This is a genomic window from Rubrivivax gelatinosus (assembly GCF_016583785.1).
Classification (GTDB): domain Bacteria; phylum Pseudomonadota; class Gammaproteobacteria; order Burkholderiales; family Burkholderiaceae_C; genus Rubrivivax; species Rubrivivax gelatinosus_B.
In genome coordinates this window covers 1-41,919 of record NZ_NRRU01000048.1, presented here as the reverse complement: position 1 = coordinate 41,919, position 41,919 = coordinate 1, and the positions used below count along the sequence as shown (strand labels likewise).

Sequence of the window (41,919 nt, the reverse complement as noted above, 5' to 3'; positions counted from 1 at the left end):
AGCCGGCGCCAGCACCGCTTCGGCGCTCTCGCCGTTTTCGCCTTCGGGCGCGGCTTCGCCTTCGCCGAACTGCCGGAGATCGCCGTGGCCCAGGCCGTGCCGGCCCCGGAGCCGGAACCGACCCCGACCCCGGCCGCGCCGGAACCGGTTCGTGTCGCGCCCTACGTGCTGCCGGCCGACGAGTTGCACGCGCTGGCCGCTTCCGCCGGCCTCGAGTGGGTGCTGTCCGACGCCGACAAGGTGCTGGCGGTCCAGCAGGCGATGGCCGCCGAGCCGGCACCGGTGCGCGTGCCGCGCGAGCCGAAGCCGGCCGTCGTCGTCGACGAAGGCCCGCTGGTGCTGGTCGAGACACGCAAGGACCTGTCGCAGCTGAAGCTGCCGTTCGAACTCGGCGCCTGAGGCCACGTTCGACCCACGGGCCGCCGGCTGCAAGGCCGGCGGCCTTTTTCATGCCGGTCGCGCTTGATGCAACGCATTGCCGACGATCGCATCGCGCACAATCATTCGCGCCGTGAACACGCCACCCGATGTTGCCGACGAGTCGCTGAAGCTGGACCGCCAGCTCTGCTTCCCGCTCTATGCGGCCGGCCATGCGATCGTTCGTGCCTACCGGCCGCTGCTCGAGCCGCTGGGGCTGACCTATCCGCAGTACCTCGTGATGCTGGTGCTGTGGGAGTCGGCACCGTGCACCGTCGGCGAGATCGGCACCCGGCTGGCGCTGGACAGCGGCACGCTGACGCCGCTGCTCAAACGCCTGGCCGGCGCCGGGCTGGTCGAGCGCGAACGCGACCGCGGCGACGAACGCCGGGTGCTGATCCGCCTGACCGACGACGGTGCCGCGCTGAAGCTGCGCGCGCGGGCGGTGCCGGCGGCGCTGGCCTGCCGGCTGGCACCGGAGCGCGGGCAGATCGAACGCCTGCAACAAGAACTGCGCGAGCTGATCGTGCGCCTGGACCCGGCGCACGACGCCGCCGCCTGACCCCTCACCCCTTGCATTTGTCCCGACCGATGACCAAGACCGCCCTGATGCTCGCCCGCCTTGCGGGTGCCCTGACGCTCGCGATCGGTGCCGCGCACGCCTTCGGCGTCGCCGGCCTGCTGCAGATCCACATGATCACCGGCACGGTGCTGGTGCTGGCGCTGTGGGCGCTGGTCTTCGCCGGCTATCGCGCCGCGCCCAAGCTGGCGATGCTGGGCTTCACCTGGGGCCTGCTGCTGCCGGCCTTCGGCATCTTCCAGCTGCGCCTGCTGCCGGGCGACTACCACTGGACGATGCAGCTGCTGCACCTGCTGATCGGCCTGGGCGCGATGGCGCAGGCCGAACGCCTGGGCGGCGCCATCAAGCGCCGCGAGGCCGCGGCCGCCTGATTCAGGGCAGCAGTTCGAGCGCGCGCTGGTAGGCCGGCGCGTGCATCAGGTCGTCCCAGGGCAGCGGCGGCTCCTGCGGCAACAGCGCCTGGCGCCGAGCTTCGGCGATGTCCTCGGGCACCCAGCGGCCGGCGGCCGCGGCCTGTTCCAGCCCGGCCAGCAGCGCGTCGATGGGCGCGCCGCCGTCGACCGTCGACTGGTTGCACAGCAGCACCAGGTCGCAGCCGGCCGCCAGCGCCAGCAGCGCCGCGTCCAGCGTCGAGCCCACGCCCTTGGCGCCTTCCATGCTGAGGTCGTCGCTGAAGACGGCGCCGTCGAAACCCAGGCGCTCGCGCAGGATCTCCTGCAGCCAGCGGCGCGAAAAACCCGCCGGCAGCGCGTCGACCTTCGGGTAGACGACATGCGCCGGCATCACCGCGTCCAGGGTGCCGGCGAGCCATTCGTAGGGCTTGGCGTCGTCGGCCAGGATGGCCTTCAGCGAACGCCGGTCCACCGGCAGCGCCAGGTGCGAGTCGGCCTTCACCAGGCCGTGGCCGGGGAAGTGTTTGCCGCAGGACGCCATGCCGGCCTGCAGCAGCCCGTGCATCAGGCTCTTGGCCAGCAAGGCGGCGACACGCGGGTCACGGTGGAAGGCGCGGTCGCCGATGACCTGGCTGGGGCCGTGGTCGAGGTCGAGCACCGGCGTGAAGCTGAAGTCGACGCCGCAGGCACGCAGCTCGCTCGCGAGCACGAAGCCGGCGGCCGTGGCGGCGGCGGTGGCCTGCATCGCGTCGGCCATCCAGAGCTCGCCGAAGGCGCGCATAGCCGGCAGGTGGGTGAAGCCGTCGCTGCGGAAACGCTGCACGCGCCCGCCTTCGTGGTCGACGCAGATCAGCAGGTCCGGGCGCAGCGCCTTGATCTCCGCGCTCAGTTCGAGCAGCTGATGCCGGTCGACCCAGTTGCGTGCGAACAGGATCAGGCCGCCGGCCAGCGGGTGGCGGATGCGGCGGCGGTCGGCGGCGGTGAGCGCGGTGCCGGCGATGTCGAGCACGACGGGGGCGTGGACGGTCAAGAGGTTTCCTCGGGTGTGGGCGGGCGGCGCTCGACGACGACGAACGACGCGGCGTAGTCGCTTTCGTCGGTGACGGTGACGTGGGCGGCGAGGCCCCGGGCGTCGAACCAGGCGGCGAGTTCGCCCGACAGGCGGATGAAAGGTTTGCCGCTGGGCTCGTTCAGGATCTGGCAGGCGCGCCAGGTCATCGGCATGCGGATGCCCAGGCCGATCGCCTTGGAGAAGGCTTCCTTGGCCGAGAAGCGGGTTGCCAGGAAGGCGATGCCGCGCGACTCGGCGCGGGCGCGCCGGGCGCGGAAGATGCGCAGCTCGTCGTCACCCAGCACCTTCAGCGCGAAACGTTCGCCGCGGCGCGCGAGCGTCGCCTCGATGCGGCGGATGTCGCAGATGTCGGTGCCGATGCCGAAGACCATCGCGCCGCTGGCCTTCAGCCGGCGTAGGCCGAGCGGATGCAGCGCTGGTAGGCGCGCACGGTCTCGGGCAGGCCGATCTCGAGCGCGTCGGCGATCAGCGCGTGGCCGATCGAGACCTCCTTGACGCCGGCGACGGCGTGCAGGAAGTCGGGCAGGTTGTCGCGGTTCAGGTCGTGGCCGGCATTGAGCTGCAGCCCGGCGGCGAGCGCGGCGCGGCCGGCAGCGGCAAAACGCTCGAGCATCTCGGCCTGGCGCGGCGTGCCCCAGGCGGCGGCATAGGGCTCGGTGTAGAGCTCGACGCGGTCGGCGCCGATCTCGCGCGCGATGGCCATCGCCTCGGGCACCGGGTCCATGAACAGGCTCACGCGCACGCCGAACGAATGCGCCTCGGCGATCACCGGGCGCAGGCGCTCGACGTCGGCGGGCAGGTTCCAGCCGTGGTCGGAGGTGAACTGCACCTCGCTGTCGGGCACGAAGGTGACCTGGTGCGGGCGCAGCTCGCGCACGTAGGCCATCAGGTTGTGGAAGGGGTTGCCTTCGATGTTGTATTCGGCCTGCGGCCACTGGCGCAGCAGCGCGGCGATGTCGTGCACGTCGTGGCCGCGGATGTGGCGTTCGTCGGGGCGCGGGTGCACGGTGATGCCGTCGGCACCGGCCTCCAGGCACAGCGTCGCGGCGCGCACGACGCTGGGGATACCGAGGTGGCGCGTGTTGCGCAGCAGCGCGACCTTGTTGACGTTGACCGACAGTTTGGTCAGACCGCCGGCGGCGGCCTCGGGAGCGACGAGAGGATTCATCGGGAAGTGGTGTCGACGAGCTTCTGCACGTCATGGAAGACCTGCCGCGACCGCAGCCGGGCGTGGCCGAGATGATAGTGAAGCACCGCTCGCAGCGGCCCGCGCAGGGCCGCGGCCACCGGTGCGCAGGCGGCGCGCAAGGCGCCGCCGTGCCGGGCGAGCAGCGCGGCTTCGATGCGCACCCAGTCGGCGCCGGGCAGGCCGTCGGCGTCGGCGACGAGTCCGGCTTCGGGGTGCAGCGCGTAGCGGCGCGTGGGCTGCAGCGACTGCAGCGTCAGCGTCTCGCTGCCGAGCTCGGGCAGCAGCCCGAGTTCACGCAGCAGCGTCAGTTCGAACGCACGCAGCGCCGCGCCTTCGTCGGCGGCCAGCGCCGCCAGCGTCTGCGCGTAGGCATCGAACAGCGCGACGTAGGCGTCCTGGCGCGCGAGCAGCTTGAGCAGCAGCTCGTTGCAGTAGAAGGCCGAGAACATCGTCGCCGCCGGCACCGCGGGCACGCCGCCGCCCCATTCGGCACTGCGCAGCGTATGTACCTCGGCGGCTTCGTCGGCCGGCGTGCGCCCCAGCTGCACGGCGATGCGCTGGAAGGGCAGCAGCACCGGGCGCAGCTGCGAGGTCGGGCGCTTGGCGCCTTTGGCGGCGACGACGACACGACCCCGCTCGCGCGTGAACAGCTCGACGATCAGGCTGGTCTCGCTCCAGTCGTAGCTGTGCAGCACGTAGGCCGCGAGCGGTGCGGCAGCCGCGCGGCTCATCGGCGCGCCCCTTCGCTCAGATCACTCGTAGCCGTAACTCCTGAGGTGCGCCTCGTCGTCGGCCCAGCCCGAACGCACCTTGACCCAGAGCTCGAGGAAGACCTTGGCGTCGAGCAGGCGCTCGAGTTCCTGGCGCGACTCGGTGCCGATGCGCTTCAGGCGCTCGCCGCCTTCGCCGATCACCATGCCCTTGTGCGCGTCGCGCTCGACGACGATGGTCGCGGCGATGCGGCGCAGATTGCCTTCTTCCTCGAACTTGTCGATGACCACGGTCGACGAATACGGCAGCTCGTCGCCGGTCAGGCGGAACAGCTTCTCGCGCACGATCTCGCTGGCGAGGAAACGGTCGCTGCGGTCGGTGAGCGCGTCTTCCTCGTAGAACCAGGGCTGCTCGGGCAGGTAGGGCTCGACGATCGCGAACAGGCGCTCGACGTCAGCGGCGGTGGTGGCCGACATCGGCACGTACTGGGCGAAGGCGTGGCGCTCCTGCATGGTCTTGAGCCAGGGCAGGATGTCGGCCCGGCGGCGCAGCGCATCGAGCTTGTTGGCGACCAGGATCACCGGCTTGTCCGGCGGCAGCAGCGCCAGCACCTTGGCGTCGTCCAGGCCGAAACGCCCGGCCTCGACCATGAACAGCACCGCGTCGACGTCGGCCACCGACGAGGTGACGGTGCGGTTGAGCGTCTTGTTCATCGCGCCGCTGTGGCGCTTCAGGTGCGTGGTCTGGAACCCCGGCGTGTCGACGAAGACAAACTGCGAGGCGCCCACCGTGCGGATGCCGGTGATGCGATGCCGCGTCGTCTGCGCCTTGCGCGAGGTGATGCTGATCTTCTGGCCGACGAGCGCGTTCAGCAGCGTCGACTTGCCCACGTTGGGCCGGCCGACGATGGCGAGGAGGCCGCAGCGCTGGCCCTCGACCACGACAGGCGCTGGCGGGATGGGAGGCAGCTCGTAGGTCTCGGGCACGGTGGTGTCGCCGGAGTCGGGTGCCGGCGGCGTCTCGTCGCCCGGGATAGGAGGTGTGTTCATCAGGTGGGCAGCCGCTTCAGGAACGAAGTGGGCCGCCGGGTTTGTCGCTTGCCTTGAGGTGCTCGAGCATCGCACGCGCCGCTTCCTGCTCGGCGGTGCGGCGCGAGCGGCCCTCGCCGCGTTCGGTCAGCCGGAGCGCCGCGACCGCGCATTCGACCTCGAAGGTCTGCGCGTGCTTTTCGCCGCGTGTGGCCACGATGCTGTACGCCGGCACCGGCAGGCGCCGTGCCTGCAGCCACTCCTGCAGTTCGGTCTTGGCGTCCTTGGTCCAGGCCTCGGCCTCGGTCGCGGCGATCACCTCGCCGAACAGCCGCCGCACGGTGGCCAGCGCCGGCTCGAAGCCGCCGTCGAGGAAGATCGCCCCGATCAGCGCCTCGACGCCGTCGGCCAGGATCGACGGCCGCTGGGCGCCGCCCCCGCGCATCTCGCCTTCGGACATGCGCATCACCTCGGGCAGGCCGAGCGTGAGCGCGACGCGGTGCAGGCTGTCCTCGCGCACGAGGTGGGCGCGCACGCGGGTCAGGTCGCCTTCGTCGCTGCCGGAGAAACGTTCGAACAGCAGCGCCGAGACGGCGACGTTGAGCACCGAGTCGCCGAGGAACTCGAGGCGTTCGTTGTGGTCGGCGCCGAAGCTGCGGTGCGTCAGCGCGCGCGTCAGCAGCCCGGCCTGCGTGAAGCGGTGGCCCAGGCGTTGCTGCAGAGCGTCGTGGCGGGCGTCCATCACGGCGCCTTCGCGCTGCCCTCGTACTTCAGCAGCAGGTAGACCGGGCCGGCGAGCGGTATTTCCTTGTCGTACGCGAAGGAGACCACGACCTTGTCGTTCTCCTTCGTGATCTCCAGGTCCTTGCTGTCGATCGAGGTGATCGAGTATTCGACTTCCTTCTGGCGGTCGAAGGCGGTGCGCGCCTCGGCGACCGTCGTCGGCTGGGCGGCGGCCACCTTCGCGACCGCGCGTTTGATCGTCAGGTACTCGTTGACCGTCGGCACCGCGCGCACGAGCACGTAGCCGGCGAAGCCCAGCACGACGGCCCAGGACAGCAGACCGAACAAGGTGATGCCGCGTTGGCTGGCGCGCGGCTGGCGCGGGACCGGAATCATGTTCGCCTCTGGTTGTGCAGCGCCGCTGGGGGCCGACGCGTCAGTGGAACGAGCCGATGCGGCCGAGGTCGCCCAGGTTCATCCAGACGAAGAATGCCCTGCCGACGATGTTCTCGTCCGGTACGAAGCCCCAGAACCGCGAGTCCTGCGAGTCGTCCCGGTTGTCGCCCATCATGAAATAGTGGCCCGCCGGCACCTTGCAGGTCACGCCTTCGGCGCTGTACTGGCAATTCTCGTGCATCGGGAATGTCTTGGGCTCCGGGCCGTAGAAGGCCGGGCGCTGCGGGTCGACGAGGATGCGGTGCTCCTGCTCGCCGAACGTCTCCGCGAACATTTGGGCGTAGCGCAAGCGGTCTTCGTTGTAGAAGTCGCCCAGCGCCTTCACCGGCACCGGCTGGCCGTTGACGTAGAGCTTCTGGTTGACGTAGCGGATCTCGTCGCCGGGCACGCCGACGACACGCTTGATGTAGTCCACGCGCGGGTCGACTGGGTAGCGGAAGACGACGACGTCGCCGCGCACCGGGTCGTGGTTCGGGATGATCTTCGTGTTCAGCACCGGCAGCCGGATGCCGTAGTGGAACTTGTTCACGAGGATCAGGTCGCCGACCAGCAGCGTCGGGATCATCGAGCCCGACGGGATCTTGAAGGGCTCGAACAGGAACGAACGCAGCAGGAAGATGACGACGATCACCGGGAACAGCCCGGCGGTCCAGTCCAGCCACCAGGGCTGGGCCAGCAGCTTCTCCTTGGCCGCAGCGACGTCGCCGTCGACCTTGTCTATGCCCTGGCGCGCGAGGTCGGCGCGGCGCGCCGTGTCCTGCTGCTCCAGGGCCGCGGCGGCGGCCTGGCGCGCGGGCCGGTAGCGATAACGTTCGGCCAGCCAGTAGCCGAGGGTCACGACGCTGAGGAGGAACAGCAGCAGCGAGAAGTTGCCCGTCCACTGCCCGAGGAACCAGCCGCCGAGGTAGACGACCAGGGCGCCGTACAGGACGGCGGTGAGAGTGCTCATCAAGGTGTTATTCGTCCACTTGGAGGATCGCGAGGAAGGCTTCCTGCGGCACCTCGACCGAGCCGATCTGCTTCATGCGCTTCTTGCCCGCCTTCTGCTTTTCGAGCAGCTTCTTCTTGCGCGTGATGTCGCCGCCATAGCATTTTGCCAGCACGTTCTTGCGCAGGGCCTTGATGTTCTCGCGGGCGATGATGTTGGCGCCGATCGCGGCCTGGATCGCGACGTCGTACATCTGGCGCGGGATCTGCTCGCGCATCTTGGCCGCGACCGCGCGGCCGCGGAACTGGCTCTGCACGCGGTGCACGATCATCGCCAGCGGGTCGACCCGCTCGCCGTTGATCAGGATGTCGACCTTGACGACGTCGGCGGCGCGGTATTCCTTGAACTCGTAGTCCATCGAGGCGTAGCCGCGGCTCACCGACTTCAGCTTGTCGAAGAAGTCCAGCACGATCTCGGCCAGCGGCAGCTCGTAGGTCAGCATGACCTGCTTGCCGTGGTAGGCCATGTTCAGCTGCACGCCGCGCTTCTGGTTGGCCAGCGTCATCACCGGGCCCACCGCTTCCTGCGGCATGTACAGGTGCACGGTGACGATGGGCTCGCGGATCTCGCGGATGCGGCCCAGGTCAGGCATCTTGCTCGGGTTCTCGACCTGCAGCACGGTGCCGTCGTTGAGTTCGACCTCGTAGACGACGCTGGGCGCGGTGGTCACCAGGTCCTGGTCGAACTCGCGCTCCAGGCGCTCCTGCACGATCTCCATGTGCAGCAGGCCGAGGAAGCCGCAGCGGAAGCCGAAGCCCAGCGCCTGGCTGACCTCGGGCTCGTAGCGCAGCGAGCTGTCGTTGAGCTTCAGCTTCTCGAGCGCGTCGCGCAGCTGGTCGTACTCGCTCGCCTCGGTCGGGTACAGGCCGGCGAAGACCTGCGGCTGGATCTCCTTGAAGCCCGGCAGCGCCTCGCTCGCCGGGCCGGCGTTGTTCGGCAGCTTCTTCTCGAGCGTGATCGTGTCGCCGACCTTGGCCGCCTGCAGCTCCTTGATGCCGGCGATCAGGAAACCCACCTCGCCGGCCTTGAGCTGCTCGCGCGGCATCGACTTGGGCGTGAAGACACCGATCTGCTCCAGCGGATAGACGGTGTTGGTCGCCATCATGCGGATGCGGTCGCCCTTCCTCAGCACGCCGTCGACGACACGCACCAGCATCACGACACCGACGTAGTTGTCGAACCAGCTGTCGATGATCATCGCGCGCGGCGCGGCGTCGGGCTTGCCGCGCGGCGCCGGCATGCGGTGCACGACGGCTTCGAGGATGTCGTCAATGCCCAGGCCGGTCTTGGCCGAGCACGGAATGGCGTCGGCGGCGTCGATGCCGATGACGTCCTCGATCTCCGACTTGGCGTTCTCCGGGTCCGCCTGCGGCAGATCCATCTTGTTGAGCACCGGCACGACCTCGACGCCGAGGTCGAGCGCGGTGTAGCAGTTGGCAACCGTCTGCGCCTCGACGCCCTGGCTGGCGTCGACGACGAGCAGCGCGCCTTCGCAGGCCGACAGCGAGCGGCTCACTTCATACGAGAAGTCGACGTGCCCCGGCGTGTCGATCAGGTTCAGGTTGTAGACCTGGCCGTCGCGCGCCTTGTACTCGAGCGACGCGGTCTGGGCCTTGATCGTGATGCCGCGCTCGCGCTCGATGTCCATCGAGTCGAGCACCTGGGCTTCCATCTCCCGGTCGGAGAGCCCGCCACAGCGCTGGATGATGCGGTCGGCCAGCGTGCTCTTGCCGTGGTCGATGTGGGCGATGATCGAGAAGTTGCGGATGTGGTTCATGCGGCTCACCAGCCGGCGGTCGGTACCGAAAGGCGTGCCACGCCGCCCCGGCCCGACACTCGGCGCGCCGACGGCAGAACCGCCGTCAGGGCACGCCGTGCCGGAAACAAAAAAAAGGCACGTCCAAGAGGTGACGCGCCTTCCAACAGAACGTATGGCAACTGCTTGTTGGGCACCCATTGTAGCCAAAAGGGCCCGCCGGCAAGGCCCCGGCCGAGCACCCTTCAGGGCTTCAAGGGCGGTCACCGGCCCAACATACCAACAGCTTATCCACAGGAAGCGCCTGCGCCGGGTGGTCGGCACCGGCTGCCGGCGCCGTCATGCGGCCGGGCGCATCAACGCCGTGCAAGACGGGGTGGATTCTAGACCCTGGCCGCCCTAATTCCCGTCTGGCCGACCCGAATGTGAGGAAGCCCTCACGTCGCGAACCGTTCCGTGTCTTTGAGGCGCGACAAGCCGGGCCCCGCGGTCGCGGGAGGCCGGCTGGTCGCGGTGCTCAGCGCGTGGGCCGGATCACGAGGTAGTTGACGCCCTCGCCGCGGCGCACCAGCACGCTGACGGCACGCGACTTCTCGGCCTTGCTGGCCAGCGCCTGGAACTGGCGGGCGTCGGTGATCTCGGTGTTGTCGATCGACAGGATGACGTCGCCCGGGCGCAGCCCGGCGCGGGCCGCCGCCCCTTCGACGGCGTCGACACGCACGCCGCCGCGCAGGCCCAGCTGGCGCTTCTGCGCGTCGCCCAGGTCGGTGACGGTCAGCCCGAGTGCCGCCTTCGCCGCCGGCGCGGCACCGTCGGGCTGGGCAACCCGCGCCGGGCGGTCGTCGGCGAACTCGGCGACGGTCACCGCCAGCTCGCGCGTCGCACCGCGCCGGAAAACGGTCAGCGTGCTCTTGCTGCCGGGCTTGATCGCACCGACCAGACGCGGCAGTTCGCCCGAGCGCTCGACCGGCTTGCCGTCGACGCGGGTGATGATGTCGCCGGCTTCGACGCCGGCCTTCTCTGCCGGGCTGTCCTTCTCGACGTTGCGCACCAGCGCGCCGGCGGCCTTGCCCAGGCCGATGGCGTCGGCGACCTCCTGCGTCACCGGCGCGATCTGCACGCCGATGCGCCCGCGCACGACGCGGCCGGTGGCGCGCAGCTGGTCCGACACGCGGATCGCGTCGTCGATCGGGATCGCGAAGCTGATGCCCATGAAGCCGCCCGAGCGGCTGTAGATCTGCGAGTTGATGCCGATGACCTCGCCGCGCAGGTTGAGCAGCGGGCCGCCCGAGTTGCCGGGGTTGATCGCGACGTCGGTCTGGATGAAGTTCAGGTAGTCGCCGGTGTCGCGCTGCTTGGCGCTGACGATGCCGGCGGTGACGGTGTTGTCCAGCCCGAAGGGCGAGCCGATCGCGAGCACCCATTCGCCGACCTTGAGCCGGCTGGCGTCGCCGATCTTCACCGCCGGCAGGCCGGTGGCGTCGATCTTCACCACCGCCACGTCGGTGCGGGTGTCGGCGCCGACGATGCGCGCCTTCAGCTCGCGCTTGTCGGTCAGCGTCACCACCACCTCTTCGGCGCCGTCGACGACGTGGGCGTTGGTCAGCACGTAGCCGTCGGCGCTGATGATGAAACCCGAGCCGACGCCGCGCGGCTGGGTCTGCGGCGCCGAGTCCTCGTCGTCGCCGCCGCGCGGCGTCGGCCGGTTCGGCAGCGGGATGCCGAAGCGGCGCAGGAACTCCTCGATGCCGGGGTCCAGATCCTGGGCGCCGCGGCTGCGCACCCGTTCAGTGGTGCGGATGTTGACGACGGCCGGGCCGACACGCTCGACCAGCTCGCTGAAGTCGGGCAGCACCAGCGCCGGTGGCGCCGCGGGCGCGGCCGGGGCGGCCTGGGCCTCGGCGAAAACCGGACAGAGCACGGCGGCGGCGAGCGCGAGCGCACCGAGCATCGGCACGCGGCGGCCGGCGGCGGAAACGGCGGAGATCGTTCGGTCGTTCATGCGTTGGGGCGGAGGTTGCGGCGAATGAGGCGGGCGGAGCCGGCGGGCGTCAATGGCGGCGCTGCAGCGCGTCGGCGAAGGCTTTCAGCGTTGCCGGCGGCACGTCGCCCATCACCGTGACCCAGTGCAGGCCGCGGCGCTGGCGCAGCGTGCCGGTGGCGCCGACCTGGCCGAACAGGTCGGCGTAGTCGCGGCGCGACTCGACCGGCTCGACGAACAGCGAGACGTGCGTCAGCCCGTCGCTGAAGACGGCCTGCAGCACCTGCTCGTCGCTGCCGGTGTCCAGCGGCCGCTTGACGGCGCCGACCAGGCGGAAACCCGGCACCGGATGCCCCAGCGTCCAGCCTTCGGCTTCGAGCTGGGTCGTCTTCTGCTGGGCGCGCACGATGCGGTAGCCGTCGAGCTTGCGCAGCGGCTGGGTCACGCTTTCGGGCTGCGGCCGGATGCCGAGTTCGACCTCGGAGAACGCGGTCGACTCGAGCACGCGGCGGTCGGTGCCGACGATGTCGGCACGCAGCATCAGGCCGGTGGCCTTGTCGGCCCACAGGCGCTGGGCATAACGCCAGCCGTCCTTGGGCTGCAGCAGCAGCACCTGGGCGTCGCGGCCGGCGATGCGTTCCACGCCTTCGAGCCGGGCATCGTAGAAATCGAGCGCACGCGGGTCGACGCTGCGTTTGGAGGCCGGCAGCTGCGCCATCGCCGGGCGGTTCTCGACGACGGCGACACCGGCCTGCGGCCACAGCGTGTGCACCGCGTCGTTGATGCGGTAGATGCGCTGCTGGCGGCCGTCGAGTGCCTCCACGCGCTCGTAGGACTGATCGCCGACGGCGAAGTGCGCGATGCGCGAACTCGACATCACGCCGCTGGAGCTGAAGACCAGCGTGCCCTGGTAGTTGCGTTCGTAGGCCGCGCTGTGGATGCGCGTCAGCCAGGCGCGTGCGTCAGGCGCAGCGACGGCCGAGACGAAGGCGAACGGGGCGAGCAGGGAAACGATCGAGGCAAGCGGCAGCCAGCGCCGGACGACGGGAAACATCGGCTGTCGTCAGCGCGAAGCGGCGTAGGCCGGGGCCATCACCTCGACGTTGCGCGGCACGCCACCGGGCAGCGCCGCCGGGCCGCCGGCGAGCGCGTCGCGGTGGGCACGCAGGTAGCTGTCCAGGCGCGCGTCGCGGATCAGCCGGCCTTCGACGACCAGTGCCTGCGGCGCCGCGGTGCCGGTGGTCGCCAGGCTGAGGCCCGGTTTGGCCGCCGGCGCGTCGGCCAGCACCGCGCCGCCGGGCGGCGGCGAGGACATGCGGGTGACGACGACGACACCGGCCACCGCGACGAACCCGGCCGCGACCGCCGCCGGCGCGAGCCAGGCGTTGCGCCGGCGCAGGACCGTGGCCGTCACCGCGGCTGCCGCGACCGGCGTGGCCGTCGGCAGCGGCTGAGGCGCCAGCACCACCGGCTCGTCGGCGAGCCGGGTGCGCAGTCTGGCGAGGAAGGCGGCGTCGTGGGCCGCGCTGTTCGCCAGGTCCTCCGAGCGCATCACGTCGCCGATCAGCTGGTAGGCATGCCAGGTCTGGCGCGCCTGGGCGTCGTCGCGCCACAGGCTGCAGGCCTCGTCCACCGCAGCGGGGTCGCCGTCGGCTAGCGCCGACAGCAGGGACGCGTTGCTTTCCGCGGGAGGCGTGGCGCTGGTGCGGTTCGGGTTCATCGGGTCAGATGTGTGGTTCGTCGCAGGTTGGCGTGGGCCGGGTCACCAGCGTTCGCCTTCTCGGGTGTCCAGCAGCGGGCGCAAACGGGCGGCGATGGCTTCGCGCGCCCGGAAGATGCGCGAGCGCACGGTCCCGATGGGGCAGTTCATCACGTCGGCAATCTCTTCGTAGCTCAGGCCTTCGATCTCGCGCAGCGTGATGGCCTGCCGGAGATCCTCCGACAAGGCCTCGATCGCCGCGTTCACGGCAGTGGCGATCTCCCGGCTGGCCAGCAGGGCCTCGGGCGTCGCGCCATCGCTTAGTTCGTTTTCGACACGCGAAGTTTCATCACCATCGTCGTGCGATGCCAGCGAGCCCTCCATGACCAGGGGATCGCGGCGCAATTCCACGAGTGCCTTCTTCGCGGTGTTGACGGCGATGCGGTAAAGCCAGGTGTAGAAGGCGCTCTCGCCGCGGAACTGCGGCAGCGCGCGGTAGGCGCGGATGAAGCTTTCCTGCGCGATGTCCTGCACCAGCGCATCGTCGCGCACCATGCGGCCGATCAGACGCTCGAGGCGGCGCTGGTACTTGACGACCAGCATCTCGAAGGCGCGCACCTCGCCGCGCTTGGCGCGATCGACGAGCAGGGCGTCGGCGTCGGCATCGGTCATGGGGCGCAAGGTCCCGGCGCGGCGGGAGGCGGCTGCTCGCGAGTTGCGGCAGGCCAATATAGCGCCGCCCGCAGCGGGTGCAGCCGGGGGCCGGCCTCGGCGGCCGAGACGGCGAGCCAGCGCCCAGCGCCCTGCGCCGGGCGCAGTCGCAGCAGCAGCCAGCCGCCGAGGTCGAGCATCACGTCCAGCGCGCCGTCGACCGCGTCGACGCTCCAGTTGCTGCCGTCCCAGCGCAGTTCGGCCGGCCGCGGCCGCGCCAGGCGCCAGCCGGCCAGGCCGGCGACGAGCCCGGCCGCCAGCGTGAACAGCAGCGAGGGCGAACCGGTGCCGAGATGGCCGCTCGCCCACGCGGCGGCCGAGGCCCCCGCCACGGCGGCCAGGGCGCTGCGGGCGACGCGCCAGAGCGCGCCACCCGAGCAGGTCAGGGCGACCGGCGGCGGATGGCGCACGCGTTCGTCACGCGCGGCGGAACACCAGCGTGCCGTTGGTGCCGCCGAACCCGAAGTTGTTCTTCACCGCGATGTCGATCTTCATCTCCCGCGCGGTATTGGCGCAGTAGTCGAGATCGCACTCCGGATCGGGCGTCGTCAGGTTGATGGTCGGCGGCGAGACCTGGTGATGCAGCGCCAGCACCGTGAACAGCGACTCGATGCCGCCGGCACCACCGAGCAGGTGGCCGGTCATCGACTTCGTCGAGTTCACGACCAGCTTGCGCGCGGCGTCGCCGAAGGCCAGCTTGATCGCGTTGGTCTCGTTCAAGTCGCCCAGCGGCGTCGAGGTGCCGTGCGCGTTCAGGTACTGCACCTCGTCGGCGTTGACGCCGGCGTTGCGCAGCGCCGCCCGCATCGAGCGCTTGGGGCCGTCGACGTTGGGCGCGGTCATGTGGTACGCGTCGGCACCCATGCCGAAGCCGGCAAGCTCGGCGTAGATCTTGGCGCCGCGCTTCTTCGCGTGTTCGTACTCCTCGAGCACGAGCACGCCGGCACCTTCGCCCAGCACGAAACCGTCGCGGTCCTTGTCCCAGGGGCGGGACGCGGCCTGCGGGTCGTCGTTGCGGGTCGACAGTGCACGCGCGGAAGCGAAACCGCCGATGCCCAGCGGCGAGACGGTCGACTCGGCACCGCCGGCGATCATCACGTCGGCATCGCCGTATTCGATCAGCCGGCCGGCTTCGCCGATGCAGTGCAGCCCGGTGGTGCAGGCGGTCACGATCGACAGGTTGGGGCCGGTGTAGCCGAAGCGGATCGAGACGTGCCCCGAGATCATGTTGATGATCGAGGACGGCACGAAGAACGGCGAGATGCGGCGCGGGCCGCGCTCCCCGTATTCGGCCTGGGTCTGCTCGATCATCGGCAGGCCGCCGATGCCCGAGCCGACGATCACGCCGATGCGTTCTGCCGCGGCCTCACCCAGCTCGCTGCCCGGCGGCAGCCCGGCATCCTGCACCGCCTGGATCGCGGCGGCCATGCCGTAGTGGATGAAGGTGTCCATGTGCCGGGCTTCCTTCGCCGGGATGTACTCCTCGACGTTGAAACCCTTCACCTCGCCGGCGATGCGGCAGGCGAACGCGGAGGCATCGAACTTCGTGATCTGTCCGATGCCGCTCCTGCCGGCGACGATGTTCGCCCAGCCTTCGGCCACCGTGTTGCCGACCGGGCTGATCAGCCCGAGGCCGGTGACGACGACTCTGCGCCTGCTCATGCGCTGATCAGGCCTTCTGGTGCGCGACCGCGTAGTCGATCGCGAGCTGCACCGTGGTGATCTTCTCGGCTTCCTCGTCGGGGATCTCGATGCCGAACTCGTCTTCGAGCGCCATCACCAGTTCCACCGTGTCGAGCGAGTCGGCGCCGAGGTCGGCGACGAATGCCTTCTCGTTGGTGACGTCGGACTCGGGCACGCCGAGCTGCTCGGCGATGATCTTCTTGACACGGGCTTCAATATCGCTCATGACTCCTCCAGGAGGGGGGTATCGGTAAACAGCCCACGATTCTACCGGCGGGGCAAGGCCGGGTTTTTTGACGAACGGCGGCGGCCGATCAGGCCATGTACATGCCGCCGTTGACATGCAGCTCGGTGCCGGTGACGTAACCGGCCTTCTCGCTGCACAGGAAAGAGACCGCGTGCGCCACCTCCTCGGCGGCACCCAGGCGGCCCAGCGGGATCTGCGCCAGCAGCGCCGTCTTCTGCGCTTCGGGCAGAGTGTCGGTCATGTCGGTGGCGATGAACCCGGGGGCGACGCAATTGACGGTGATGTTGCGGCTGCCGAGTTCGCGCGCCAGCGCGCGCGTCAGCCCGGCGACGCCGGCCTTGGCGGCAGCGTAGTTGGCCTGGCCGGCATTGCCGGAGGCGCCGACGACCGAGGTGATGTTGACGATGCGGCCCCAGCGCTGCTTCATCATCGGGCGCAGCACGCCGCGGCTGAGGCGGAACACCGCCTTCAGGTTGGTGTCCAGCACCGCGTCCCAGTCCTCGTCCTTCATGCGCATCGCCAGCGTGTCGCGGGTGATGCCGGCGTTGTTGACGAGCACGTGCAGGCCGCCGTGTTCCTTGACGACGGCATCCAGCAACGCGTCGGTGGAAGCGGCGTCGGTGACGTTCAGCACCCTGCCCTGCACACCCGGCAGCGCCTCGGCGATGGCGGCGGCGCCGGCTTCGGTGGTGGCGGTGCCGATGACGCGCAGGCCATCGGCCGCCAGCGCCGCGGCGATGGCGCGGCCGATGCCGCGCGAGGCGCCGGTGACGAGGGCGATGCGTTGCGGGTCGCTCATTGCAGAAGGTCCTTGGCGGCAGCCAATGATTGCGGGTCGAGGATGGTGGTCGACGGGATCTCGGCGTCGATGCGGCGCACCAGGCCGGCCAGCACCTTGCCCGGGCCGCACTCGATGACGGCGCCGCAGCCGCGCGCGCGCAGCGCCTGCACCACCTCGGCCCAGCGCACCGGGCCGAAGGCCTGGCGGTAGAGCGCGTCGCGGATGCGGTCCGGGTCGGTCTCGACGGCGACGTCGATGTTGTTGATCACGGCGATGGCCGGGGTGGCGATCGGCGTGCCCGCGAGCTTGTCCTTCAGTCGCTCGGCCGCCGGCTTCATCAGCGCCGAATGGAACGGCGCCGACACCGGCAGCGCCAGCGTGCGCTTGGCACCGGCGGCCTTCAGCGCCTGCGCCGCCAGCTCGACCGCGGCCTTGCTGCCAGCGATGACGGTCTGCTTCGGGTCGTTGAAGTTGGCGGCGGAGACGACCTCGCAGGCGTCGCGCGCGGCCTGCTCGCAGCAGCGGCGCACGACGTCGCCGTCCAGCCCCAGCACCGCGACCATCGCGCCGGCACCGACCGGCACCGCTTCCTGCATCGCCTGGGCACGGAAACGCACCAGCGGCACCGCGTCAGCCAGCGTCAGCGCGCCGGCGGCCACGAGCGCGCTGTATTCGCCCAGCGAATGCCCGGCCACCGCGGCCGGCACGGCTCCGCCTTCGGCGAGCCAGGCGCGGTAGTTGGCGATGCCGGCCACCAGCATCACCATCTGCGTGTTGACGGTGAGGTCCAGCGCTTCCTTCGGGCCGGCGTGGATCAGCGCGGCGACGTCGAGGCCGGCGGCGGCCGAAGCCTCCTCCAGCGTCGCGCGCACGGCGGGGTGATCGCCCCAGGCGTCGAGCATGCCGACGGACTGCGATCCCTGTCCGGGAAAGACGAATGCGAACTCAGCCATGATGTGGTGTCTCCTGTCGTCGGACCGTGTGGCGGGCGGCTCAGAAGTCGAGCAGCACCGCGCCCCAGGTGAAACCGCCGCCGACGCCCTCGAGCAGCACGGTGTCGCCGCGCTGCACGCGGCCGCTGCGCACCGCGACGTCCAGCGCCAGCGGCACCGAGGCCGCCGACGTGTTGCCGTGCTCGTCGACGGTGACGACGAGCCGCTCGGGCGCCAGCTTCAGCTTGCGCGCGGTGCCATTCATGATGCGGATGTTGGCCTGATGCGGGATCAGCCAGTCGATGTCGGCCTCGCTGCGGCCGGCCTTGGCCAGCACGGCGCGCGCGGCCTGGTCGAGCACGCCGACGGCGAGCTTGAACACCGCCTGCCCGTCCATGCGCAGCAGCGGCTGGCCCAGCACCTGGCCGCCCGCGACCGTGCCCGGCACGCACAGGATGCCGCTGTGGCGGCCGTCGGCGTGCAACTCGGTGGCGACGATGCCCGGCTCCTCGCTCGCCTCCAGAACTACGGCGCCGGCGCCGTCGCCGAAGAGCACGCAGGTCGTTCGGTCGTCGAAGTCGAGCAGGCGCGAGAACACCTCGGCGCCGACGACGAGCGCGCAGCGCGCGCTGCCGGCGCGGATCATCGCGTCGGCCACCGTCAGCGCGTAGACGAAGCCCGCGCACACCGCCTGCACGTCGAAGGCCGGGCAGCCGTGCACGCCGAGCTTGGCCTGCAGGATGGTCGCGGTCGACGGGAACACCATGTCGGGTGTCGAGGTCGCGACGATGATCAGGTCGACGTCCTCGGCCGGGCGGCCGGCGGCCTCGAGCGCGCGGCGCGCAGCCTGCAGCGCCAGGTCGCTGGAGTTGACGCCGTCGTCGACGAAGTGGCGCGCGCGGATGCCGGTGCGCTCGACGATCCAGCTGTCGCTGGTCTCGATGCCGCGCGCACCCAGCAGGGCGACGAAGTCGTCGTTGGAGATGCGGCGCGGCGGCAGGTAGCCACCGGTGCCGGTGATGCGGGAGTACGGTACAGCGGTCACGCGTTCAGGCGGCCTGCGGGGCCGCGGTATCGCCAGAGGGCATGGCCTGCAGCGTTTCCGCGATGCGGTCGTGCACGCGGTCGAGCAGGCGGTTGCGCGCGGCGTCGTAGGCACGCGCCAGCGCCGTCTCGAACGCCAGAGCGTCCGAGGAACCGTGCGCCTTGAAAACGAGTCCGCGCAGGCCCAGCAGCGCGCCGCCGCTGTAGCGGCGATGGTCCACCCGGGCCTTGAAGCGGTTGAGCACCGGCATCGCGACGAGCGCGGCCAGCTTGGTCCACGCGTTGCGCGTGAACTCCTCCTTGATCATCTGCGAGAGCATGCCCGCCAGACCTTCGGAGGTCTTGAGCGCGACGTTGCCGACGAAGCCGTCGCAGACGACGAGGTCGGTCGTGCCCTTGAAGATGTCGTTGCCTTCGACGTTGCCGTAGAAGTTGAGGTGGCCACCGGCGTGCGCCGCGCGCAGCAGATCGCCGGCGCGCTTGATCGTCTCGCTGCCCTTCATCGCCTCTTCGCCGATGTTGAGCAGGCCGACGCTGGGCTCCTCGATGCCGTCCAGCGCCTGCACCAGCGCCACGCCCATCACGGCGAACTGCAGCAGGTGCTCGGCCGAGCAGTCGACGTTGGCACCCAGATCCAGCACCTTGGTGAGGCGGCCGCGGGCGTTGGGCAGAAGCGCGGCGATCGCCGGGCGGTCGATGCCGTCGAAAGTCTTCAGCAGGTAGCGCGAGACGGCCATCAGCGCGCCGGTGTTGCCGGCGCTGACGCAGGCCTGGGCGACGAGCGCCGGATCGGCGAGCTTCAACTGGCCGATCGCCACGCGCATAGACGAGTCGCGCTTCTTGCGCAGCGCGACTTCGACCGGGTCGTCCATCGCGACGACCTCGGTGGCGATGACGGTGCGGCAGCGCGGCAGCGAGGCAGCGGCGGCCATCACGTCGGCGGTGCCGACGAGCACGAGCTCGGCACCGGGATGCCGATCGAGGAACGCGCGGCAGGCCGGCAGCGTGACCGAAGGACCATGGTCACCGCCCATGCAGTCCACGGCGATGCGGACCAGCGGCAGCGGTTCCAGTGCGGGATGCTGGGACACGGAAGATCGAAGCCCGGTATTCACGCCGGGCTCGGCGCGGACACGAGAATCTGCGGGCGCTGACGCGCCCGACCGGACCTCAGGCGTCGGCCTTGGTCTTCAGGACCTTGCGGCCACGATAGAAGCCGGTGGGGCTGATGTGGTGACGCAGGTGCACCTCGCCGGTCGTCGGCTCGAGGGCCGTGCCCGGGGCGGCGACCGCGTTGTGCGAGCGGTGCATGCCGCGCTTCGACGGCGACTTCTTGTTCTGCTGGACGGCCATGACAATCTCCTGGGGTCGGCGCCGGAACTGCGGTCCTCGCGACTGGGGCAACACGCCCGAATCGGCCGGCGGCAAAAATGCTACTGCGGCGTCTTGCCTTAGCTAGACGTCGCAAAGCCCGCCAGTATAGCACGCGTATCAAGCGGCAAACCATCGTGGATCAATCGGTGCCGCGAGGGCGCTTCAGTGCGGCGAGCGCGGCGAAGGGGTTCGGCGCCGTTTCCTCGAGCCCCTGCTCCTCGCCGGCGGCCATCGGCAGCGGCTCGGGGCAGTTCTCGTGCCGCGGCACCAGCGGCAGCGCGAGGATCAGTTCGTCCTCGACGAGTTCATGCAGGTCGAAGGTACGGGTGACGACGAGCACGTCGTCCTCCAGTTCTTCGTCCAGGCGCGCGGCTTCGTCCTCGCTCTCGGCGAAGCGGAACCAGCGATCCAGCGCGAGCGGCTCGGCCAGCGGCTGCAGGCAGCGCTGGCACTGCAGCGTCACCGCGGTCGTGGCCGCGAGTTGCAGCCAGACCTGGGGCGCGCCGCCGGTGACCGGGCGCAACTCGCCCTGCACCGTCCACTGCACCGGCGCGGCCTCGTCGCGTGCGCCGGGCATCAGCGAAGCGCCCAGGCGCTCGAACTCGTGCTGCGGCCAGCTGCCGGCCAGCGTCGTGCCGGCCGTGGCGAAGGAGCGCACGTCCAGGCGTCGGGGGTCTTGGTTCTTGTCGCGAGCCATGATGGGGAAATAGCCGGGGCCGGCGCCGTGTGACAGGCGCATGTCGGTCCGGGGGCGCCGAGTGTAGCCGCCGGGGGCCGGCATGGCCCGATGGGACAATCCAGGGCATGGACACTCCGCCGCTGATCCTCGGTTCGACCTCGCGCTACCGGCGCGAGCTGCTGGAACGCCTGCGCCTGCCGTTCACCGTCGTCGCGCCGCAGGTCGACGAGACACCCGCACCCGGCGAGAAGCCGGCCGAACTGGCCCTGCGCCTGGCGCTGGCCAAGGCGCGGGCTGTCGCCGCGCTGCACCCGCAGGCCGTCGTCATCGGCTCCGACCAGGTGGCCGACCTCGCCGGCGAGCCGATCGGAAAACCCGGCACGCACGAGCGGGCACGCGAGCAGCTGCAGCGCATGAGCGGGCGCGAGGTCGTGTTCCAGACCGCGGTCGCCGTGGCCCGCGCCGACACCGGCTTCGCCGAGGTGCTGCTGGCGCCGGTGCGGGTGCACTTTCGGGCGCTGGCAGACGACGAAATCGAACGCTATCTGCTCGCCGAGCGCCCGTACGACTGCGCCGGCAGCGCCAAGAGCGAGTCGCTGGGCATCGCGCTGCTGGACGCGATCGAGTCCGACGACCCGACCGCGCTCGTCGGCCTGCCGCTGATCCGCACCTGCACGCTGTTGCGCGCAGCCGGCCTGGACCCGCTCGCACGATGAACACCGGCACGCTGCTGCTGGTGCCCAACACGCTGGACCTGGGCACCGAGACCGTCGATCTGCAGGAGGTGCTGCCGCTGGGCGTGATCCGCCGCGCGGCGGCGCTGGAACACTGGGCAGCCGAGGACGCACGCAGCGCACGCGCGCTGCTCAAGCGTGTCGGCGCCGTCGTGCCGCTGGCGCGGCCGCTGCAGGAGATCCGCATCACCGAGCTGCCGCGCCCGCGCAAAGGCAGCCGCGAGCCGGTGCCGCCCGCCGCCTGGCAGGAGCTGCTGGCGCCGGCGCTGGCCGGCCACGACCTCGGGCTGGTCAGCGAAGCCGGGCTGCCGGCTGTCGCCGACCCGGGCTCGGCTCTGGTAGCCGCCGCGCACCGCGCCGGCGTGCCGGTGCTGCCGCTCTCGGGACCGAGTTCGCTGATGCTGGCGCTGGCCGCCAGCGGGCTGGAAGGCCAGAGCTTCGCCTTCGTCGGCTACCTGCCGCAGGACGCGGCGGCGCGCACCGCGCGCATCCGCGAGCTGGAGACGCTGTCGCGGCGCCTCGGCCAGACGCAGCTGCTGATCGAGACGCCTTATCGCAACGCCGCGATGCTGGCCGCGCTGGCGGCGACGCTGGCGCCGACGACGCGGCTGGCGGTGGCCTGCGGCATCACGCTGGCCGATGGCTGGACGCGCAGCGGCCCGGTCGCCGAGTGGCGCGCGCGGCCGCAGGCAATGCCAGAACGTTTGCCGGCCGTCTTCTCGCTGCTCGCCGCGTAGATCGACAATGCGCCCCGGAGCGGGCCGGCCCCGCGCCCGCCCGAACAAGAATCGAACGCCCATCACCGGCCCGGCAACCGCGCATGTCCACCGTCATCACCTACGGCACCTTCGACCTCTTCCACATCGGCCACCTGAAGCTGCTGCAGCGGCTGCGCTCGCTGGGCGACCGGCTCGTCGTCGGCGTGTCGACCGACGAGTTCAACGCGCTCAAGGGCAAGAAGACCGTCGTGCCCTACGAACACCGGGTCGAGATCGTTCGTTCGGTCCGCTTCGTCGACGTCGCCTTCCCCGAGCAGAGCTGGGACCAGAAACGCGCCGACATCGTGCGCGAACAGGCGCACATCTTCGCGATGGGCGACGACTGGGTCGGCAAGTTCGACGATCTGGCCGACCTCTGCGAAGTCGTCTACCTGCCGCGCACCCAGGACGTGTCGACCACCGAGATCCGCCAGCTCGTCGCCGCGCTGCACGCCGACAAGCTGGCCGAGCTGCAGGCCGCGTCGCGGCATCTGCAGCAGGTGATCGACAAGCTCTGAGCGCCGGCTCGCGCCGCAGCCGCTACAGCTCGGCGCGGCGCGGCAGGTCGGCACCGCGGCGCGAGCAGGTCAGCGCCGCGGCGCGCAGCGCAAACGCCAGTGCCGACCGCAGTTCAGCCGCATCCAGCCGCAGCCGCCCCGGCGCCAGGCGCTCGTGTTCGGCCAGCCAGGCGAGCAGCGCCGCCTGCACGGTGTCGCCGGCGCCGACGGTATCGACCAGCGCCGACGGCGCCGCGGGCAGCTCGACGGCAGCGGCTGCGGTCCAGCCGCTGGCACCGCCGGCACCAAGCGTGACGACGACGAGCTCGACACCGGCCGCCAGCCAGCGCCGCGCCAGCTCGGCGTGCGCGACGCCGGGGTAAAGCCAGCCCAGGTCTTCGTCGCTGGCCTTGAGCAGCCGGCAGCGGCCCGCCATCCAGTCCAGCGCCTCGCGCCAGCGCGCGGCGTCGGGCTCGACGCCCGGGCGCACGTTGGGGTCGTAGGCGACGAGCAGCCGGCCGTGTTCGCGCTCGACCAGCGCACGCAGCACGGTCGCGACCGGCTCGACCACCAGCGCGTAGGACCCGAGCTGCAACACGCGCACCGCTTCCGGTAGCGCCACCACGGCGTGCGCCGGCAGCAGCCGGTCGGCGGCACCGGCGCCGAGAAAGCGGTAATGCGGGCTGCCGCCCTCGGCGACGTCGATCATCACCAGCGTCGTCGGCGCGTCGAGAGCCGGCGCGCAGCCGGTGTCGACACCTTCGGCCTGCAGCGCGGCGCGCAGGCGCCGGCCGGCGGCATCGCTGGACAGGCCACCGAGAAAGCCCACTGGCTGCCCCAGGCGCGCCAGCCCGATCGCGACGTTGAACGGCGAGCCGCCGCAGCGTGCGTCCAGCATCAGGCCGGCGGCGGTGTCGCCGGCGGCGAAGACGTCCATCAGCGCCTCGCCGCAGACGAGGATCACGATCCTGGACGCCGCAGCGCCCGTGTCAGCGGCCGCCGCCCAGCAGCGACGCGACCTTGCGCTTGGGCCGCAGGCCGGCCGGCAGGGCCTTGCCCGTCGCCGAGGTGGCCGGGGCATCCGCGGCGGCCGTAGCCGCAGCGGCGACAGCGGCCGGAGACGGCTCGTAGGGGCGGTCGAAGATCGGGTCTGCCGGCGGTTGCGGCGCCCGGCGCGGGCGTTCGGCGTACTCGGCGCGCGGCGCGGGCGCACGCGGCGGCGGCGGCGTCTCGGCACGCGGTTCGTCGTCGCGCTCGTCATCGAGGTGGCGGCGAGGGCGGCGTGCCCGGTCGTCCTCGATCTCGAAGGGCTCGACCTCGATCTTCTTCTTGATCAGGTTCTCGATGTCGCCGATCAGGCGGGTGTCGTTGCGCGTGACCAGCGTCACCGCCAGGCCGGAGGCGCCGGCGCGGCCGGTGCGGCCGATGCGGTGCACGTAGTCCTCGGCGTTGAAGGGCACGTCGAAGTTGAACACCGCCGGCAGGTCGGCGATGTCCAGGCCGCGCGCGGCGACGTCGGTGGCGACCAGCAGGTCGACCTCGCCCGCCTTGAACGCGGCCAGCGCCTTCAGGCGCTCGTCCTGGCTCTTGTCGCCGTGCAGCGCCTGCGTCTTCAGGCCGTCGCGCTCGAACGAACGCGCCAGGCGCGCAGCGCCGAGCTTGCTGTTGACGAAAATGATGGCCTGCGAGAGCTCGCGCTGGCGCAGCAGCTGGCGCACGGTGGCGCGCTTGTCGTCGTCGCCGACGCCGTAGAAGCGCTGCTCGACGTTGGTCGCGGTGGCGTTGGGGCGCGCCACCTCGACCGTGATCGGGTCCTGCAGGTAGCTGCCGGCCAGGCGCCGGATATCGGACGAGAAGGTGGCCGAGAACAGCAGCGTCTGCCGCGCCTTGGGCAGGTAGGACAGGATGCGCTGCAGGTCGGGCAGGAAGCCGATGTCGAGCATGCGGTCGGCTTCGTCGAGCACGACGTACTCGACCTGGTTGAGCACCGCGTTCTTGGCCTCGATATGGTCGAGCAGCCGGCCCGGCGTGGCGATCAGCACCTCGACGCCGGCCTTCAGCTCGAGCGTCTGCGGCTTCATGTCGATGCCGCCGAAGACGACCGCCGAGCGCAGCTTGGTGTGCTTGGCGTACGTCTTGACGTTGGCGGCCACCTGGTCGGCGAGCTCGCGCGTCGGCGCCAGCACCAGTGCACGCACCGGGTGGCGTGCCGGCGACATGCTGGCGTTTTCGTGCCGCAGCATCTTCTGCAGCAGCGGGATCGTGAAGGCCGCGGTCTTGCCGGTGCCGGTCTGGGCCGCGCCCATCACGTCGCGGCCGGCCAGGACGATGGGGATCGCCTTGGCCTGGATCGGGGTCATCGAGGTGTAGCCGGCGTCGGCCACCGCACGAAGCAGCTTGGGGTCGAGCGGCAGCGTCTCGAACTTGGGATTCAGGACGGGCTCGGGCGCCGCTCCGGCCTGGTCGGCCTCTGGGGCGGCAGTGGGGGTTGTGACGTTCATCTGGGCCCCATTATCCGCGCGAGCGCCTGGCGGCGTCTTGTGCGGCCTGCAGCACCGGGTCAGCGCGTGCGGTGCAGGTGCAGCCAGCGCGGCGAACGGAAGCGCACGATGCGCCAGTACAGCCCGGTGTAGACCACGCCGAAGAGCACGATGAAACCGGCCAGGATGGGGGTGCTGCTCCAGAACAGCATGGCCGGTGCGATGGCCACCGTGCACAGCAGCCACAGATAGGGCGAGGTCATCGAGTTGCGTCGAACCTGCGAGCGAGGAGCGCGCTCGCACTCGGCCCAGCGCATCACGCGGCGGTAGATCAGCGAATGCAGGTGGATGCCGTCGGGCTCGCTGGCGGACTGTTCGCGCAGCATCACGCGGCGGTAGATCGAGAACACGGTCTCGAACACCGGGTAGATGCACACCAGCAGCGGGAACATCGGCGAGACGCCGGGATTGCGGCTGAGCAGCAGGATGGCGAGTTCGGCGACGTAGAAGCCCAGGAAGTAGGCGCCGCCGTCACCGAGGAAGATCAGACCGAGCGGGAAGTTCAGCACGAAGAAGCCGAACACCGCGCCGACGCCGGCCACCGCCAGCCAGACGATCAGCATGTCGTCGACCTGGAACGCGACGTAGCCGATGCTGAGCATCATCAGCACCGCGCACATCGACGCCAGGCCGTTGAAGCCGTCGATGATGTTCAGCGAGTTGGCGACGCCCGTCACGGCGAAGACGGTGAGCACCGCCGCGATCGCACTGAATGACACCAGCCAGTCCAGCCCGGGGATGTCGGTGCGTGCGATCGTCGCGTCCAGCAGCCACACGGCCAGCGCCGCGGCCACCGCGGTGAAGAAGAGCCGGCGGCGCGGGCTCTGGGTCTTGGTGAGGTCTTCGGTCAGCCCCGAGGCGAAGGCGGGCAGGCCGCAGAGCAGCAGCAGGGCAGCCTGGGCACCCAGCTCACGGTCCAGCCAGTACAGGACACCGACCGCGGCCACGACACCGGCGAAAATGCCGACGCCGCCGACCCGCGGCACCGGGTGCGAGTGGAATTTCTGCGGCCCCGACAGGTCGTGGTCAGTCAGCCGATGGGCGCCCCGACGCGCGTGATGAACCATCAGCAGCGTGATCGACAAAGACACCGCGAAAGCGGTCAGCAGGAGCCACATGGGAGCGATTCTATCGGCCCGACCCAGGGCGTTACCGGCAATGTCAGTCCTGTTAATCAACGAAAAGATGGACGGACGGGCCCGCTAGAATCCTTCGCGCGATTGCTTTGCAACGGCACCATCTGCGACTCGCCTGCCCGCTTTCCAGCTATTCATAGCAACCCAGGCTTACAACCAGCCTTCCAGGATCACCTTGCCCCCCACTATGCACTGCGTTGATTCCACGCCTCGCTTGCGGCGGCTCTTTGTCGCGATGTGTTTCGGATTGATCGCCGCGTTCAGCGCCTCCGCTCAGGATTCGGCCACGCTCCAGACCGACTCCGCCACCTCGGGCGGGGCGATCCGCCTGCGGCAGCAGGAGGCCCCGGCGCAGACGCAAACGCAGACGCAGATGCAACAGCAGCAGCGCCGCCAGGACAGCCGGAGCACGTCGAGCCGCAGCGACGACAAGGAACTGGCCCCGACGCGGCGCCAGCCGGCGCCGCCCAGCGAGTTCGAACGCTACGCCCGCCGGGTCGCGAACGAGCCCGATCTGCGCCGCTTCGGCTACGACCTCGTCGACCGCCTGCAGGAAGACCGCAGCGCCGACTTCCACCCCTCCATCCCGGCCGACTACCTGGTGCGCGTCGGCGACGAACTCGTCGTCACGCTCTGGGGCTCGGTCGATGCCGACCTGCGGCTGACGGTGGACCGCAGCGGCCGCATCAGCATCCCGCGCGTCGGGCCGGTTCTGGTGTCCGGCGTGCGCTACGCCGACCTGCCCGAGGTCATCTCGCGCCGTGTCGGCCAGGTGTTCCGCAACTTCCAGGTCAGCGTCGCGCTGGGCCAGTTGCGTGGCATGCGGGTCTACGTGACCGGCTTCGCCGACACCCCGGGGCCCGTGGTCGTCAACAGCCTGTCGACGATGTCGCAGGCGCTGCTGGCTGCCGGCGGCCCGGCACCGTCGGGCAGCTTCCGCAACATCGTGCTGCGGCGCGGCAAGACCGTCGTCGCCCAGCTCGATCTCTACGATCTGTTGCTCAAAGGCGACCGCAGCGCCGACCAGCTCCTCCAACCAGATGACGTGATCCACGTCGGCCCGATCGGCCCGCAGGTGGCGGTGGTCGGCAGCGTCAACCGCAGCGCCATTTTCGAGATCAAACGCGGCGAAAGTGTCGACGACGCGCTGCAGATGGCCGGCAGCTTCACCGCGGTCGCCGACATGGACCGAGTTGCATTGGACCGCCTCGGCAATGCCAATGCGAATCGTCTGCTGCAATTGAATCTGCCGGAATCCGCCGCAATGGCGCTGGCCAACGGCGATATCCTGCGCGCCTTTAATGCCGGCGACCTGGAACGTCCGGCGGGCACGCAGCAAAAGCGTGTTCGTGTCGAAGGCGAGGTTACGCGCCCAGGCGAATATGTCATGCCCGTGACGAGTAGCGTGGCCGACGCGGTACGCGCCGCCGGCGGCCTCACGACAAATGGGTATCTCTACGCGACCGAGTTCACCCGCGAAAGCGTGCGCCGGACGCAGCAGCAAAACTATGAACGTGCATTGCGCGACCTGGAAACCGACATCAACACCCAGGTCGCCACGCGCCGGTCGACGACCGCGGACGAAGCCAACGGCATCGTCGCCACCTCCGCAGTAACGAAACGCTGGCTCGACCAACTTCGCGAGCTCAAGCCGACGGGCCGTCTGGTACTCAACCTCACGCCCTCCTCGACCCAACTGCCCGACCTGGCCCTGGAGGACGGCGACCGCATCTTCGTACCTGCTCGGCCGACAACGATCGGCGTGTTCGGCAGCGTGTTCAGCGCCGGCAGCTACCTCTACAGCCCGAGCCGCAACGTCGGCGACTATCTGCGCCTGGCCGGCGGGCCCAAGAAGGGTGCAGACCAGAGCAGCGTGTTCGTCGTGCGAGCCAACGGCACGGTCGCCAGCAGCCTGCAGGAGTCCAGCTGGTTCTCGCGCGGCAACGCACTCGCGTCGACTGGCGTTCAGCCAGGCGACACGATCTTCGTACCGGAGGAGATGGACAAGACGACGTGGATCCAAAGCGCCAAGGACTGGACGCAGTTGCTGTATCAGTTCGGCATCGGCGCGGCGGCGCTGAGAACATTCGACTAGCCGAACGACATGGACCAACAAGAACATCAGGGCCTGTCCGCGGTGACCGCCACCCTGCTTCCGGCATGGAGGCGTATCGGCGCCACCTTTGGCGTGCTCTTCCTGCTGGGCTACGGAGTCGCTTGGACGCTGCCTCCCGTCTACACGGCGCGGACAGTCTTCATTCCACCGCAGAGCCAGAACAGCAATGCCGCGTTGGCGCTCGGATCACTCGGCGCGCTAGCCGGCATCGCGGGCGGCAATCTTCAGGTTCGTACGCCGGGCGACCAGTACCTGGCGATGCTGGAAAGCACCACGGTCGTCGACACGCTGGTCAAGCAGCTTGACCTACAGACCGTCTACAAGTCCGAGCTCCTATCGGATGCCCGCAAGCAGTTGCGCAAGAACACCAACGCCGTGCTCGGCAAACGCGATGGTTTGATCTACCTAGACGTCGAGGATTCGGACGCCGCGCGCGCAGCAAAGATCGCCAATGCCTATGTCGCTGAGCTGCAGCGGCTTTCCGCCACCCTGGCCGTCACGGAGGCGCAGCAGCGCCGGGTCTTCTTCGAGCGCCAGCTGCAGCAGACGAAGGAGAGGCTGACAGAGGCCCAGCAGAAACTCGAACGTTCAGGCGTCTCGTCTGGCGTCCTGCGCGCCGAACCCAAGTCGTCGGCAGAGGCCTACGCACGGATCGCGGCGGAGGTGACGGCGACCGAGGTGAAGCTCGGGGCTTACCGCAGCAAGTTGCAGCCGAATGCGCCCGAGGTCCGCGCTGCCCAGGCCGAACTCGCGGCATTGAAGAACGAGTTGACCAAGATCGAACAGGCCAAAGCCAACGAGGGCGCGCCCAACGATTACATCGGTCGCTACCGCGAGTTCAAGTATCAAGAGGCGTTGTTCGAGCTGTACGCCAGACAGTACGAGGCCGCCAAGCTGGACGAAAGTCGCGAGGGCAGCCTGATTCAGGTTATTGATCTTGCCCAAGCGCCGGATCGGCGTTCACGTCCCGTGCGGCTACTCATCGCCGGTGTCGCGGCGATCGTCGGCACGTGTGTCTACTGTGCGTTCCTGATGTTCAGCAGGCGTCGCCGGAGCCTGTCTTGAGCGAACGGCCCGCGTCGGGAACCGTGCTGCCCACGTTCCGGGCGCTGGCGGATCTTCTGCAGGCCGCCCGCCCAGCCAGCAAAGGCAGGCGCCGCGCCATGATCCTGCTGACCGGCTATGGCGGTCACGAGCAGATGCTGCTGCGCCACATGGCTGCTGACCCGGCCACTGAGTGGGACATCGTCGCTGCGGCTGAAGAGCCGACTCATCTAGCCCGGCTATCTCAAGCCCTGCCCTCCAATGTGAGGTTGAGCGACACGGTATTGCTGCCGGCCTATCCGAGCCTACTTGGTACCGCTCTCGTGCGCGCGACGCTGTCTGCACGCCGGTTCCTCGGTCGTGAGATCGGGGAATTCGACCTTGTGAGTGCTGGCGATATCGGCAACTTCGCCTATCTGACGGCCATGGTGCGCCTGTCCGCTGCAAGACCGCCAATCACTTATGTCCCGATGCCGCCACGTCAGCGCAACCGTGCGACCCAGCTAGGCCGCTGGGCAGCAACGCGACTGGCGACGATCTCGCCGACCGAAGCCGCCGGTTTCGGTCCGCCAGCAGACTACGTGCTGCGCAACATGGCACCCGGACACCTTTCGCGCCTACAAAGCGAGGGGCTAGATGATGGCCACCTCAATCTGTACTGGATCGGGCGGCTCGAGCGAAATCAGAAGTGCCCCGAGAGAGCCCTCGCCATTCTGGCACTTTTGCATGCCCGAGGCCTCGCCCACGCGGTGCTTCATTTCGTTGGCGACGGAGAGGAACGATCCGCGTTGCAGGCGCGTGTGCGCGAGCACTCTCCCCAGGGCGCAGTGTGTTTTTGGGGCTGGGTGGACTTCGAAGCGGAAACCCTGCCGCCGCTGCCCCGTATGCACGCCCTCCTCAACACATCAAACTTCGAAGGCATTCCGTTGACCTTGCTCGATGCGCTGGACATCGGGATCCCATGCCTGGTGCGCGAGGGGGCGATCTCGGACCCCGAGCTTGCCGCCCAAGTGGTCGGCTGGCGTACGGAGCACGAGGCCGCCGACTGGATTGCCGATCATTGCGCTCCCGTGGAGGCTGCACGACATGGCTGAGCGGGGACGCGTCCTGTTCGTCACGCCTTGCACGATCTCGGGATACGCCGGCAACATCGCCCGCTTCCGGCAGACCATCGCGCTGTTAAGCCGGGATCATGAGGTCGAGTTCCTGTCCTTGGTGGAGCCGATCGGACGCAACGCCGGCAAGCTCGCCGGTTGGGGCGCGCGACCTTGTCGCCTGCCGCCGGTGCTGCAGAACAGCTTGCGGATCGCTTACAAGAGTATCTACTTGCTGAACCGGCTCCTCGTGGAGGGAGGGTTCGCGTCGGCCTATCGCTTCGGCGCCTTCGACATCGTCGGTCGGGCATTGCTAGCGCTGGTCCCGGGCTGGCGTCGCTACGACATGGTCTTCACAAACTATGTATGGACGGCCCGGCCATGGGCCAGGGCAGCCACGACCACGGTGATCGATTTGCACGACATCCACGCAAACCGGCACGAACGGTTGGGCGTCAAGGTGTGGGTGACACTCAGGCCGGAAGACGAACGACAGCGGATCGAGGAGTCGGACGTCAGTTTGGCAATCGCCTGGGCGGAGTACCAGACGCTTCGGGCAAGGCACGGGGACATAAAAGTCCGTTTCATGCCCTACTGGCCTACCGAGGCGCCGCAGCGTGACGGCCATCGGGAACCCGTAGCCGTCTTCCTCGCAAGCGCCAACCAGGTGAACGCCGACGCCCTGGACAACCTGCGCCTTTCCGGCGTCGTCGAGATCCTGGTGAATCTCGGCGCACGCATTCGCGTCTGCGGAGCGGTGTGCAGCACGCCGCAAGCTCTGTCGCTGCAACAAGCTTTCCCGCAGGCGGTCGAACTGCTGGGAGTGGTCGACGATCTAGGCAGCACGCTGAACTCCGCTGCACTGGGCATCAACTTGGCCGGCCCGTCCACCGGACTGAAGATCAAAACCGTGGACTACCTGCACGCCGGGTTGAAGGTCATCGCCACGGCGCACGGCTCGGACCCCTGGCTCGAACGCACGTGCCCGCTTCACCTTTTGATCCTGCCCGACGGACCGCTGAACGGCCCGGCGCAGGCACGCGCACAGGAGTGGCTGGCCGCCGCATTGGCCGAACAGACAGCCGCCCCGCCCGAGGGGCCACGCAAGGACGCCGAGCGGTGTTGGGCCCAAGCGCTGACCGCAAGGGCAGATGCTGATCCGCGGAGGACGCACGCATGACGCCCTCCCCTTGCGTAGCCCTGCTGATGGCGACGTACGGCCGCGACGATCCAAAACATCTTTCGGAGGCATTGGACCACCTAGCCCGGCAGACCTATCCGCACCAACGCATGCGGCTGCTGCTGGCCATCGACGGCCCCATTCCGGAGTCCAACCGGCAGGTCATCGGAGCATTCCAGGCAAGTTCCTCGATCAGGACGGTAGCCACTGAGATTCCTCGCAACGGCGGCCTCGCACGGGCCTTGAACGCGGCGGCAACCAAGCTCTCAGGGGAGGATGAGTACGTGTTGCGGGTCGACGCAGACGACCTCTGCCATCCCGACCGCGTGCTACTGCAAGTGGAGCAACTGCAAGCGGACGTAACCGTCGGCATCCTCGGCTCGGCCATAGAGGAGTTCGAAAGCTCCGGGGCGACGCTCGGCGTGCGCACCTATCCGCGACGAGATCAAGTGCGCGACTACATCGTCAAGGCCAGCCCCCTCGCGCATCCGACCGTGTGTTTTCGGCGCAATGCATGGGATGCGCTCGGGGGCTACCGCGACGTCGCCTTCAATGAAGACCTGGATATGTGGTTTCGCGCATTGACGCAGGGGATTGTCATTGACAACCTCGCACAGCCGCTGCTCCGATACCGTATTAGCGAAGGCTTCTACTCCAGGCGATCCTGGAGCAAGGCCTTTGCAGAATACCGCTGCTACACGATCGGCCTGTACCGGTTATTCGGTATTTCATGGCGGCTTGCCGTTCCGGCTGCCCGACTGGCCATCCGCCTAATGCCCCGGGCCGTAGCCCGAGTGATTTATAGCGGCAGGTCCTGGCGCCGGCGAATGTTGAACGTCTGATGGCTGCCATGCCTGGGCAGGCCTCTGCTTCACAGCGGTCCCGTGATCTCCAGGTCCTGGTGATCTGGGTAGTCGCGCTATTGATCCAGTTGGTATCGTTCGGACGTGATTTCGGCACCGATATCGACAACTACGTCGATTACCTGAAGGCACTGGATTCCATCTCGACGGCGAACTCTCTGGAGCCGATCTACATCTTCTTGGGACGGATTTGCCTAGATATCGGACTTGGCAGGACGGCCGTAATCGAGCTTACTGCACTGGCCTCGATCATGTTGATCGCGGTATTCTGCAGCCGACAACGCAATCCGCTGGCAACGCTGGTGATCGTGCTTGGCTGGATGTTGCTTCAGCAGATTTGGGGCACTATCCGCATGGGGCTGGGCGTTTGCCTGCTCCTGTTCGCCAATGAGATTTACATCCGCCGCGGGCGTATTCCCTGGTGGACGCTGGCGGCACCGGTGTTCCACTGGTCGTTGTTGGTGCATCCGTTTACGCTGCTACTGCGATGGCGCGCTCGCACGGCCGTGGTTCTTTCGATACTCACCTACGCGGTAGTCGCCACGACAGGATCGATACGCACGCTCTTCTTCGCCATCGTGCCAGACCAGATGGCGGCGGTTGCGAACTACGCCGCGCTGCAAGGTGAGTCAGTCGCGACAATCCCGTCGCCACTGGCACTGCTGATTCACCTGATGCTTGTGTACGCCCTGACAAAGACGTGCTCACAAGAGGAACTCCCCCGGTTTCTCGGCCCTCTCACGCTGCTTTACTGCGCCACCTGTCTATTTTTTGACTTCGACCAAGCCGGCGGCCGTGTCGCCAATATTCTGATTTCGATGAAGTTGCTGGCACTGATCAAAGTCTACGACGAGGCAGAACGCCTCAGTTCGAGGGCATTGCTGGTGAGAAGCGCCATCCTCGCCTACTGCTGCCTGGTGGCGCTACAGTACTACATCGCCAATGCCGAGTATTTCTAGGCTCTGGCAGTTGGTCTGTTCCCCTCGAGCGCTGTATCTCGCCGAGCGCTCTGCCAGCTTAGCCCTGACTCTTGTATCCGGAATAATTCTGCTGCGGGCACTTGGCCCGGCGGCATTCGCGGTATACGGCACGACCGTCGGGCTAGGACAAATGGCTGCGTCGTCGTCGCGTCTTTCCCTCGACGACATGTACGCCAACCGGTTTGCGGCAGGGGCTCTGGATGGCGCAGGCGAGTTGCGAGTATTTATCCTACGTGCGGCCATCGGTGTCGTCGTCGGAGGTCTATTATGGGGCTGGACCGATCTCGTGCGCGGACAAGGGCTCCTCACGCTGTCAGGCGTGCTCGCCGTGGCGCTGCTGGAATCTCTCTCGCTACGAGAGACGTTGCTGCAGGCTCAGAGTCGTTTTCGACTGCTGTCCGTCTTGGGGACTGGCCGTACGATCGTCGGCTTCTCGGCGCGGCTGACCGTCTTCCTGACGGGAAACGCCAGCGTCGCCGCTATGCTCTGTATCGCGGTCGCTGAACTGGTCGTCATGCGTGGCGGCACGCTTGCGCTCGGAATGCGACGACCGAAACCCGACGGCAAGCCGGTACAGGTGCTTTCGCGGCGTGAATTTGCAAATTACGCATCGGTCACCTTGCTGAGCCTATGCTATTCACGCTTGGACTTTCTCATCGGCTCGCAAATGCTCGAGCCGGAGGAGTTCGGGCACTATCTTGCAGCCCAACGATTCGTTGAGATTTATGGCTTCTTCGCAACGGTCATCGGCGCGTTGATGATGCCGGACGTCGCAAAGCTCAACGGTACCGCGGCCTTTTCATACGCACTGCACAAAAGCGCCCGAATGGGAATTCTGGCCATTGCGATCTGCCTCGTGAATGTCGTGGTCGTCAGGCCGTTGCTGCCGATTATCGCGGGCCCGCGTTTCGCCGGCATCGATCATTACTACCTGATCCTGACCTTCGGCCTGCTGCCCTTGTTCTGCGGGCTGCCGCTCGGGCGGATCGCATTGGCCCAACGCTTGCCCTCGTTGATGATGTGGGGCGGGACGGTCGCGATCTCTTTGAGTGCCGTGCTGTTCTTCTGGCTGAAGGATCTGGCAAGTCCCGGGCTCGTATTGGCCAGCGCCATGGTGACAGGCAACTCCATCGGTTGTCTCGTCGTGATGTTCCTAATTTGGCGGCGGGCATCCCCAAAGCCGCCGACGAGCTTATCGAGCTAGATGGAAGAGAACCTGCTATTTCTGCTGCCACGCGACCGCAACACCGGCCTCAATAACGTCATGCAGGTGCTGGCACGGCAATTGAACGCACCGGTCGAGTTCGTCGACAAGGGTCATGGTTATCGTCTCGGAGACGTCATTGAACTGCTGCATGGCCTACGGCAGGCCAAGCGAGCGGGGCGGCGCGTGCACAGCTCCGGACTGGTACCCGACGTTCTGAACCGCATCTCCGGCAGGCGCGGCGGCTCCTCGACAGTGCATAACTTCCTGGCGCCTGACTACAAGGCACAGTATGGGAACACAAAGGGCGTACTTGCTGCTTGCCTGCACGCATGGGCGTTGCGTGGCATCGGTCAGGTGCTCGGATGCAGCGCGGCGGTCAGCCGGAATCTGAACCAGCGCTACAGGCTCCGCGCGATCACCTGCCTCAACGGCTGCGCCGATTGCGCCGCACCCAGCGGCGCATATGATGACCAGCGACGGTATTACTTCGCTGGCCCCCTGATCCGGCGCAAACGAGTGGATGCGGCGGCTGCGGCAATCTGCAGTCTAGATCCGCTGGGCAAGATGCGTGTCTTCGGTTCCGGCCCGGAAGAGAACAGGGTGATCGAGGCGATGGCCGCGCGGCCGCAAGACTTGATAATTGGGCCAGTGGACTCCCCCGCTGCGCACTATGTGCCTGGGCAATTTTACATCTCGTTTGCGAGTTTCGAGGGCATGCCGCTCGGTGTGTTGGAAGCGTTCAAGCAAGGGCTTATCCCGGTACTGTCGGATATCCCCCCGCATGCCGAGGCCGTACAGGCACTCGGAATTCCTGAACTGCAAACTTTCGAAACACCGGGTGCCGGCGTGAAGTGGGCGACAAGCCTCTCCAATGAGGCCCGACTCGCACTAGCCAGAAAAATTCGGCAGCAAGCTCTCTCCGTTTTTTCCGAAATCGCCTTTGCGCGACGGTTCAAAAAATGCCTCTTCGAATGATCAGGAAACTATCAACGTGGGTCAAACAGGACTACCGCCGGCTTCTGGAGAGCACACGTGCGAATACAGGTGCGCGCGCACTCAACCTGGGCTGCGGCTCCCGGCCGATGCCGGGATTTCTCAACGTCGATCTGGTCGCCGGCTCGGGCGTCGATCAAGTCGTCGACTTGGAACAGCCGCTGCCGTTTGACGACATGAGTTTCGATCTCGTGGTCGCAGACAATGTCTTCGAACACATCCGGAACTATCTTGCGCTGTTGCAGGAGTGCAGCCGAATACTGCGGCCGGGCGGAACCCTAGTCGTCGACGTTCCGTATTTCCGCAGTGCCGGAGCCTTTATCGACCCCACCCACTGCAACTACTTCACGTTGCGCTCGATGCGTTATTTCGTTCCCGATACATACGAGTCCCGGCACTATCGCTACCTGCCGCTACTATTCAGTAGCGTGCAGGTCGTCGTCGATCCGCATCGCCAGCGAATCGGCTCCGCCTGGACGTCCTTGATCGCAAACAAGCGACCCGAGTGGATTGAAGGCACAGTGCTCGCCGCCCTGCTGCCCATCGCGTCAGTACGCTTCGTGCTCCAGAAATAAGACATAGCCATGCATCTGAATAGCCGCCTGATCTTCACGAAGTACGTTTTGCCCTTTTTGCAGGGATCTCCCCGTGTGTTGGAGATAGGCCCCGACGCGTTCCCTTCGAGTTATTCCAAAGTAGCCGGACAGCGCGGACAGTGGGACACGGTCGACATCTTCCCTCGACCAGGGCTCACGTTTGTTGCGAGCAACGAGAACTCCTTCCCGATCGAAGATGGCGCTTACGACGTCGTTATCTCCGGCCAAGTACTGGAACACGTACGCAAACCGTGGATCTGGATGCATGAGGTCGTCCGGGTGTGCAAACCAGGCGGACTGGTCGTCACCATCGCCCCGACCAGTTGGCCCTATCACGAGGCCCCCATCGACTGCTGGCGTGTCTACCCGGCCGGCATGCAAGCACTGCTGGACGATTGCGGCGTCGAGGTTCTAGTCAACGAGAGCGTATGCCTGGAGGAAGACACCTCCCGCCACTTCGTCGTTCCAGGGCGATCGGCTGAATCACAGTGGCGAAAGCAGCGGCTGCTCTCCCAGTGGTTGAACGGTTTCGGTGTCCCTCGAGAGCGCGCGTTCGACCTGGTGTGCATCGCTCGAAAGCGCTGACCGAACGGGGGACTGCAGCTAGCGCAGGTCCCCAAGATACCCCACAGCCGCCAGGATATCGGCCTGCACAGCCTCGACGCGAGCGCGCTGTTCCGCGGTCCAGCGAGGTTGCCAGTGTTCGCCCTGGTAACGGAGGTTCAGCGTTGCTATCAGTTGCCAGTAGCCGGGCGAATAGTCAGGATCGACACCAAGGAAGGTCAGCACCCGCCTTAGTTGCGCCCCCGGTTCGGTGAGCAGTTCGTCGTATCGTAGGTAGATCACTTGGCTCGCAGGGATGCACGCCAGACCCGCCGACATGTCACGCACCTCGTGCGCCCAGTTCTGGGCCGCCAGGTCAAGCGCGTCGGCGCCTCGCCTGACCAATTCGCGCGGTGTACGTCCGTCCCAGTACAAGATGTGGTCGTCCCACCAGTGCACCTGGACCAGAGATTGAGCCACCGCCCTGCCGTCACGGTGCAGGACGACGAAGCGCGAATCAGGAAAGGTCGCATGCAGAGCCGGTATGCGGCGGTTGTTCGCGGTACGCTTGCTCAGCAGAAGCGGGGTGCCGTTGAGCTGCCTTATCCGGCCGAAGAGCCGCCGCGCCCGACTCTGCGTTTCCGCAGTCGGCACCCAGTTGGAGGGTACCATTTCCGGAAATCCGCAGCGCTTATAGAACGGCTCACATTCCTCTGGCGTGGGAAACCAGCGCCCTGGGCGGTGGCGTCGCCCGCCCAGAAACGCCCCGCCGCGATCATCGAACCAAGCTCGGCGCTTAAGTGTGTAATGATCCTGCAACAATCGATTACCTAGAATGACACTATCGAAGCGCGGCAAGCGGGTCAGATAGTTGTTCAGGTAACCGACGAGAGGATGGGCCGCGAGAAGCTTGTAGAGAAGCGTTGTACCGGAACGTCCTGCCCCGACCAGAAAAGCGGGAGGACTTCCCCCCAGGTTTTCCATGAACATTCCTTGCAGTGCCTCGATTGACTGAGGCGCTCTCCCCGTCGGTAGACAGTTTGATTGTCACACAGGAGGGATTCACTCCCGAACCCAGATGACGGCGAAGGCGCACCTACGGGCAGGGGGTTCGCGGGGACGAACACCATCAACACGCGCGCAAGGACTCCAGTGCCGGCGCCATTGCATCTCGAGGGGCGAGCGACGGCTCAGCGGCTCCGGTCGGCGGCCACTTGATCCCGATCGCCGGATCATCCCACCGCACCGCCCCCTCGCACTCCTTCGCATAGACGTCAGTCGTCTTGTAGAGAAAGTGCGTATCGTCCTCCAGCGCCAGGAACCCGTGCGCGAACCCCTCCGGGATCCAGAGCTGGCGCTTGTTCTCGGCCGTCAGCTCCACCCCGAACCACTTCCCGAAATGCTCCGACCCGCGCCGGATGTCCACCGCGACGTCGAACGCCCTGCCCCGCACCACGCGCACCAGCTTGCCCTGCGCATGCGGCGGCAGCTGGTAGTGCAGCCCACGCAGCACGCCGGCGCGGCTGCATGAGTGGTTGTCCTGCACGAAAGGCCGTGGCTGCGGCTCGCCCAGCTCCTCCAGCGCCTGGCGCCAGCGCGGCTCGTTGAAACTCTCCATGAACCAGCCACGCTCGTCGCCATAGACGGCAGGTTCGACGATCAGCACGCCCGGCAGCGGCGTCTTCACCAGCTTCATCAGAAAGCCTTCTGTTCAATGAGCTGAATCAGGTAGCGACCATAGCCGTTCTTCAGCATCGGTTGCGCCAGCCTCTCCACCTGCGCGGCGTCGATCCAGCCGGCGCGGTAGGCGATCTCTTCGGGGCACGCCACCTTCAGCCCCTGGCGCTTCTCCAGCGTGGCGATGAACTGGCCGGCCTCGAGCAGGCTGTCGTGGGTGCCGGTGTCCAGCCAGGCGTAACCGCGACCCATGATCTCGACGTCGAGTTCGCCCTGCTGCAGGTAACGCGCGTTGACGTCGGTGATCTCGAGCTCGCCGCGTGCACTAGGGGCGATGCTGGCGGCGATGTCGCAGACCTGCTCGTCGTAGAAGTACAGCCCCGTGACGGCGTAGTTGCTCTTCGGCGCCTTGGGCTTCTCCTCGATCGACAGCGCGCGCTGCTGGCCGTCGAAGGCGACGACGCCGTAGCGCTCGGGGTCCTGCACGTGGTAGGCGAAGACGCTGGCGCCGCGGCCGCGGCCATCGGCGCGCTGCAGCAGGCCCTGGAAGTCGTGGCCGTAGAAGATGTTGTCGCCCAGCACCAGCGCACTCGGCCGCCCGCCGATGAACTCGCGCCCGAGGATGAAGGCCTGCGCCAGGCCGTCGGGGCTGGGCTGCACGCAGTAGGTGAACGACATGCCCCAGCGGCTGCCGTCGCCCAGCAGGGCCTCGAAACGCGGCGTGTCCTGCGGCGTGCTGATCACCAGCACCTCGCGGATGCCGGCCAGCATCAGCGTGGCCAGCGGGTAATAGACCATCGGCTTGTCGTACACCGGCAGCAGCTGCTTGCTGACGGCCAGTGTCGCCGGGTGCAGCCGGGTGCCGGAACCGCCGGCCAGGATGATGCCGCGGCGGTTCATCAGCGTTCTCCCGTGGTCGTGATCTCGTCGAGCATGCGGCGCACGCCGTCCTGCCAGGGCGGCAGATGCAGGCCGAAACGCTCACGCAAAAGACGGGTGTCCAGGCGCGAGTTCAGCGGCCGCTTCGCCGGTGTCGGGTAGTCGCTGGTCGGCACCGGCTCGATCGCGCCGGGCACGATGCGCAGCGGCCGGCCCGCGGCCAGCGCGTGCTCGACGACGAAGCGTGCGTAGCCGTGCCAGCTGGTCTCGCCGGTGGCCACGCAGTGGTAGGTGCCGGCCAGCGACGGGTCGGCCAGCGCCTGGCGCAGCGCGTGCGCGGTGATGTCGGCCAGCAGGTCCGCACCGGTGGGCGCGCCGATCTGGTCGGCGACGACACGCAGCTTCTCGCGTTCGGCCGCCAGCTTCAGCATGGTCTTGGCGAAGTTGGCGCCGCGCGCCGCGTAGACCCAGCTGGTGCGCAGGATCAGGTGGCGGCAGCCGCTGGCACGCACCAGTTCCTCGCCTTCGAGCTTGGTGCGGCCGTAGACCGACAGCGGACCGGTCGGCGCGTCTTCGGTGCGGGCGTGCTCGCCACTGCCGTCGAAGACGTAGTCGGTCGAGTAGTGCACGAACCAGGCGCCACGCGCCGCCGCTTCGCGCGCCAGCAGGCCCGGCGCCTCGGCGTTGATCGTGCGCGCCAGATCGGGCTCGCTCTCGGCGCGGTCGACGGCGGTGTGCGCGGCGGCGTTGACGATGACCTCGGGCCGGTGCGTGTCCAGCAGCGCCGGCAGCGTGTCGGGGCGCGAGAAATCAGCACCGGTGTCGCGGTCGAACGCGACCAGTTCGCCCAGCGGCGCGAGCGCGCGCTGCAGTTCCCAGCCCAGTTGGCCACCACAGCCCAGCAGCAGGATCTTCATGCCTTGTCTCCGTAATGACGCTGCAGCCAGTCGCGATAGGCGCCGCTCTGCACGCGCGCGACCCAGTCCTCGTGCGCCAGGTACCAGGCCACCGTCTTGCGGATCCCGGTCTCGAAGGTCTCGGCCGGGCGCCAGCCGAGTTCACGCTCGATCTTGCGCGCGTCGATCGCGTAGCGGCGGTCGTGCCCCGGGCGGTCGGTCACGTGCGTGATCAGGCGCGCATACGGCCCGGCCGGGTCGGGGCGCAGCTCGTCGAGCAGCGCGCAGACGGTGTGCACGATCTCGATGTTGGGCTTCTCGTTCCAGCCGCCGACGTTGTAGGTCTCGCCCGGGCGGCCGCGCTCGAGTACGGCGCGGATCGCGCTGCAGTGGTCGCCGACGTAGAGCCAGTCGCGCACCTGCCGGCCGTCGCCGTAGACCGGCAAGGACTTGCCGGCCAGCGCGTTGACGATCAACAGCGGGATCAGCTTCTCGGGGAAGTGGAAGGGCCCGTAGTTGTTGCTGCAGTTGGTCGTGACCACCGGCAGGCCGTAGGTGTGGTGCCAGGCGCGCACCAGGTGGTCGCTGGCAGCCTTGCTGGCGCTGTACGGGCTGTTGGGCTCGAACGCGTGGGTTTCGGTGAAGGCCGGCGCGTCGGGCGCCAGGCTGCCGTAGACCTCGTCGGTGCTGACGTGGTGGAAGCGGAACTGCGCCCGTTCGGCCTCGGCCAGCGTGTTCCAGAAGCCGCGTGCCGCTTCCAGCAAGGTATAGGTGCCGTTGACGTTGGTGCGGATGAAGTCGCCGGGGCCGTGGATCGAGCGGTCGACGTGGCTTTCGGCGGCGAAATGCACCAGGGCGCGAGGGCGGTGCGTCGCCAGCAGTTGGTCGACCAGAGCGCGGTCGCCGATGTCGCCGCGCACGAAGACGTGGCGCGCGTCGCCGTCCAGGCTGGCCAGGTTCTCCAGGTTGCCGGCGTAGGTGAGCGCGTCGAGGTTGACGACGGGCTCGTCGCTGCCACGCAGCCAGTCGAGCACGAAGTTGCTGCCGATGAAGCCGGCGCCACCGGTCACGAGAAGAGTCATGTCGCCGTCCTGCCGTAGGTGTCCTCGAAGCGCACGATGTCGTCTTCGCCGAGGTAGCTGCCGGACTGCACCTCGATGATCTCCAGCGGCAGCTTGCCGGGGTTGCGCAGCCGGTGCGTCTCGCCCAACGGGATGTAGGTGCTCTGGTTCTCGCTCAGCAGGATGACCTTGTCGCCCACCGTCACCTCGGCGGTGCCGCTGACGACGATCCAGTGCTCGGCCCGGTGGTGGTGCATCTGCAGGCTCAAGCTGGCACCGGGCTTGACCAGGATGCGCTTGACCTGGTGCCGCGGCCCCGAGTCGATGCTGTCGTACCAGCCCCAGGGCCGGTGCACCTTGCGGTGCAGCGTGTGCTCGCCGCGCTGCTGGCTGCCGAGCTGGGCGACGATCTGCTTGACCTCCTGGCTGCGCGCGCGGTCGGCCACCAGCACCGCATCGGCGGTCTCGACGATGATGACGTCGTCCAGGCCCACGGCGCCGACGAGCCGGCTGGTCGCGTGCACCAGCGTGCCGCGGCTGTCGCGCACGATGGTGTCGCCGACGGCGGCGTTGCCGTGTTCGTCCTTGGCCGCCACCTGCCACACCGCTTCCCAGGCGCCCAGGTCGCTCCAGCCGGCGTCCAGCGCCACCATGCGGATCGCCTGGCCGCTGCCCGGGCACT

General features: G+C 68.3%; 46 protein-coding genes and 1 pseudogene. 16 read left to right on the top strand and 31 right to left on the bottom strand.

Going from position 1 to position 41,919, the window contains the following annotated elements; all coding sequences use genetic code 11:
- The 3 genes and pseudogenes from CKO43_RS25835 to CKO43_RS13945 all read left to right on the top strand — a co-directional run.
- A pseudogene (locus tag CKO43_RS25835) lies at positions 1–399 on the top strand (hypothetical protein); the annotation flags it as partial.
- Between the two features lie 112 nt (positions 400–511).
- On the top strand, positions 512–979 hold the full coding sequence (locus CKO43_RS13950; protein ID WP_346728256.1) for a MarR family winged helix-turn-helix transcriptional regulator: 468 nt from the start codon (positions 512–514) through the stop codon (positions 977–979).
- 29 nt (positions 980–1,008) lie between these two features.
- Positions 1,009–1,368, top strand: a complete 360-nt coding sequence (locus CKO43_RS13945) for a hypothetical protein (protein WP_200379016.1) — start codon at positions 1,009–1,011, stop codon at positions 1,366–1,368.
- Position 1,369: 1 nt separating this feature from the next.
- Here CKO43_RS13945 and nagZ read toward each other — a convergent pair whose 3' ends face one another.
- From nagZ to CKO43_RS13835, 22 genes are all read right to left on the bottom strand, one after another.
- Entirely contained in the window at positions 1,370–2,419 is a 1,050-nt protein-coding gene (gene nagZ, locus CKO43_RS13940; protein WP_200379015.1) for a beta-N-acetylhexosaminidase, read from the bottom strand.
- Complete coding sequence (gene acpS, locus CKO43_RS13935) at positions 2,416–2,832, bottom strand: holo-ACP synthase (RefSeq protein WP_200379014.1); 417 nt, start codon at positions 2,830–2,832, stop codon at positions 2,416–2,418. Before acpS ends, nagZ begins: the two co-directional genes overlap by 4 nt.
- Positions 2,833–2,846: 14 nt before the next feature.
- On the bottom strand, positions 2,847–3,629 hold the full coding sequence (locus CKO43_RS13930; protein WP_200226290.1) for a pyridoxine 5'-phosphate synthase: 783 nt from the start codon (positions 3,627–3,629) through the stop codon (positions 2,847–2,849).
- A complete protein-coding gene (gene recO / locus CKO43_RS13925) occupies positions 3,626–4,381 on the bottom strand; it encodes a DNA repair protein RecO (protein ID WP_200226292.1) in 756 nt (251 codons plus the stop codon). The genes CKO43_RS13930 and recO overlap by 4 nt, the downstream gene beginning before the upstream one ends.
- Before the next feature lie 21 nt (positions 4,382–4,402).
- A complete protein-coding gene (era, locus tag CKO43_RS13920) occupies positions 4,403–5,410 on the bottom strand; it encodes a GTPase Era (protein ID WP_200226294.1) in 1,008 nt (335 codons plus the stop codon).
- A gap of 16 nt (positions 5,411–5,426) precedes the next feature.
- Complete coding sequence (gene rnc, locus CKO43_RS13915; protein ID WP_200226296.1) at positions 5,427–6,131, bottom strand: ribonuclease III; 705 nt, start codon at positions 6,129–6,131, stop codon at positions 5,427–5,429.
- Positions 6,131–6,508, bottom strand: coding sequence for a DUF4845 domain-containing protein (locus CKO43_RS13910; RefSeq protein ID WP_200226298.1), 378 nt, complete (start codon positions 6,506–6,508; stop codon positions 6,131–6,133). Before CKO43_RS13910 ends, rnc begins: the two co-directional genes overlap by 1 nt.
- Before the next feature lie 40 nt (positions 6,509–6,548).
- A complete protein-coding gene (gene lepB / locus CKO43_RS13905; RefSeq protein ID WP_200226300.1) occupies positions 6,549–7,517 on the bottom strand; it encodes a signal peptidase I in 969 nt (322 codons plus the stop codon).
- Positions 7,518–7,524: 7 nt separating this feature from the next.
- On the bottom strand, positions 7,525–9,333 hold the full coding sequence (gene lepA / locus CKO43_RS13900) for a translation elongation factor 4 (protein WP_200226302.1): 1,809 nt from the start codon (positions 9,331–9,333) through the stop codon (positions 7,525–7,527).
- Between the two features lie 496 nt (positions 9,334–9,829).
- On the bottom strand, positions 9,830–11,263 hold the full coding sequence (locus tag CKO43_RS13895) for a DegQ family serine endoprotease (RefSeq protein WP_430699131.1): 1,434 nt from the start codon (positions 11,261–11,263) through the stop codon (positions 9,830–9,832).
- Between the two features lie 100 nt (positions 11,264–11,363).
- Positions 11,364–12,347 (bottom strand): MucB/RseB C-terminal domain-containing protein, encoded by a 984-nt coding sequence (locus CKO43_RS13890; RefSeq protein ID WP_200379013.1) that lies wholly within the window; start codon positions 12,345–12,347, stop codon positions 11,364–11,366.
- A gap of 9 nt (positions 12,348–12,356) precedes the next feature.
- The gene (locus tag CKO43_RS13885) at positions 12,357–13,013 is read right to left on the bottom strand and encodes a sigma-E factor negative regulatory protein (protein ID WP_200379012.1); all 657 of its coding nucleotides are present in this window, start codon (positions 13,011–13,013) and stop codon (positions 12,357–12,359) included.
- Positions 13,014–13,055: 42 nt separating this feature from the next.
- Positions 13,056–13,664 carry an RNA polymerase sigma factor RpoE gene (gene rpoE, locus CKO43_RS13880; protein WP_200379011.1) on the bottom strand — a complete coding sequence of 203 codons (609 nt, stop codon included), beginning with the start codon at positions 13,662–13,664 and terminating at the stop codon, positions 13,056–13,058.
- On the bottom strand, positions 13,661–14,113 hold the full coding sequence (locus CKO43_RS13875; protein WP_200226313.1) for a hypothetical protein: 453 nt from the start codon (positions 14,111–14,113) through the stop codon (positions 13,661–13,663). Before CKO43_RS13875 ends, rpoE begins: the two co-directional genes overlap by 4 nt.
- A gap of 7 nt (positions 14,114–14,120) precedes the next feature.
- Positions 14,121–15,365: a beta-ketoacyl-ACP synthase II gene (fabF, locus tag CKO43_RS13870; protein WP_200226315.1), complete on the bottom strand. Its 1,245-nt coding sequence runs from the start codon at positions 15,363–15,365 to the stop codon at positions 14,121–14,123.
- Positions 15,366–15,372: 7 nt separating this feature from the next.
- Complete coding sequence (acpP, locus tag CKO43_RS13865; protein WP_009856507.1) at positions 15,373–15,612, bottom strand: acyl carrier protein; 240 nt, start codon at positions 15,610–15,612, stop codon at positions 15,373–15,375.
- 88 nt (positions 15,613–15,700) lie between these two features.
- A complete protein-coding gene (gene fabG / locus CKO43_RS13860; RefSeq protein WP_200379010.1) occupies positions 15,701–16,432 on the bottom strand; it encodes a 3-oxoacyl-ACP reductase FabG in 732 nt (243 codons plus the stop codon).
- Entirely contained in the window at positions 16,429–17,367 is a 939-nt protein-coding gene (gene fabD, locus CKO43_RS13855) for an ACP S-malonyltransferase (RefSeq protein ID WP_200379009.1), read from the bottom strand. The genes fabG and fabD overlap by 4 nt, the downstream gene beginning before the upstream one ends.
- A gap of 40 nt (positions 17,368–17,407) precedes the next feature.
- Positions 17,408–18,391, bottom strand: coding sequence for a beta-ketoacyl-ACP synthase 3 (locus tag CKO43_RS13850; RefSeq protein WP_200226319.1), 984 nt, complete (start codon positions 18,389–18,391; stop codon positions 17,408–17,410).
- 4 nt (positions 18,392–18,395) lie between these two features.
- Positions 18,396–19,448 carry a phosphate acyltransferase PlsX gene (gene plsX, locus CKO43_RS13845; protein ID WP_200226356.1) on the bottom strand — a complete coding sequence of 351 codons (1,053 nt, stop codon included), beginning with the start codon at positions 19,446–19,448 and terminating at the stop codon, positions 18,396–18,398.
- A 112-nt stretch (positions 19,449–19,560) separates the two neighbouring features.
- Positions 19,561–19,743 carry a 50S ribosomal protein L32 gene (gene rpmF / locus CKO43_RS13840; protein ID WP_200226320.1) on the bottom strand — a complete coding sequence of 61 codons (183 nt, stop codon included), beginning with the start codon at positions 19,741–19,743 and terminating at the stop codon, positions 19,561–19,563.
- Between the two features lie 160 nt (positions 19,744–19,903).
- Positions 19,904–20,461: a YceD family protein gene (locus tag CKO43_RS13835; RefSeq protein WP_200379008.1), complete on the bottom strand. Its 558-nt coding sequence runs from the start codon at positions 20,459–20,461 to the stop codon at positions 19,904–19,906.
- A gap of 107 nt (positions 20,462–20,568) precedes the next feature.
- Here CKO43_RS13835 and CKO43_RS13830 point away from each other — a divergent pair, with 107 nt between their 5' ends.
- The 3 genes from CKO43_RS13830 to CKO43_RS13820 all read left to right on the top strand — a co-directional run bounded on the left by CKO43_RS13830 (position 20,569) and on the right by CKO43_RS13820 (position 22,453).
- Positions 20,569–21,159, top strand: a complete 591-nt coding sequence (locus CKO43_RS13830) for a Maf family nucleotide pyrophosphatase (RefSeq protein WP_200226322.1) — start codon at positions 20,569–20,571, stop codon at positions 21,157–21,159.
- Positions 21,156–21,914 (top strand): SAM-dependent methyltransferase, encoded by a 759-nt coding sequence (locus tag CKO43_RS13825; protein ID WP_200226324.1) that lies wholly within the window; start codon positions 21,156–21,158, stop codon positions 21,912–21,914. The genes CKO43_RS13830 and CKO43_RS13825 overlap by 4 nt, the downstream gene beginning before the upstream one ends.
- 83 nt (positions 21,915–21,997) lie before the next feature.
- On the top strand, positions 21,998–22,453 hold the full coding sequence (locus tag CKO43_RS13820; protein WP_200379007.1) for an adenylyltransferase/cytidyltransferase family protein: 456 nt from the start codon (positions 21,998–22,000) through the stop codon (positions 22,451–22,453).
- A gap of 22 nt (positions 22,454–22,475) precedes the next feature.
- On the opposite strand, the gene CKO43_RS13815 is transcribed toward CKO43_RS13820, so the two are convergent.
- The 3 genes from CKO43_RS13815 to CKO43_RS13805 are packed head-to-tail and all read right to left on the bottom strand — an operon-like array spanning position 22,476 to position 26,090.
- Positions 22,476–23,396 (bottom strand): PfkB family carbohydrate kinase, encoded by a 921-nt coding sequence (locus CKO43_RS13815; RefSeq protein ID WP_200379006.1) that lies wholly within the window; start codon positions 23,394–23,396, stop codon positions 22,476–22,478.
- Positions 23,397–23,421: 25 nt separating this feature from the next.
- Positions 23,422–24,933, bottom strand: a complete 1,512-nt coding sequence (locus CKO43_RS13810) for a DEAD/DEAH box helicase (protein WP_200379005.1) — start codon at positions 24,931–24,933, stop codon at positions 23,422–23,424.
- Between the two features lie 59 nt (positions 24,934–24,992).
- On the bottom strand, positions 24,993–26,090 hold the full coding sequence (locus tag CKO43_RS13805; RefSeq protein ID WP_200226328.1) for an MraY family glycosyltransferase: 1,098 nt from the start codon (positions 26,088–26,090) through the stop codon (positions 24,993–24,995).
- A gap of 265 nt (positions 26,091–26,355) precedes the next feature.
- Between CKO43_RS13805 and CKO43_RS13800 the strand changes: the two genes are divergently transcribed.
- From CKO43_RS13800 to CKO43_RS13755, 10 genes are all read left to right on the top strand, one after another.
- Positions 26,356–28,203 (top strand): SLBB domain-containing protein, encoded by a 1,848-nt coding sequence (locus CKO43_RS13800; protein ID WP_242477775.1) that lies wholly within the window; start codon positions 26,356–26,358, stop codon positions 28,201–28,203.
- 9 nt (positions 28,204–28,212) lie between these two features.
- Positions 28,213–29,289 carry a GumC domain-containing protein gene (locus tag CKO43_RS13795; protein WP_200226331.1) on the top strand — a complete coding sequence of 359 codons (1,077 nt, stop codon included), beginning with the start codon at positions 28,213–28,215 and terminating at the stop codon, positions 29,287–29,289.
- A complete protein-coding gene (locus CKO43_RS13790) occupies positions 29,286–30,362 on the top strand; it encodes a glycosyltransferase (protein WP_200379004.1) in 1,077 nt (358 codons plus the stop codon). The genes CKO43_RS13795 and CKO43_RS13790 overlap by 4 nt, the downstream gene beginning before the upstream one ends.
- On the top strand, positions 30,355–31,542 hold the full coding sequence (locus CKO43_RS13785; protein WP_200379003.1) for a glycosyltransferase family protein: 1,188 nt from the start codon (positions 30,355–30,357) through the stop codon (positions 31,540–31,542). Before CKO43_RS13790 ends, CKO43_RS13785 begins: the two co-directional genes overlap by 8 nt.
- Positions 31,539–32,384, top strand: a complete 846-nt coding sequence (locus CKO43_RS13780; RefSeq protein WP_200379002.1) for a glycosyltransferase — start codon at positions 31,539–31,541, stop codon at positions 32,382–32,384. Before CKO43_RS13785 ends, CKO43_RS13780 begins: the two co-directional genes overlap by 4 nt.
- Positions 32,384–33,364: an EpsG family protein gene (locus tag CKO43_RS13775; RefSeq protein WP_200379001.1), complete on the top strand. Its 981-nt coding sequence runs from the start codon at positions 32,384–32,386 to the stop codon at positions 33,362–33,364. The genes CKO43_RS13780 and CKO43_RS13775 overlap by 1 nt, the downstream gene beginning before the upstream one ends.
- 151 nt (positions 33,365–33,515) lie before the next feature.
- Positions 33,516–34,589 (top strand): MATE family efflux transporter, encoded by a 1,074-nt coding sequence (locus CKO43_RS13770; RefSeq protein WP_200379000.1) that lies wholly within the window; start codon positions 33,516–33,518, stop codon positions 34,587–34,589.
- Positions 34,590–35,567, top strand: a complete 978-nt coding sequence (locus CKO43_RS13765) for a glycosyltransferase family protein (protein WP_200378999.1) — start codon at positions 34,590–34,592, stop codon at positions 35,565–35,567.
- Positions 35,564–36,160, top strand: a complete 597-nt coding sequence (locus tag CKO43_RS13760; RefSeq protein WP_200378998.1) for a class I SAM-dependent methyltransferase — start codon at positions 35,564–35,566, stop codon at positions 36,158–36,160. The genes CKO43_RS13765 and CKO43_RS13760 overlap by 4 nt, the downstream gene beginning before the upstream one ends.
- 9 nt (positions 36,161–36,169) lie before the next feature.
- Entirely contained in the window at positions 36,170–36,766 is a 597-nt protein-coding gene (locus tag CKO43_RS13755) for a methyltransferase domain-containing protein (protein WP_200226340.1), read from the top strand.
- A gap of 18 nt (positions 36,767–36,784) precedes the next feature.
- Here CKO43_RS13755 and CKO43_RS13750 read toward each other — a convergent pair whose 3' ends face one another.
- The 6 genes from CKO43_RS13750 to CKO43_RS13725 form a co-directional block, all read right to left on the bottom strand.
- Positions 36,785–37,708, bottom strand: a complete 924-nt coding sequence (locus tag CKO43_RS13750) for a sulfotransferase family protein (protein WP_200226341.1) — start codon at positions 37,706–37,708, stop codon at positions 36,785–36,787.
- 145 nt (positions 37,709–37,853) lie between these two features.
- Positions 37,854–38,420 (bottom strand): dTDP-4-dehydrorhamnose 3,5-epimerase, encoded by a 567-nt coding sequence (rfbC, locus tag CKO43_RS13745; RefSeq protein ID WP_200378997.1) that lies wholly within the window; start codon positions 38,418–38,420, stop codon positions 37,854–37,856.
- On the bottom strand, positions 38,420–39,301 hold the full coding sequence (gene rfbA, locus CKO43_RS13740; RefSeq protein WP_200378996.1) for a glucose-1-phosphate thymidylyltransferase RfbA: 882 nt from the start codon (positions 39,299–39,301) through the stop codon (positions 38,420–38,422). Before rfbA ends, rfbC begins: the two co-directional genes overlap by 1 nt.
- Positions 39,301–40,197: a dTDP-4-dehydrorhamnose reductase gene (gene rfbD / locus CKO43_RS13735; protein ID WP_200378995.1), complete on the bottom strand. Its 897-nt coding sequence runs from the start codon at positions 40,195–40,197 to the stop codon at positions 39,301–39,303. Before rfbD ends, rfbA begins: the two co-directional genes overlap by 1 nt.
- A complete protein-coding gene (rfbB, locus tag CKO43_RS13730) occupies positions 40,194–41,258 on the bottom strand; it encodes a dTDP-glucose 4,6-dehydratase (RefSeq protein ID WP_200378994.1) in 1,065 nt (354 codons plus the stop codon). The genes rfbD and rfbB overlap by 4 nt, the downstream gene beginning before the upstream one ends.
- On the bottom strand, positions 41,255–41,919 hold a 665-nt coding region (locus tag CKO43_RS13725), incomplete at its 5' end, for a cupin domain-containing protein (RefSeq protein WP_200378993.1). The genes CKO43_RS13725 and rfbB, both read right to left, overlap by 4 nt.

Coding starts and splice junctions, on each gene's coding strand:
- CKO43_RS13945 (WP_200379016.1), top strand. CDS start 1,009: ATGACCAAGACCGCCCTGATGCTCGCCCGCCTTGCGGGTGCCCTGACG.
- acpS (WP_200379014.1), bottom strand. CDS start 2,832: ATGGTCTTCGGCATCGGCACCGACATCTGCGACATCCGCCGCATCGAG.
- CKO43_RS13930 (WP_200226290.1), bottom strand. CDS start 3,629: ATGAATCCTCTCGTCGCTCCCGAGGCCGCCGCCGGCGGTCTGACCAAA.
- recO (WP_200226292.1), bottom strand. CDS start 4,381: ATGAGCCGCGCGGCTGCCGCACCGCTCGCGGCCTACGTGCTGCACAGC.
- era (WP_200226294.1), bottom strand. CDS start 5,410: ATGAACACACCTCCTATCCCGGGCGACGAGACGCCGCCGGCACCCGAC.
- rnc (WP_200226296.1), bottom strand. CDS start 6,131: ATGGACGCCCGCCACGACGCTCTGCAGCAACGCCTGGGCCACCGCTTC.
- CKO43_RS13910 (WP_200226298.1), bottom strand. CDS start 6,508: ATGATTCCGGTCCCGCGCCAGCCGCGCGCCAGCCAACGCGGCATCACC.
- lepB (WP_200226300.1), bottom strand. CDS start 7,517: ATGAGCACTCTCACCGCCGTCCTGTACGGCGCCCTGGTCGTCTACCTC.
- lepA (WP_200226302.1), bottom strand. CDS start 9,333: ATGAACCACATCCGCAACTTCTCGATCATCGCCCACATCGACCACGGC.
- CKO43_RS13895 (WP_430699131.1), bottom strand. CDS start 11,263: ATGCTCGGTGCGCTCGCGCTCGCCGCCGCCGTGCTCTGTCCGGTTTTC.
- CKO43_RS13890 (WP_200379013.1), bottom strand. CDS start 12,347: ATGTTTCCCGTCGTCCGGCGCTGGCTGCCGCTTGCCTCGATCGTTTCC.
- CKO43_RS13885 (WP_200379012.1), bottom strand. CDS start 13,013: ATGAACCCGAACCGCACCAGCGCCACGCCTCCCGCGGAAAGCAACGCG.
- rpoE (WP_200379011.1), bottom strand. CDS start 13,664: ATGACCGATGCCGACGCCGACGCCCTGCTCGTCGATCGCGCCAAGCGC.
- fabF (WP_200226315.1), bottom strand. CDS start 15,365: ATGAGCAGGCGCAGAGTCGTCGTCACCGGCCTCGGGCTGATCAGCCCG.
- acpP (WP_009856507.1), bottom strand. CDS start 15,612: ATGAGCGATATTGAAGCCCGTGTCAAGAAGATCATCGCCGAGCAGCTC.
- fabG (WP_200379010.1), bottom strand. CDS start 16,432: ATGAGCGACCCGCAACGCATCGCCCTCGTCACCGGCGCCTCGCGCGGC.
- fabD (WP_200379009.1), bottom strand. CDS start 17,367: ATGGCTGAGTTCGCATTCGTCTTTCCCGGACAGGGATCGCAGTCCGTC.
- rpmF (WP_200226320.1), bottom strand. CDS start 19,743: ATGGCCGTCCAGCAGAACAAGAAGTCGCCGTCGAAGCGCGGCATGCAC.
- CKO43_RS13835 (WP_200379008.1), bottom strand. CDS start 20,461: ATGGCTCGCGACAAGAACCAAGACCCCCGACGCCTGGACGTGCGCTCC.
- CKO43_RS13830 (WP_200226322.1), top strand. CDS start 20,569: ATGGACACTCCGCCGCTGATCCTCGGTTCGACCTCGCGCTACCGGCGC.
- CKO43_RS13825 (WP_200226324.1), top strand. CDS start 21,156: ATGAACACCGGCACGCTGCTGCTGGTGCCCAACACGCTGGACCTGGGC.
- CKO43_RS13820 (WP_200379007.1), top strand. CDS start 21,998: ATGTCCACCGTCATCACCTACGGCACCTTCGACCTCTTCCACATCGGC.
- CKO43_RS13810 (WP_200379005.1), bottom strand. CDS start 24,933: ATGAACGTCACAACCCCCACTGCCGCCCCAGAGGCCGACCAGGCCGGA.
- CKO43_RS13805 (WP_200226328.1), bottom strand. CDS start 26,090: ATGTGGCTCCTGCTGACCGCTTTCGCGGTGTCTTTGTCGATCACGCTG.
- CKO43_RS13795 (WP_200226331.1), top strand. CDS start 28,213: ATGGACCAACAAGAACATCAGGGCCTGTCCGCGGTGACCGCCACCCTG.
- CKO43_RS13785 (WP_200379003.1), top strand. CDS start 30,355: ATGGCTGAGCGGGGACGCGTCCTGTTCGTCACGCCTTGCACGATCTCG.
- CKO43_RS13780 (WP_200379002.1), top strand. CDS start 31,539: ATGACGCCCTCCCCTTGCGTAGCCCTGCTGATGGCGACGTACGGCCGC.
- CKO43_RS13775 (WP_200379001.1), top strand. CDS start 32,384: ATGGCTGCCATGCCTGGGCAGGCCTCTGCTTCACAGCGGTCCCGTGAT.
- CKO43_RS13770 (WP_200379000.1), top strand. CDS start 33,516: ATGGCTGCGTCGTCGTCGCGTCTTTCCCTCGACGACATGTACGCCAAC.
- CKO43_RS13765 (WP_200378999.1), top strand. CDS start 34,590: ATGGAAGAGAACCTGCTATTTCTGCTGCCACGCGACCGCAACACCGGC.
- CKO43_RS13760 (WP_200378998.1), top strand. CDS start 35,564: ATGATCAGGAAACTATCAACGTGGGTCAAACAGGACTACCGCCGGCTT.
- CKO43_RS13755 (WP_200226340.1), top strand. CDS start 36,170: ATGCATCTGAATAGCCGCCTGATCTTCACGAAGTACGTTTTGCCCTTT.
- CKO43_RS13750 (WP_200226341.1), bottom strand. CDS start 37,708: ATGGAAAACCTGGGGGGAAGTCCTCCCGCTTTTCTGGTCGGGGCAGGA.
- rfbC (WP_200378997.1), bottom strand. CDS start 38,420: ATGAAGCTGGTGAAGACGCCGCTGCCGGGCGTGCTGATCGTCGAACCT.
- rfbA (WP_200378996.1), bottom strand. CDS start 39,301: ATGAACCGCCGCGGCATCATCCTGGCCGGCGGTTCCGGCACCCGGCTG.
- rfbD (WP_200378995.1), bottom strand. CDS start 40,197: ATGAAGATCCTGCTGCTGGGCTGTGGTGGCCAACTGGGCTGGGAACTG.
- rfbB (WP_200378994.1), bottom strand. CDS start 41,258: ATGACTCTTCTCGTGACCGGTGGCGCCGGCTTCATCGGCAGCAACTTC.